General features: G+C 43.1%; 44 protein-coding genes and 3 pseudogenes (2 of these 47 cut by a window edge). 19 read left to right on the top strand and 28 right to left on the bottom strand.

The window, feature by feature from the left end; all coding sequences use genetic code 11:
• Together serC and gyrA are read right to left on the bottom strand one after the other, a co-directional pair.
• Positions 1-775: the 5' portion of a 3-phosphoserine/phosphohydroxythreonine transaminase gene (serC, locus tag B1L02_RS07975; RefSeq protein WP_088530605.1), read on the bottom strand. 308 nt of this gene lie to the left of the window's left edge; the window shows 775 of its 1,083 coding nt (coding positions 1-775); the start codon lies at positions 773-775; the stop codon falls past the left edge of the window.
• Positions 776-985: 210 nt separating this feature from the next.
• The gene (gene gyrA / locus B1L02_RS07970) at positions 986-3,658 is read right to left on the bottom strand and encodes a DNA gyrase subunit A (protein WP_088530604.1); all 2,673 of its coding nucleotides are present in this window, start codon (positions 3,656-3,658) and stop codon (positions 986-988) included.
• Positions 3,659-3,922: 264 nt separating this feature from the next.
• On the opposite strand from gyrA, the gene ubiG reads away from it, so the two are divergent.
• From ubiG to yfaE, 5 genes are all read left to right on the top strand, one after another.
• A complete protein-coding gene (gene ubiG / locus B1L02_RS07965) occupies positions 3,923-4,633 on the top strand; it encodes a bifunctional 2-polyprenyl-6-hydroxyphenol methylase/3-demethylubiquinol 3-O-methyltransferase UbiG (RefSeq protein ID WP_010604847.1) in 711 nt (236 codons plus the stop codon).
• A complete protein-coding gene (locus tag B1L02_RS07960; RefSeq protein WP_088530603.1) occupies positions 4,630-5,277 on the top strand; it encodes an HAD family hydrolase in 648 nt (215 codons plus the stop codon). Before ubiG ends, B1L02_RS07960 begins: the two co-directional genes overlap by 4 nt.
• 355 nt (positions 5,278-5,632) lie before the next feature.
• Positions 5,633-7,918, top strand: a complete 2,286-nt coding sequence (gene nrdA, locus B1L02_RS07955; RefSeq protein ID WP_045990768.1) for a class 1a ribonucleoside-diphosphate reductase subunit alpha — start codon at positions 5,633-5,635, stop codon at positions 7,916-7,918.
• Positions 7,919-7,971: 53 nt separating this feature from the next.
• Positions 7,972-9,102: a class Ia ribonucleoside-diphosphate reductase subunit beta gene (gene nrdB, locus B1L02_RS07950; RefSeq protein WP_088530602.1), complete on the top strand. Its 1,131-nt coding sequence runs from the start codon at positions 7,972-7,974 to the stop codon at positions 9,100-9,102.
• Entirely contained in the window at positions 9,102-9,374 is a 273-nt protein-coding gene (gene yfaE, locus B1L02_RS07945) for a class I ribonucleotide reductase maintenance protein YfaE (protein ID WP_088530601.1), read from the top strand. The genes nrdB and yfaE overlap by 1 nt, the downstream gene beginning before the upstream one ends.
• Before the next feature lie 43 nt (positions 9,375-9,417).
• Here yfaE and B1L02_RS07940 read toward each other — a convergent pair whose 3' ends face one another.
• Positions 9,418-9,942, bottom strand: a complete 525-nt coding sequence (locus tag B1L02_RS07940) for a YaeQ family protein (RefSeq protein WP_088530600.1) — start codon at positions 9,940-9,942, stop codon at positions 9,418-9,420.
• A 174-nt stretch (positions 9,943-10,116) separates the two neighbouring features.
• Between B1L02_RS07940 and B1L02_RS07935 the strand changes: the two genes are divergently transcribed.
• Positions 10,117-12,543, top strand: coding sequence for a TonB-dependent receptor (locus B1L02_RS07935; RefSeq protein WP_088530599.1), 2,427 nt, complete (start codon positions 10,117-10,119; stop codon positions 12,541-12,543).
• 68 nt (positions 12,544-12,611) lie between these two features.
• Here the strand turns inward: B1L02_RS07935 and B1L02_RS07930 are convergent, their stop codons facing one another.
• The 5 genes from B1L02_RS07930 to B1L02_RS07910 form a co-directional block, all read right to left on the bottom strand.
• On the bottom strand, positions 12,612-14,039 hold the full coding sequence (locus B1L02_RS07930; protein ID WP_088530598.1) for a M1 family aminopeptidase: 1,428 nt from the start codon (positions 14,037-14,039) through the stop codon (positions 12,612-12,614).
• A 124-nt stretch (positions 14,040-14,163) separates the two neighbouring features.
• On the bottom strand, positions 14,164-14,796 hold the full coding sequence (upp, locus tag B1L02_RS07925; protein ID WP_010604856.1) for a uracil phosphoribosyltransferase: 633 nt from the start codon (positions 14,794-14,796) through the stop codon (positions 14,164-14,166).
• Between the two features lie 12 nt (positions 14,797-14,808).
• A complete protein-coding gene (locus B1L02_RS07920; RefSeq protein WP_088532251.1) occupies positions 14,809-15,357 on the bottom strand; it encodes an NAD(P)H nitroreductase in 549 nt (182 codons plus the stop codon).
• A 184-nt stretch (positions 15,358-15,541) separates the two neighbouring features.
• The gene (locus tag B1L02_RS07915) at positions 15,542-16,249 is read right to left on the bottom strand and encodes a DoxX family protein (protein WP_088530597.1); all 708 of its coding nucleotides are present in this window, start codon (positions 16,247-16,249) and stop codon (positions 15,542-15,544) included.
• Positions 16,250-16,312: 63 nt separating this feature from the next.
• Positions 16,313-18,274 carry an FAD-dependent oxidoreductase gene (locus B1L02_RS07910; RefSeq protein WP_088530596.1) on the bottom strand — a complete coding sequence of 654 codons (1,962 nt, stop codon included), beginning with the start codon at positions 18,272-18,274 and terminating at the stop codon, positions 16,313-16,315.
• 212 nt (positions 18,275-18,486) lie between these two features.
• Between B1L02_RS07910 and sppA the strand changes: the two genes are divergently transcribed.
• Together sppA and ansA are read left to right on the top strand one after the other, a co-directional pair.
• Positions 18,487-20,367, top strand: coding sequence for a signal peptide peptidase SppA (gene sppA / locus B1L02_RS07905; RefSeq protein ID WP_088530595.1), 1,881 nt, complete (start codon positions 18,487-18,489; stop codon positions 20,365-20,367).
• A 71-nt stretch (positions 20,368-20,438) separates the two neighbouring features.
• Positions 20,439-21,448 (top strand): annotated as a pseudogene (gene ansA / locus B1L02_RS07900) (asparaginase).
• A gap of 83 nt (positions 21,449-21,531) precedes the next feature.
• Here the strand turns inward: ansA and gndA are convergent.
• Positions 21,532-22,905: an NADP-dependent phosphogluconate dehydrogenase gene (gene gndA / locus B1L02_RS07895; protein ID WP_069019114.1), complete on the bottom strand. Its 1,374-nt coding sequence runs from the start codon at positions 22,903-22,905 to the stop codon at positions 21,532-21,534.
• Between the two features lie 444 nt (positions 22,906-23,349).
• Between gndA and pyk the strand changes: the two genes are divergently transcribed.
• Entirely contained in the window at positions 23,350-24,783 is a 1,434-nt protein-coding gene (gene pyk, locus B1L02_RS07890) for a pyruvate kinase (protein WP_088530594.1), read from the top strand.
• A gap of 150 nt (positions 24,784-24,933) precedes the next feature.
• Here the strand turns inward: pyk and B1L02_RS07885 are convergent, their stop codons facing one another.
• The 6 genes from B1L02_RS07885 to B1L02_RS07860 all read right to left on the bottom strand — a co-directional run bounded on the left by B1L02_RS07885 (position 24,934) and on the right by B1L02_RS07860 (position 31,765).
• The gene (locus tag B1L02_RS07885) at positions 24,934-25,758 is read right to left on the bottom strand and encodes a LytR/AlgR family response regulator transcription factor (protein ID WP_088530593.1); all 825 of its coding nucleotides are present in this window, start codon (positions 25,756-25,758) and stop codon (positions 24,934-24,936) included.
• Positions 25,758-26,828, bottom strand: coding sequence for a sensor histidine kinase (locus B1L02_RS07880; protein WP_088530592.1), 1,071 nt, complete (start codon positions 26,826-26,828; stop codon positions 25,758-25,760). Before B1L02_RS07880 ends, B1L02_RS07885 begins: the two co-directional genes overlap by 1 nt.
• A gap of 173 nt (positions 26,829-27,001) precedes the next feature.
• Positions 27,002-28,558: a SulP family inorganic anion transporter gene (locus tag B1L02_RS07875; RefSeq protein ID WP_088530591.1), complete on the bottom strand. Its 1,557-nt coding sequence runs from the start codon at positions 28,556-28,558 to the stop codon at positions 27,002-27,004.
• A gap of 203 nt (positions 28,559-28,761) precedes the next feature.
• On the bottom strand, positions 28,762-29,220 hold the full coding sequence (locus B1L02_RS07870) for an Lrp/AsnC family transcriptional regulator (protein ID WP_088530590.1): 459 nt from the start codon (positions 29,218-29,220) through the stop codon (positions 28,762-28,764).
• Positions 29,221-29,330: 110 nt separating this feature from the next.
• Positions 29,331-29,972 (bottom strand): MBL fold metallo-hydrolase, encoded by a 642-nt coding sequence (locus B1L02_RS07865; protein WP_088530589.1) that lies wholly within the window; start codon positions 29,970-29,972, stop codon positions 29,331-29,333.
• 2 nt (positions 29,973-29,974) lie between these two features.
• Positions 29,975-31,765 (bottom strand): M14 family metallopeptidase, encoded by a 1,791-nt coding sequence (locus B1L02_RS07860; RefSeq protein ID WP_088530588.1) that lies wholly within the window; start codon positions 31,763-31,765, stop codon positions 29,975-29,977.
• Positions 31,766-31,888: 123 nt separating this feature from the next.
• On the opposite strand from B1L02_RS07860, the gene B1L02_RS07855 reads away from it, so the two are divergent.
• Positions 31,889-32,722 (top strand): SDR family oxidoreductase, encoded by an 834-nt coding sequence (locus tag B1L02_RS07855; RefSeq protein ID WP_088530587.1) that lies wholly within the window; start codon positions 31,889-31,891, stop codon positions 32,720-32,722.
• Between the two features lie 96 nt (positions 32,723-32,818).
• Here B1L02_RS07855 and rplT read toward each other — a convergent pair whose 3' ends face one another.
• The 4 genes from rplT to thrS all read right to left on the bottom strand — a co-directional run bounded on the left by rplT (position 32,819) and on the right by thrS (position 36,106).
• Positions 32,819-33,178 (bottom strand): 50S ribosomal protein L20, encoded by a 360-nt coding sequence (rplT, locus tag B1L02_RS07850; protein ID WP_010376973.1) that lies wholly within the window; start codon positions 33,176-33,178, stop codon positions 32,819-32,821.
• A 15-nt stretch (positions 33,179-33,193) separates the two neighbouring features.
• On the bottom strand, positions 33,194-33,394 hold the full coding sequence (gene rpmI, locus B1L02_RS07845; protein ID WP_010604868.1) for a 50S ribosomal protein L35: 201 nt from the start codon (positions 33,392-33,394) through the stop codon (positions 33,194-33,196).
• 181 nt (positions 33,395-33,575) lie between these two features.
• Entirely contained in the window at positions 33,576-34,139 is a 564-nt protein-coding gene (gene infC, locus B1L02_RS07840) for a translation initiation factor IF-3 (RefSeq protein ID WP_088530586.1), read from the bottom strand.
• Between the two features lie 56 nt (positions 34,140-34,195).
• Positions 34,196-36,106, bottom strand: a complete 1,911-nt coding sequence (thrS, locus tag B1L02_RS07835) for a threonine--tRNA ligase (protein WP_088530585.1) — start codon at positions 36,104-36,106, stop codon at positions 34,196-34,198.
• A 229-nt stretch (positions 36,107-36,335) separates the two neighbouring features.
• Between thrS and B1L02_RS07830 the strand changes: the two genes are divergently transcribed.
• From B1L02_RS07830 to B1L02_RS07815, 4 genes are all read left to right on the top strand, one after another.
• Positions 36,336-37,328 carry an endonuclease/exonuclease/phosphatase family protein gene (locus tag B1L02_RS07830; RefSeq protein WP_088530584.1) on the top strand — a complete coding sequence of 331 codons (993 nt, stop codon included), beginning with the start codon at positions 36,336-36,338 and terminating at the stop codon, positions 37,326-37,328.
• A 34-nt stretch (positions 37,329-37,362) separates the two neighbouring features.
• A complete protein-coding gene (locus B1L02_RS07825) occupies positions 37,363-37,809 on the top strand; it encodes a DUF3010 family protein (protein ID WP_088530583.1) in 447 nt (148 codons plus the stop codon).
• Positions 37,810-37,985: 176 nt separating this feature from the next.
• Entirely contained in the window at positions 37,986-39,173 is a 1,188-nt protein-coding gene (locus tag B1L02_RS07820) for a hypothetical protein (protein ID WP_088530582.1), read from the top strand.
• An 89-nt stretch (positions 39,174-39,262) separates the two neighbouring features.
• Complete coding sequence (locus B1L02_RS07815) at positions 39,263-41,107, top strand: ABC transporter ATP-binding protein (RefSeq protein ID WP_088530581.1); 1,845 nt, start codon at positions 39,263-39,265, stop codon at positions 41,105-41,107.
• On the opposite strand, the gene B1L02_RS07810 is transcribed toward B1L02_RS07815, so the two are convergent.
• Positions 41,091-41,693, bottom strand: a complete 603-nt coding sequence (locus B1L02_RS07810) for a TetR/AcrR family transcriptional regulator (RefSeq protein WP_088530580.1) — start codon at positions 41,691-41,693, stop codon at positions 41,091-41,093. The two genes, B1L02_RS07815 and B1L02_RS07810, sit on opposite strands and share 17 nt — an antisense overlap.
• A gap of 423 nt (positions 41,694-42,116) precedes the next feature.
• On the opposite strand from B1L02_RS07810, the gene B1L02_RS07805 reads away from it, so the two are divergent.
• Positions 42,117-43,289, top strand: coding sequence for an efflux RND transporter periplasmic adaptor subunit (locus tag B1L02_RS07805; RefSeq protein ID WP_088530579.1), 1,173 nt, complete (start codon positions 42,117-42,119; stop codon positions 43,287-43,289).
• 4 nt (positions 43,290-43,293) lie between these two features.
• Positions 43,294-46,467, top strand: coding sequence for an efflux RND transporter permease subunit (locus tag B1L02_RS07800; RefSeq protein WP_088530578.1), 3,174 nt, complete (start codon positions 43,294-43,296; stop codon positions 46,465-46,467).
• A gap of 9 nt (positions 46,468-46,476) precedes the next feature.
• Here the strand turns inward: B1L02_RS07800 and B1L02_RS24990 are convergent, their stop codons facing one another.
• Entirely contained in the window at positions 46,477-46,599 is a 123-nt protein-coding gene (locus tag B1L02_RS24990) for a hypothetical protein (RefSeq protein ID WP_257790109.1), read from the bottom strand.
• Between the two features lie 59 nt (positions 46,600-46,658).
• Between B1L02_RS24990 and B1L02_RS07795 the strand changes: the two are divergent.
• The 3 genes and pseudogenes from B1L02_RS07795 to B1L02_RS07790 all read left to right on the top strand — a co-directional run.
• A pseudogene (locus tag B1L02_RS07795) lies at positions 46,659-47,908 on the top strand (AMP-binding protein); the annotation flags it as partial.
• A gap of 221 nt (positions 47,909-48,129) precedes the next feature.
• A pseudogene (locus B1L02_RS25170) lies at positions 48,130-48,285 on the top strand (AMP-binding enzyme); the annotation flags it as partial.
• Between the two features lie 316 nt (positions 48,286-48,601).
• Entirely contained in the window at positions 48,602-50,044 is a 1,443-nt protein-coding gene (locus tag B1L02_RS07790; RefSeq protein WP_088530577.1) for a catalase, read from the top strand.
• Positions 50,045-50,107: 63 nt separating this feature from the next.
• On the opposite strand, the gene B1L02_RS07785 is transcribed toward B1L02_RS07790, so the two are convergent.
• The 7 genes from B1L02_RS07785 to B1L02_RS07755 all read right to left on the bottom strand — a co-directional run.
• Positions 50,108-50,554: a hypothetical protein gene (locus B1L02_RS07785; RefSeq protein ID WP_088530576.1), complete on the bottom strand. Its 447-nt coding sequence runs from the start codon at positions 50,552-50,554 to the stop codon at positions 50,108-50,110.
• Positions 50,555-50,897: 343 nt separating this feature from the next.
• Positions 50,898-52,235, bottom strand: coding sequence for a sensor histidine kinase (locus B1L02_RS07780; protein ID WP_088530575.1), 1,338 nt, complete (start codon positions 52,233-52,235; stop codon positions 50,898-50,900).
• Positions 52,232-53,551: a sigma-54-dependent transcriptional regulator gene (locus B1L02_RS07775; protein WP_088530574.1), complete on the bottom strand. Its 1,320-nt coding sequence runs from the start codon at positions 53,549-53,551 to the stop codon at positions 52,232-52,234. The genes B1L02_RS07780 and B1L02_RS07775 overlap by 4 nt, the downstream gene beginning before the upstream one ends.
• A gap of 60 nt (positions 53,552-53,611) precedes the next feature.
• The gene (locus tag B1L02_RS07770; RefSeq protein ID WP_088530573.1) at positions 53,612-54,832 is read right to left on the bottom strand and encodes an ABC transporter permease; all 1,221 of its coding nucleotides are present in this window, start codon (positions 54,830-54,832) and stop codon (positions 53,612-53,614) included.
• 2 nt (positions 54,833-54,834) lie between these two features.
• Entirely contained in the window at positions 54,835-56,196 is a 1,362-nt protein-coding gene (locus B1L02_RS07765; RefSeq protein WP_088530572.1) for an ABC transporter permease, read from the bottom strand.
• 9 nt (positions 56,197-56,205) lie between these two features.
• Positions 56,206-56,901, bottom strand: coding sequence for an ABC transporter ATP-binding protein (locus B1L02_RS07760; protein ID WP_010604884.1), 696 nt, complete (start codon positions 56,899-56,901; stop codon positions 56,206-56,208).
• A 41-nt stretch (positions 56,902-56,942) separates the two neighbouring features.
• Positions 56,943-57,671, bottom strand: the 3' portion of a protein-coding gene (locus B1L02_RS07755; protein WP_088530571.1) for an efflux RND transporter periplasmic adaptor subunit. Its footprint extends 540 nt past the window's final position; 729 of the gene's 1,269 nt are visible here — the last part of the coding sequence; the start codon falls outside the window, past its right edge; it ends in the stop codon at positions 56,943-56,945.

Raw genomic sequence — 57,671 nt, 5'->3', positions numbered from 1 at the left:
CACCAATGCTTTCAAGATATTTGAACACCTCAAACGCAAGGTACCAAGCAAATGTTGGTGGTGTGTTGTACATACTTTGCTGTTCAGCCTCAATGGCATAATCGAGGATAGCTGGTCTTGGCAAGCCTTCACGCTTCAATAATGTCTTCCGTACAATCGCGATACTGAGGCCCGAAGGACCGATATTTTTTTGTGCACCAGCATAGATCAAATCAAAGTCATCGACGTTAATTTCACGAGATAAAATATTGGAAGACATATCCGCTACAATTGGTGCGGTTGCATGCTTTGGAACGTCAAATATTTCAATACCGTCGATAGTTTCGTTTGGACAATAGTGAACAAATGAAGCGTTTTCTGGTAGCTTCCACTCGGAGACAGGTAAAATGTCGAATTGACCATTTTCGTCAGTACGAATATTAATCGCATGCGTTTGCGTGAATTTCTCACCTTCTTTCGTTGCACCAGTAGACCAGATCCCGTTTTCAATATATACGCCAGGTACACCCTCTACATGTAGGTTTAGAGGTACAGCAGCAAAGTGACCTCGACCACCGCCATGCATAAACAATACTTCAAATTCATCAGAGATGTTCATCAAACGACGTAAGCTTGCTTCACATTGCTTTGCCATTTCGAGATACGGTGCCGAACGATGGCTAACTTCCATCACTGAAACACCTAGATTTTGCCAATCTAGAAATTCTTTTTGCGCTTTTTTCATAACTTCAACAGGTAACATCGCAGGACCCGCGCAAAAATTATAAACCGTCATATTTTTCCTCATTCCAAATAATCTAGATCATCCAAAGAATAACATTATTCTCATGACTTTTTGGATGAACAGTAGGCTGCCCGACTAAAACGTCGGATTGTTGGTAGCCTTAATTTATCAGGCTTCTGGCTCTTGTCATAGAGGAACAGATTGAAAAAATTGACAGGAAGAAAAAAAGCGACCGAAGTCGCTTTTTTGGGTAGGATTTTTTTATTCCTCTGCGTCAGGTTCCGCAGCAGGTGTTGCTTCACCTTCTAGCTCTGCAACGTCACCCTCAGGCAACTCTTCCACTTCAATTTCTTCGATGCGTTGAAGACCAACTACTTTCTCGTCTTCCATCGTACGGATCAGAATCACACCTTGGGTGTTACGGCCTACCGTAGAAACTTCGTTTACGCGCGTTCTAACTAGCGTACCACGGTTTGAGATCAACATGATTTCATCGTTGTCATCAACTTGAACCGCGCCAACCACAGAACCATTTCTTTCTGTTACTTTGATTGACACAACACCTTGTGTTGCACGGCTCTTCGCAGGGTACTCTGCAAGCGGTGTGCGCTTACCATAACCATTTTCAGTTACGGTCAAGATTGCACCATCGCCTTGTGGTACGATTAGTGATACCACTTTAACGTCATCTGGCATCTTGATACCACGAACACCAGTAGCTGTACGGCCCATAGGACGTAAAGCCAACATTTCTTCGCCAGTTTCAGGATCACGCTTCACTTCACCCGTTTCTGAATCTCGCTGCTTCTCATTAAAGCGTACAACTTTACCATGCTCAGTAAATAGCATGATGTCATTTTCACCTGTGGTAATGTTAGCACCGATGAGGCTATCGCCTTCGTTCAAGTTGATAGCAATAATACCGCTTGCACGCTGACGGCTGTATGCAGTCAGAGGTGTTTTCTTAACGATACCACTCGCTGTTGCCATGACGATAAACTTATCTTCTTCGTATTCACGAACCGGTAAAATTGTCGTAATACGCTCATCAGCTTCGAGTGGTAACAAGTTAACAATTGGCTTACCGCGCGCAGCACGTGATGCGAGCGGCAACTGGTAAACTTTTAACCAATATAAGCGCCCCGAAGTGGAGAAACAAAGAATTGTATCGTGAGTATTTGCAACGAGTAGACGTTCGATAAAGTCTTCATCTTTCATCTTAGTTGCAGATCGCCCTTTACCACCACGACGCTGTGCTTCGTAATCGCTAAGAGGTTGATATTTCACGTAGCCTTCGTGAGAAAGCGTAACGACAACGTCTTCTTCGTTGATCAAATCCTCTAGACTGATATCGTGCGCTGCAGCAGTGATCTCTGTACGACGCTCATCACCATATGTTTCTTTGATTTCGACAAGCTCATCACGGATCACTTCCATCAAACGTTCTGGAGAGGAAAGGATATACAGTAGTTCAGCGATAAGATCGAGTAGCTCTTTGTATTCTGCCAGAATTTTCTCGTGCTCAAGACCCGTTAATTTGTGTAGTCTTAAGTCAAGAATTGCTTGGGCTTGTTGCTCAGACAAATAATACTGACCGTCACGGATCCCGAGTTCTTCAGCTAACCAGTCTGGACGTGCAACATTTTCTTCGCCAGTGCGCTCAAGCATTGATTTAACGTTACCAAGATCCCAAGCTCGCGCCGTAAGCGCCGCTTTCGCTTCCGCTGGTGTTGGTGACTTACGAATAAGCTCAATGATAGGGTCAATGTTTGCTAGCGCAATTGCTAGGCCTTCAAGCGTATGCGCTCTGTCTCTTGCCTTACGAAGATCAAATACAGTACGACGCGTTACGACTTCACGACGGTGAATGATAAACGCATCGAGCATTTCTTTTAGGTTGAAACACTTTGGCTGGTTGTTATCTAGCGCAACCATATTGATACCAAACACAGTTTGTAGTTGTGTTTGAGCGTATAGGTTGTTTAGTACAACTTCACCTACTTCACCACGTTTGATTTCAATAACAATACGCATACCGTCTTTATCCGACTCGTCGCGTAGTGCACTAATCCCTTCAACCTTTTTGTCTTTAACAAGTTCTGCGATCTTTTCGATTAATCTTGCCTTGTTAACCTGGTAAGGAATTTCATGAACGATGATGGTTTCTTTGCCTGTTTTCTCATCGACTTCGATGTCAGCTTTCGCGCGGATATAAATCTTACCACGACCTGTTTTATAGGCTTGTTCGATGCCATTTTTACCGCTAATGATAGCGGCAGTTGGGAAATCAGGACCCGGAATATAATCGATTAACTCTTCAATGGTGATGTCTGGATTCTGGATCACAGCCAAACACCCATTGATCACCTCTGTTAAATTGTGAGGTGGAATATTGGTAGCCATACCAACCGCGATACCAGATGAACCATTCACCAATAGGTTAGGCACTTTAGTTGGTAACACATCTGGAATTTGCTCTGTACCATCGTAGTTTGGTACATAATCAACGGTTTCTTTTTCAAGGTCAGCAAGTAACTCGTGAGCGACTTTAGCCATACGTACTTCGGTATAACGCATCGCAGCTGCAGAGTCACCATCGACAGAACCAAAGTTACCTTGTCCATCTACTAGCATATAGCGTAGAGAAAAAGGCTGAGCCATACGTACAATAGTATCGTAAACCGCGCTATCACCATGTGGGTGATATTTACCGATTACGTCACCAACTACACGAGCTGACTTTTTATAAGGTTTGTTCCAGTCATTTTTAAGTTCATTCATCGCGAACAATACACGACGGTGAACAGGCTTAAGGCCGTCACGTACGTCAGGTAATGCACGACCTACGATTACACTCATCGCATAATCTAGGTATGAATTTTTTAATTCATCTTCGATATTGACTGGCAGGATTTCATTGGCGAGATCAGACATTTGACTCCACTTTCCTTCAGTGTCTACCCCTTTTGTGTCACACTACAACTTGTGTTGAGATGCTATCTGAATATCAAATTGCTTTTTCTGCTGAAGCGCCAATTAAACGCGCTTCAAAAAATAGCCGAATTGCCTCAGAGTATCAGCGGGGCTTTGTTTATTATAAAATTCGTCAAGCATGCTAACACACTTTTTACCGTTTTACAGGTGCTATTTTTATCTAATCCCCTTTATAATGCGCTCAATTCGACGAGGAAGTTTTTTATGACCGAACATCAAAATGTAGACCCTAATGAAATCGCCAAATTTGAAGAAATAGCAGAGCGCTGGTGGGACCGCGAGGGAGAATTTAAGCCATTACACGACATTAACCCATTAAGATTGGACTTTATCAACGATAAATGTGAAGGCCTATTTGCAAAAACAGTATTGGATGTCGGTTGTGGTGGCGGGATTTTAACAGAAAGCATGGCTAAGCTGGGTGCAAATGCAACCGGTATCGATATGGGGCAAGAGCCGCTTAACGTCGCAAAGCTCCACGCGTTAGAGGTCGGCGTTAACGTAGACTATCAAAAAGTGCCAGCGGAAGAATTCGCAGCCATGCACCAAGGCGAGTTCGATGTAGTAACTTGTATGGAAATGTTAGAACACGTACCAGACCCAGAATCCATTATTCGTTCAGTCGCACAGCTAGTTAAGCCCGGCGGTCACGTATTTTTTTCTACCTTAAACAAAACCACGAAAGCGTATTTACTGGCTATCGTCGCTGCTGAAAAACTGCTTAAGATGGTTCCAGAAGGCACGCATGAGCATGATAAGTTTATCCGCCCCTCGACCTTAATTGATTGGGCTGAAAAGTACGACCTCAAAGTGAGAGCGGCGACAGGAATTAACTACAACCCTATCGGCAAAACATTTACTTTAACCAAGGACGTTTCAGTTAACTACATTCTACACTTTGAGAAGCTGGCATGATCCAAGCTGTATTATTTGATTTAGACGGTACATTGCTGGATACCAGTGACGACTTGGGAGCCGCACTAAACCACGTTTTAGCTGCTAATAAAATGCCTACAGTCGGCAAACAGGTATATAGCAGTGCGATATCAAACGGCGTAGCAGCGATGCTGCAGGTAGGATTTGGCGAGTCATTAAAGCACTACGATACTCAGGTATTACGTCAGGGAGTGCTCGACTACTACCTTGAGAATTTATCAGTACACTCCCAATGCTTTGCGCAAATTGGTGAGTTATTAGCGGCACTTGTAGAAAAAGAGGTTCAGGTTGGGATCATGACAAACAAGCCTGAATTTTTAACACTTCCGCTACTAAAACAGATCCCTGAACTTGCAAAGATCGAGACAGTTGTGTGTGGAGATACCTTGGCTGTGGCTAAACCTCATCCCGAGCCTTTACTGTTAGTGGCGTCAAAATTGGGGGTTTCACCTACGCGTTGTATTTATGTTGGCGATGCTGAGCGAGATATCGTTGCTGCAAAATCCGCAAAAATGATTAGTGCAGCAGCAATGTGGGGATTCATTCCATCAGAAGCTGAAGCAAAGTCATGGCATGCGGATCTCTATCTTACTAACCCATTAGACACACTATCGCATATTTAGTGTCGATTAAAAAATAAAACACCATATATTGTGTTTTTGCTATAATAGATACGAATTTGTGTAGAAAAAAATCAGTTAGAATTTTTTTTTATTTTTACTGAAATGCGTCATCTTTCTGTTGATTTTTCTTTGTGGGCAGATAAGTGGATTGTCATAGGTTAGTGGATACTTACATAAATAAATTATCCCAAACTTATCCACAATTCTGCCCGAGTTGTTCTCTTGCAAATTCACGTCAACCCCACTATCTTGTGATCCCTAGCCACTAGGGCACCATATATAGTGGTGGTTTGCTAAACAATTTTATATTCGTGCGATATCTAAAGCGCGTTCCTAAGGAATACAGGCACATAACATGAACCAACAGCTATCTGTATGCAAAAGAAACGGTCGCAAAGAACCGTTAGATCTAGATAAGATCCATCGTGTCATTACATGGGCGGCAGAAGGCCTAGATAACGTCTCAGTTTCTCAGGTTGAATTAAAGTCACACATCCAGTTTTATGACGGTATTCGTACTGGTGATATCCACGAAACGATTATTAAAGCTGCAGCCGATCTGATCTCAAAAGAGTCTCCAGATTATCAGTATCTAGCCGCTCGCTTGGCTATTTTCCATTTGCGTAAGAAAGCCTATGGCTGTTTTGAGCCGCCGCACTTACACGACCATGTGGTAAAGTTGGTTGAAGACAAGCGCTATGATCAGCACCTTCTCACTGACTACACAAAAGCAGAGTTTGATGAGCTAAACAGCTACATCGACCATAGCCGAGATATGAACTTCAGCTATGCAGCCGTTAAGCAGTTGGAAGGTAAGTACCTTGTACAAAACCGCGTAACAGGTGAGATCTATGAAAGTGCGCAGTTCTTATATGTTCTTGTTGCTGCAAGCTTGTTTGCAAACTACCCGAAAGAAACGCGTCTAGATTACATTAAGCGATTCTACGATGCGGTTTCAACCTTCAAAATTTCATTACCAACGCCAATTATGGCTGGTGTTCGCACGCCGACACGTCAGTTTAGCTCATGCGTACTTATTGAATGTGCTGATAGCCTAGATTCAATCAACGCAACTTCTTCTGCGATTGTAAAATACGTCAGTCAGCGCGCTGGTATTGGTATCAACGCTGGTCGTATTCGTGCACTTGGTAGCCCAATTAGAAATGGTGAAGCATACCACACAGGATGTATTCCTTTTTATAAGCACTTCCAAACGGCTGTTAAAAGCTGCTCCCAAGGCGGTGTGCGTGGTGGCGCAGCGACCCTATTCTACCCGCTTTGGCATCTTGAAGTTGAAAACCTATTAGTACTAAAAAATAACCGTGGTGTTGAAGAGAACCGCGTGCGTCATTTAGATTATGGCGTGCAGTTCAACAAAACCATGTATAGCCGCCTAATTAAAGACGACTATATCACGCTATTTAGTCCATCAGATGTGCCTGGTCTTTATGACGCATTCTTTGAAGATCAAGATAAATTCGAAGAACTGTATGTTAAGTACGAGCAAGATGAGTCTATTCGTAAGAAACGCATTAAAGCGATTGAATTATTCTCAATGTTTGCACAAGAACGTGCGAGCACTGGTCGCATTTATCTACAAAACGTTGACCACTGTAATACACACAGCCCGTTTGACTCTAAGGTTGCACCGATCCGCCAGTCAAACTTATGTCTTGAAATTGCACTACCAACGAAGCCGCTAAGCCATGTAAATGACCCTGAAGGCGAAATTGCGCTTTGTACGCTTTCAGCATTTAACTTAGGTGCAATCAAGTCTCTAGATGAGTTAGAAGAGTTAGCCGAGCTTGCGGTTCGTGCACTTGATAACCTGTTAGACTATCAAGACTATCCAGTACCTGCCGCGTACAATGCGACAATGGGACGCCGTACACTGGGTATCGGTGTGATTAACTTTGCTTATTATCTTGCAAAGAATGGTGTTAAGTACTCAGACGGTAGCGCTAACGGCCTAACACACAGAACATTTGAAGCGATCCAATACTATCTGATGAAAGCATCGAATGAACTGGCAAAAGAGCGCGGTGCTTGTCCTAAGTTTAACGAGACGACCTACTCACAAGGTATTATGCCAATAGATACCTATAAGCGTGACCTTGATAAAGTCTGTGAGGAGCCATTACGCCTTGACTGGGATGCCCTAAGAGCAAGCATCCAAGAACACGGTATGCGTAACTCAACGTTGTCAGCATTGATGCCGTCGGAAACATCATCGCAAATTTCAAACGCGACAAACGGTATAGAACCGCCTCGTGGTCATATCAGTGTTAAAGCGAGTAAAGATGGTATCTTGAAGCAAGTTGTACCAGAGTACGACCGCCTCAAAGACAACTATGAGCTACTTTGGGATATTCCATCTAACGATGGTTACTTGGCGCTAGTTGGTATTATGCAGAAGTTCATCGATCAAACTATCTCTGCAAATACCAATTATGATCCAAGTAAGTTTGAAGCAGGTAAAGTTCCTATGAAGCTATTGCTAAAAGACTTACTCACCGCGTACAAACTTGGTGTTAAGACACTTTACTACCATAATACCCGCGACGGTGCTTCGGATGCTCAAGATGAGTTGAAACCAGAAGCAGAAGACGATGGCTGTGAAGGCGGCGCTTGTAAGATATAACTTTTTATGCGGGTGGTCTTCACCCGCTTTTTTAGGTATTGAGTAACACATTTATGGCATATTCTACGTTTAGCAGAAATCATAACGACCAGTTAAAAGAACCGATGTTTTTCGGACAAACTGTTAATGTATCTCGCTACGACCAGCAGAAGTTCCCTATTTTCGAAAAGCTAATTGAAAAGCAATTATCGTTTTTCTGGCGTCCAGAAGAAGTTGACGTAAGTAAGGATAGATTGGACTTTCAGGCACTTCCTGAGCACGAAAGACATATCTTTTTGAGCAACCTAAAATATCAAACATTGCTAGACAGTGTACAAGGTCGCTCTCCGAACGTTGCACTTTTGCCGATCGTCTCCATTCCTGAACTTGAAACTTGGATCGAAACTTGGGCGTTTAGTGAAACGATCCACAGTCGCTCTTACACTCACATTATTCGTAATGTGACGCAAAATCCTGAGTTAATCTTTGACGACATCGTGGGCAATGACAAAATTGTTGAACGTGCGGATGCGGTTACTAAGTATTACGATGAACTGATTGAAAAGGTAAGCCTTTATAATCAGTATGGTGAAGGCAAACATGAAATTAACGGCACAACGGTCGTCATAAACTTGTTTGAACTGAAAAAGCTCCTGTACCTTTGTATCATGTCGGTAAACATCTTAGAAGCGATCCGCTTCTACGTGAGTTTTGCCTGCTCGTTTGCTTTTGCTGAGCGTGAGCTTATGGAAGGTAATGCAAAGATCATCAAACTGATTGCTCGTGATGAGGCGCTTCATTTGTCTGGCACACAGCACATGCTAAATATCATGCAAGAAGGCAAAGACGACCCTGAAATGTCTATCGTGGCAGCACAATGCCGTGAAGAAGCAATTAAGATGTTTGTTGAAGCAGCTGAGCAAGAAAAAGAATGGGCTGAGTACCTGTTTAAAGACGGTTCAATGATTGGACTAAACAAAGATATTTTGTGTCAATACGTCGAGTACATCACAAATATTCGTATGGCAGCAGTTGGTTTACCAACGCAATTTGAGACCAAATCGAATCCTATTCCGTGGATCAATGCTTGGCTTGTTTCTGACAATGTTCAGGTTGCACCACAGGAAGCTGAGATCAGCTCATACCTTGTTGGACAAATTGATTCTGAAGTTGATGCCTCTGACTTTGGCGATTTCGACCTGTAATGGTTGAAAAGCCATCCTTCCTAATTCAGGTTGAGAATATTGAGGAGCCACTGGAATATTTGGCTTCTTCGTCTTCGATACTTGAAACCCTTGAAGCCGCAAATATTGAAGTCCCCTATCAATGCCGCGAAGGTTTTTGTGGCGCTTGCCGTGCGAAGCTCATCGAAGGACAAATACAGTACGCGAACGAGCCACTTGCTTTTGTGAGAGATGGGGAAATTTTATTGTGCTGTAGCAAGCCCAAAAGTCATATCAAAATAGAGCTACCTTAGTTAACAACTTGCTCTCTGGCAGCCGTTATCCTTTTCTACTGCGTTAAATCAGCTTGGTAATTTGAGTACGAATGTAGTGTTCACTATCAGTAACACTCATCGCCCCATTTTCAAAAATCACATCCCAATGTAGACTTCGCGTCAGCATTTCACACAATTCAACCACAAAGTCCGTGGGAATACTAAACACAGAGAAAGACCCAATAAACTGTAATTGCGCTCGACGCTCTTCAAACCATTGCTCACCGTCAGCACACAACACCACAACCTTAGCATAAAGCTTTTCGTACTTGAGTATCTCATCGACTTCTAAGGTACCTATAAACAAGGCGACTTCAACCTCTTTGTTGTCATCTTCAAGCCATACATCCGGCCAATACTTTTTCTCCGCCTTGCTCCACTTTGCGGGCTTTTCAAAAGACAGTGCGCAGATCCCAAGCAATTTCATCGCAAAATGCTCACTACTTTCTTTTGACAATATGGCAGTGGTAAATGCTTCTTCATGGTGGCTATGGTGAAATAAGTCAGCAACCTTAATCCTTGCCTTGAAAACAAATGGCTTGTTCATTACGTTGTGCTCACTTTGACTTGTTCCTTAACTATAGTTGTAATTCTAATTTCAACAATAACTAAGTTATAGTATAACGTTATTGATCCACTAAATTTGTAGTGTTATATTATCACTCTACTAGCCGAATAGGCTTACTCGTTCAATACATAATCTAACTCGTGGTAATAAAATATGTTTAAGCAGTCTCTTATCGCCAGCGCATTAATTTCAATAATCGGTGCAGCGCCAGCCTATGCTGCACAACTAACAGGTAAAGTTGTTGATGCAACCAATCAACCTCTCAGTAACGCCACTATCCATCTTCATGGCAAAAGTAAATCGGTAAAGTCAGATAAATTTGGCCAATTTACAATTGAACTTGATGCTGACTCGCAGCTTCATATCTCAAAACCAAACTACTTAGATCATCGTATTAATGTTACCGAAGAGCAAGGTTTCGTACGTGTTGAGCTAACACCAACGTCCGTTGAGAGCATAGTTGTTTATTCTTCTGCCCTGCACAAAAATAGTATGGAAATGACCTCTCCAGTGAGTGTATTAAGCGGTGATGAACTAAAAAACCGTGCAAAGCCCACACTGGGTGAAACACTAAAAGGCCAACCAGGGATCAATGCCAGTTATTTTGGTCCGGTAAGTTCAAGCCCTATTATCCGTGGTTTAGATGGTCCTCGAGTTAAAATCACACAAAATGGTTTAGATAGTAGCGATGCCTCGCGCGTTGGTCCGGATCACGCAAACACCAACGATTCTCTAGCCGCACAGCAAATTGAAGTGCTAAGAGGCCCAGCGACCCTACTATACGGCTCAGGTGCAATCGGTGGTGTGGTTAATGTCGTTGATAATCGTATTCCGACTGATGTGATCGAAAGCCTTCAAGGCGCTGCCGACTATAGCCATGATACCAACTCAAATACCAATACCTTTGCGGTGTTATTAGAATCTGGCTTTGACGGCTTCAACTTCCATTTCGATGGCGTTAAGCGTAAAGGTGATGACTATGAAACCCCTAACTTCGCGCTTCCACACGACGAACATGAAGGCGAAGATCATGCCCACGAAGCAGAAGAGCATGACGCAGAGTATGCCAACCGCGTCGATAACACCTTTATCGATTCTGAGCAATTTAATTTAGGTTCGAGTTATGTCGGTGATCATCTGACCGTTGGTTTCTCTTATGGGCGTGTTGATACCGACTATGGTATTCCAGCTCACTCACATATTGGCCATGATCATGAGCATGAGCATGGAGAGGAAGGTCATGACCACGAGGAAGAATCAGTATTTGCCCGAGTAAAGCAGGACCGTTGGCAAGGCCTTGTAAATTATGCAGTGCACAGTGATTGGCTTGAGTCTATTGGTCTACGCGTCGGTTACACCGATTATGAGCATGCTGAAATTGAAGACGGAAACATAGGCACAGTATTTGAAAATGACACAACCGAGTTACGCTTAACCGCAGAGCACCGCTTAGGTGAGTGGCACGGCACTGTTGGATATCATTTCTCCGACAGCGATTACGCTGCAAACGGTGCTGAAGCTTTCACGCCATCGACCAACACCAAAACGCACGCATTTTATATCCTAGAAGAACGCCGTTTTGGAGATTTTACGCTTGAGTTAGGGGCTCGTATCGAAGACTACCAGCTATCAAGCGAAGGTAATCAGCTAGAAGCATATGAAGAAGATCACTCGCATGACAGTGATCATGACCATGACCACGATCATGGTGGCAACTTAGATAATGGGTTTATTTCTTATGACCTTGAAATGACAAATCTAAGTCTGTCTATTGGTGGCGTGTACGATTTTGCTGAAGGCCAAAACGTTGCCGTTTCGCTGTCTCGCTCTGAGCGCGCACCATTAACCGCTGAATTGCTTTCAAATGGCATTCATATCGCAACCAGCACCTATGAACTAGGGCTTGGTTATGAGCTTGAAGGTGATCAATTACACTTCGAGCCGCAAGATATCAAACAAGAAACATCAAACAACTTAGACATCAGCTTTAGAAAGTTCTCAGGCGACTTTGGCTATACCGTTAATTTCTTCTACAACGACATCGAAAACTTCTACTATCAGGCATTAACAGACTATATCTTTAGTCCAGAGCACGGTTTAGAAGTGGCGGATCATGAACATGAAGGCGCCGTTCCAGTGTTTAAGTTTGAAAGTAGTGATGCCAAGCTATATGGTCTTGAGTTTGATGCCCATTACAAACTAAGTAACTTTGCGCGCGTCAAATTGTTTGGTGACTCGCTAACAGCGAAGTTAGATAACGACGAATATTTACCACGTATCCCGAGCAACAAGCTCGGTCTGGATTACGAGCACAGCTACAAGAATTTAACTGCTAACTTCACGGTGACGCATTACTTTGATCAAAATAATATTGCTAGCTACGAAAGTGAAACTAAGGGTTATACGTTAGTGGATATGTCATTCAATTATGACTTTGAGTTTATGGGCAGTGACATGGTTGGTTATGTTAACCTTGATAACCTAACAGATGAGCTAGGCTTTGTGCATAGCTCGTTTATTAAAGAGCAAGCCCCACTTCCAGGTCGTAACATTAAGCTTGGCATCAGAGGCTACTTTTAATACCGATTCCTTTCTTTTATAGAAGCCAAAAAGCTACCTATTATGGGTAGCTTTTTTATTTGGCTTGTTTATATTTTACTGCTTCTTATACTCAACATGATGAAGTGCTCAAAGTTGGTGGCGTGTAAAATATCAAGCGTGAACCTATGGCTATTCACCCAACGAGATAATATCCAATCAATGTTAGGGTCTTTTAAGTCACGCAGTGCAAGGATAAAGTCGCCTGTTGATGCTTCGCTTTTAACATGTGCTGCATAAAAAGTACGTAGTAAATGATTAAACCTTTCCTCTCCTAGCTCATGATGCAAGAGCGCAAAAAATAGCGCCCCTACCGAATAGGCATTAAGCCCCGCTTTTCCATATTCTTCAAACGTAGTCGTTAAATATTTTGGCTGTTTACCAAATTGTTTCTTTGCCCGTTTTAACACGTTTGTCATATGCGAGCTTAAAGACACCGTTTTATTAAACCGCGAATCAGTTAAATACTCTAAAAAGGTCGCCTTGCCTTCATTCCAGCGCGGTGAGTAACTTTCATTCGAACGTGGATCCCATAAATGACTAAGTTCATGATACAGGCGGGTTACCTCCACAAACCCTTCGCTGTCTTGGATAATTGCGGTAACGTCAGCTTGAGCACCAAACCCCTTCGGGATCTCTATAAAACTAAACTCACCAGTACTTTGACGTTGACCAAACCAGCTTTCATACAATGTTATGGTTTGCTTTGCTTTTTCTATATAGTCAGTTGCATATTTATTTCCCGGTAACGTAAATAGCTTAAAGCCATGCCCTTTTGTCACGGTATATGGTGCAACCATGAAGTCCATTCTCCATGAGGGTTTCTGATTTTTGTAAGAATACACCTTTCGGCCATGACTGGTTTCTATTACGCCCAATAAAATGCCACCATTTGCTACTACTAAGCCACTATCCACTTCGATGTCAGCAGTGTAGTTATACAACTTCTGCCAAAAGCGTGACGCGCGATTTACCCTATCATCAGGCACTGTGATGAGCGGATAAGCATATGCGTCCATACGAATAATAGAAAATAAAGGGGTGATGTCATCTTTAATGTAACCCATCCCAGTTTCCACATATCCCTTTATATGGCCAGAATAATTAACAGTAAAAGTTGTCTGTTGATCTGGTTGGAGCGCCTCAGATAACGATAATTTAATATAATTAGACTGAAATAGTGAGTCATCAATGTTACTTACTACTCGTTGTGTATAGTTGAGGGACTTACCCGCTTCCGAAGTGATACCGACTACACTAAGCAAGCGATAAAGTCTTAAAGGGATTACTCTAGTTGGTGTTGTTCCTTGATTTTTAACCGTTATCGTTGCGCTGCCAGATAGACTGCTTGTTTGTGTATGTATGTTGAGATTGAGATGATAGTTGGTAGCAAATGTTTCTATTTTTTCAATACTGGGGAGCTCGTTTGCTGAAGCAGAAATGCAGCTTAGCCACAAAAAAATACGTAGCAAATACATCGTCTATCCTTAATATTATTTTGTTGTTTTAACAAAAATAGAGCGGAAGGCGTGTTTTTACTACCATATTTTTTTGTATCATTGTTTTAGATCAAAAAACAAAATTTGTTAGTCACTAAATCTACTAAGTTCTCGTACCAAAGATTTTGTCACCGGCATCACCAAGTCCAGGGACTATATATCCTTTCTCATTTAAGTGGCTATCTAATGCTGCCGTGTAAATTTCGACATCAGGATGCGCTTCTTCCACCAGCTTTACTCCCTCAGGCGCTGCCACAAGTACAATCGCTCTGATCTCTTTTGAACCTGCTTTTTTGAGCATGTCGATAGTAGCAATCAGTGAGCCACCTGTCGCCAGCATTGGGTCAATAACTAATGCAAGTCTAGCATCGATATTGCCCACCAACTTCTCGAAATAAGGCACAGGTTCAAGTGTTTCTTCGTTGCGCTGTAAACCCACAACACTCACTTTAGCCGCAGGGATCAACTGCAGTATGCCATCTAGCATTCCCAAACCAGCTCTTAAGATTGGCACTAAGGTGATCTTTTTACCTGTCAGCCTTTTAACTGTTAACTCGTTACCGTCCCAAGCAGAAATAACCTGATCGCTCAACGTCAGATCTTTTGTTGCTTCGTAAGTGAGTAAGTTGCCAACTTCTGAAACAATTTCGCGAAAATTTTTGGTTGATATACCCTGCTCTCGCAAGAGTCCAAGTTTATGCTGAACTAATGGGTGATCAATTACATGTAATGCCATGGCTGCGTATCCTTATAAACTACTAAAGAAATCTTCTGGTATGTGTCTTATAGGCTTAGTGCACTGCACCGTAGGCGTGCCTAAATAAAGATAGCCAACGATTTCATCTTTTTCATCGAGACCAAGTTGCTTTTTCACTTCTGGACTCTGAGCAAAGTAGCCAGTTCGCCATACACCAGACAACCCCTGTGCAAAAGCCGCCTGCTGCATAGCAAATACACTACAGCCTGCACTTTGAATTTGCTCAATACGAGGCACTTTTGGATGCTCTTGATAAGGAGATACTGCGATGATTAACATTGGCGCGCGCTCTGGTAGCTGTCTCGCTCTATCTATTACTCGTTGCTCTTGCTGCTCTTTTACCGCCGCTTGATAGTAGATTTCACCTAGCTTTTCACGGCCTTTTTCTTCTACTGTAATAAATCTAAACGGTGTTAAACCACCATGATCTGGCACTTTTAGTGCTGCTTTTTTTATGATTTCTAACTGAGCAGGGTTAGGTCCAGGAAAAGACAAATTGCTATCTGACTGGCGTGTTAAAAGTAGTTCTATGGCGTCCATTAACTCATCCCGTGTTGTGCCTTCAAAATGACCGTGAATTATACCAATTTGACTTAATACTTGCCTCAATATAGACCACTTAATTAAGCAATTTGGTATTACGTGGCGGTAGTCTACCATCTCCCCTTAAATTCGACCACGCAACAACACGGGTTTCTGGATTGCCTCCTTGCAAAACCTCCTTTTATTCTGGAAGTAAATCGCGTTGTTTGCTATCAATAAGTAGCCTCAACCAATAGTCAACACTGACATAACGTCCACCACCGGTAAAAAATAGTGATAGTAGTAATACAAAGTAAGTTGCCGCAAATTCAATTCCATTGTTTAAAATAACAATATTCCCTTTTTCATAGAGATAATTTGGTCTGCCATTTTCTGCGACTATCTCTTTAATCGAATCTAAACGTTGCTTTGCTTCGAGGCTATTTTCTAAACTTACTTTAGCTTCTTCAAAGCCGAGCCAGTCTAATACTTTTGCGGCGCTAGTATCTGGATTTGTTGGCGTTATCGAAAACCAACCGTTATCCAAATGAACCGTCGTTGCAGCAACAAACATAGTAACCATAAGTGGAATAGACACCAAACGCGTAAGCAAGCCAAGCAAAATTAACCAGCCACCTAAAAACTCCGCCCAAGCGGCTAGAAAGGCAAGTAAGTCAGGAAAAGGTAAACCTAAGCCCCATTCACTATTGCCAAACCATGCGACAATATTGGGATCGGCGAGGAGGCGTTGTAAAAATGTTGCGTCCGGATTGGCCAAATTTAATTTATTGTAACCTGCAATGATCATAACTGGCGCAAGAATAAGGCGCATAAGTAATGGCGCGAGACCAGAAAAATGTTGAGATAAATTTTGTTGTTGCCGATACGGCTTTAGTAGGTTGGCAAGCATATGCGGTCCATAGTTGATGTTTGAATTATCAGTATAGACCGCAGATTGGGTTGGGTTATTTCATTAGATCTTTCTTGCTACCTGAAGGGCCTCTGCAATCGCTCTCTTAGCATCAATCGCAGCAGCCAGTTTGGCACCACCAATAACATGCTGATTGTCAGGTAATGCCTCTTTATCAAACAAGCTATCGTTAGAAACTTGCCCAATACAGGCAATGACCGTATCTACATCTAGCAGTTGTTCTTCACCTGCAACTCTTACAGTCAAACCTTGATTATCAAAGCTGATATATTCGCATTCTGCAATTTGCTGAACATTGTGATGTTTTGCAACGGCTCTGTGGATCCAGCCGGTGGTCTTACCTAAGTCTTTACCAAAACGTCCCTCAGAGCGTTTTAACATATAAATAGGCCTTTGCTCTTGTGATGGCTGCGCTTCACACTCTATTCCCCACTGTGATTTAAAATCAGGAATAGATTGTTCTCGCTGTTCAGTTAAAAACGCGACCATATCAAAACCAATACCACCAGCGCCTAAAATGGCAATTTTGTTGCCTAATTTCACTTCACCTTTAATAACTTCGTCATAGGCAAACACGCGTTTACCATCTGCGCATTCTATTTTCAACATACGTGGGCTTACACCCGTTGCGAATACCACATCATCAAACGCGCTTGCCATTGTTTCTTCATAAGGTGTGTCTAGACAAAGCTCTACACCCAAGCGATTTATTTCGCTGACATAGTATTTAAGTGTGTGCTGGAAGTCCTCTTTTCCTGGGATCCGCATCGCTAAATTAAACTGACCACCAAGCTCGCTTCCTTTATCGATAAGCTTAACTTGGTGGCCTTTTTTAGCGAGATAATAACTGACCGACAACCCAGCCGGTCCAGCCCCAACCACAAGTACTTGTTTTTTGGTTTTGGCTTTTTCAAGCGGATAATCTAGCTCAAATCCTGCTTGTGGGTTCACCAAACACGTAGCACGTTTGCCTTTAAAAACATGGTCTAAGCAGCCTTGGTTGCACCCAATACAAATATTAATTTGCTCTGTGCGTTGCGTTTGGTACTTATTAAAGAATTCAGGGTCCGCAAGTAATGGTCGTGCCATCGAAATAAGATCCGCATCTCCTTTTGCAAGTATGTCATTGGCAAGCTCAGGGGTATTGATACGGTTTACCGCCACCACGGGAATATCAACGGCTTGTTTCAAGCGGTTAGACGCTTCGCGGTAAGCGCCCGGTGGAACCATAGAAGCGATGGTCGGTACTCGCGCTTCGTGCCAACCAATACCGGTGTTAAGAATATCAACGCCTGCTGCGACCAAAGCTTTGGCTTGAAGCACCACTTCGTCGGGTGTTGATCCATTTGGGATTAAGTCCATGACCGAGAGACGAAAAACGATAATGAACTTATCACTCACCTTTGCTCTAACCGCTTTTACAACATCCGTTGCCAATCGCATTCTGTTTTCTAAGCTACCACCATACTCATCAGTGCGCTTATTGGTATGATTAGCCATAAACTCATTGATTAAATACCCTTCTGAGCCCATGATCTCCACGCCATCATACCCTGCTTTTTCGGCCAACTTAGCTGAATGAGCAAAGTCTTTAATCGTACCTTTTATGGCGCTTAAGCTCATTGCTTTTGGTTTATATGGATTAATCGGTGCTTTAATCGCACTGGGTGCGGTGTTGAATGGATGATAAGCATAGCGCCCAGCATGTAGTAACTGTAGACAAATTTTGCCGCCATGTTTATGTACCACGTCAGTGTATGCTTTGTGTTTAACCACGTCGTATAACGAGTTAAAAGATGAAGAAATGGGTGTCAGCTTACCGCGTAGGTTTGGACTGTAACCACCGGTTACGATCAGACCCACTCCGCCTTTTGCTCGTTCTTCATAAAATGCAGCGAGTCGCTTTCGGTTGTGCCATCCTTCTTCAAGCCCGGTATGCATTGATCCCATTACCAAGCGATTTCGCAAACTGGTATGTTTAAGTTGTAGTTCTTGTTCTAACATTTGCCGCCCCACAAAACTGGTCTTACCTGTGAACATTAACGTTTTTTTATTATTTGGCAAGTCTTAAGAAGAAAGAAATTAACGAATTTGGCAGCATTGGCGATATTTCAATCATGAAAATACTTCGTTACGTTTTTCTATTATTCATGAAACTCGCTCTGATATATGATAAACGTATAGAGTTGTATTGAAGTTAAGCATAAGGGATCATTTTGAAACTGATAGCGAATATTTTTAAAGGCATTTGGGCCACACTGAACTTTTCCAGGCGATTAATTCTAAATCTGCTGTTTTTATTCATTCTTATCGCCATAGTGATAAGCATTGTATCTGGTGAAGATCAGGTTAACATCGAAAACAAAAGCGTATTACGTTTAAACTTGAACGGCATCATAGTCGAGCAATTGACCTATGTTGACGCTGTTGAGGCGGCCATGAGTGATGCTTTCGCCGATTCAGAAGAGCCAAGTGAAATTTTATTAGATGATGTCATTGATGTTATTAATAAAGCGGCTCAAGACGACCGCGTTACCATGATGTATCTTGATTTACAACGTCTTCACAGCGCCCATCTCGACAAGTTACGAGATATCAAAGACGCGCTCGTGCAATTTAAAGCGACAGGCAAAAAAATCTATGCTCACGGCGCTTATTACACTCAAGCTCAATATTATCTCGCTTCAGTAGCCGATGAAATTTCTCTACATCCTTACGGTGGGGTTAACATCACCGGTTTTGGCATGTACCCGCTGTATTTCAAGGAAGCTCTTGATAAGCTTAAAGTTACCCAACACATATTCCGCGTTGGTACATACAAGTCAGCTGTTGAGCCTTATATTCGCAGCGATATGTCACCGGAAGCAAAAGAGTCAAATCTTGGGTGGATCACCCCTCTTTGGACACAATATAAAACAGAAGTAGCCGAAAACCGTGGTTTTGATGTGGCTAACTTTGATGAAACCTTCGCAGCGTTAACGGACAAAATGGAAGCCGCACAAGGCGATTCCGCCAAGTATGCTATCGATAACCAATGGGTCGATACGTTAACGACCAACCAAGCGTTTGCACAGAAGCTGATCGATGAAGTTGGTCTAGATGCAAAAGGAAAATCTTTTAAACAGGTCTCGTTCAATCAATATCTATCGACGTTGCCGCCTAAAGAGTTTGCAGAAAATCCATTTACCGAAAAAGTCGCAGTGGTTGTTGCTAAAGGTCAAATCTCTGATGGCAAGCGTAAAGCGGGAGCTATTGGTGGCGATTCAACAGCTGCACTACTTAAAAAGGCTCGCCTTAACGACAAAGTGAAAGCCGTTGTACTAAGAATTGACTCTGGCGGTGGTAGCATGTTTGCTTCTGAAACCATTCGCAACGAAGTCATCGCACTAAAAGCAGCTGGAAAGCCTGTAATAGCATCCATGGGTTCAGTTGCAGCTTCTGGTGGTTATTGGATTGCGGCATCAGCTAATGAAATTTGGGCATCGCCAAGCACGATCACGGGTTCTATTGGTGTATTTGGCATGATCATGACCTTTGAAAATGCAGCAAACTCATTGGGAATTTACTCTGATGGTATTGCGACCACCGAGTTAAAAGGTCAATCTCCGTTCAGAGGGATAGATGGTGGCTATAAAAACCTTATCCAAATGGGGGTTGAAGATGCCTACGATAAGTTTATCTCTATGGTTGCAGCCGAGAGAAACCTTGATAAGTCAGCGGTTAATGATGTTGCTCAAGGACGTGTGTGGCTGGCAACTCAAGCGCTTGACTTTGGCTTAGTTGATAAGTTAGGTAACAAGAACGACGCGATTGAAGCGGCTGCGGCGCTTGCTAATTTAGAGATGTATGACGTTATCACTATTGAGCAGACACTCACCGAACAAGAAAAACTAATGCAGCAATTATTTGGTGCATCTATGGTGCAAAGTGTCATTAGCGCTCTTGTACCTGAGCAATCGATATTCGCGAAAACCGCATTAAATGCCATGAACAGCGTTAACAATACAATAGCACTACAAACTCAAATGTTAGGTCAGCTTAACGATCCTAATCATGTCTATACGCTTTGTTTAGTATGTAACGTGTCACCTGAGTAAAATAGATTAAGCACTGCAATTGTGGTGCTGTAATTGTTATACTGAGCCCAGATTTTATTCTGGGCTTTTTTATGAAAAGAAAAAAAATATATATCGCCTATACCGGTGGTACCATTGGTATGAAGCAATCCAGTCGCGGTTACGTTCCAGTTGCAGGATACCTAACAGATACGGTGAAAAATAACGCTGAGTTTACTCGTGATGAAATGCCGCTTTTTGATATTCATGAATATTGCCCATTAATTGATTCGTCTGATATGTCGCCGCATCATTGGCAGCTTATCGCAGATGACATTCAATCCAAATATCACGACTACGATGGCTTTGTGGTGCTCCATGGCACAGATACTATGGCCTACACTGCCTCTGCGCTATCCTTCATGTTTGAGAACTTAACTAAACCTGTGATAGTGACCGGCTCTCAAATTCCATTGTCACAGCTACGCTCTGATGGTCAAGTGAATCTGCTAAACGCGATGTATTTGGCTGCTAACTACCCTATCGCCGAAGTGAGTTTGTTTTTCAACAATAAACTTTATCGCGGTAATAGAGCGATAAAAGCGCATGCTGACGGCTTTGATGCTTTCGCTTCTCCAAACCTTTCTCCGCTGGCACAAGCTGGGATCAATATTCAGTTGATCGAAGGAAAATTAAGCCCTACGTAGAGCAAAGTTTGCAGGTCACTAAGATTTCACCTCAACCTATCGCGGTAATGCATTTGTATCCAGGGATCTCAACTGAAATTCTTAAGAACCTAATGCGTGGGGAGATGAAAGCGCTGATCTTATTAAGCTTTGGTGTTGGCAACGCGCCACAAGACGAGCATTTTTTAACTGAGCTTAAAGCAATCAGTGATCGCGGAGTGGTGATTATCAACCTAACTCAATGTATTCAAGGAAAAGTGAATATGGGTGGCTACGCGACAGGAAATGCGTTATTAAACTGTGGTGTGATCAGTGGCTACGATATGACACTAGAAGCATGCTTAACAAAGCTACACTATTTATTTAGCCAGCAGCTTGAACTTGAAACGATCCGCCATTTGATGCAAGACAATCTGCGCGGTGAGCTAACTCGATAGCGGTAAGCTAAGTAGAGCGACAAAAAGCCGTGGTATCGTTACCACGGCTTTTAATCAGTTCAAAATGATCCGAACGTCGGTTATTATCTAACTTTTGCTTCGATATCGACAAGATCAGTAAGATGACAAGTTTCACCACTGTGTGTCTTTATACCGTGCTCACCAAAGTAATCACGCTGTGCTTGCACCAAGTGTCCATTGCTTGGCGTGCTCAGTGTTGCAATATAAGTTTGCGTCGCTGCAAGCACAGGGAAAGACAAACCGGTCGCCACAGCTTTACCTGTAATGCTACGTAGCGCAAGTGCTGGCTTCTCAAGTGAATCGATAAATTCAACACCTTCAGCGATATCGTCTAGGTAGTCAGCTCGGATGATACAACCCGCACGCCATGTTTGTAGTGTTTTGTTGAGATCAACTTTCCACTGGTGTGCACGCGAGGCGCCCTTAATCAATGCAAGACCTTGGCGGTAACATAGCAAGCTGGCAAAATAGAATGCGTCTTTTAATTCGTCTAAATCAACGTCAATTGTTTGCGTTGATTTATTCGCATACGTCATTTCTTTTGCAGCTGGCGTATCAATGGTATTGGTAAGATGGCGAGCTTGTACCGCAGCGACAAGTGAAGGTACGGCAATACCAAGCTCCAATGCGTTTTGCGCCGTCCAAAGACCTGTGCCTTTAGCCCCTACTTTATTGTCGATAAGGTCGACTAAAGACTCGCCTTGCTCTGTTTCTAGACTTAAAATGTGGCTAGAAATTGCAAGCAGATAACTATTTAATTTACCTTCAGACCAAGATTCAAAAATCTCTGCTACTTCTTTAGGAGAGCGACCGGTACCCAAACGAAGCAATTGATAAAGCTCCGCAATGAGCTGCATCAACGCATACTCAATACCGTTGTGCACCATTTTAACAAAGTGACCGCTGGCCGATTGCCCAACACGCGCGAAACATGATTCGTTGTTGTAGCTCGCAGCAACCTTTTCAAACCACGGTTCTATACGCTCCCAGCCACCTTCTGAACCACTTGCCATCATTGCAGGACCATGACGTGCACCTTCGGCACCGCCAGAGATCCCCATAGTGGCAAACTCAAATTTATTCTGATACTTCAATTTACGTGCAATACCATCTTTGTAATTACTGTTACCACAGTCAACGATGATATCGTCTTTCTCAACTCCAGCTTCAACCAAATCGCTACAAACTTTATCTACTAGTTCACCTGCTGGAACGAGTAATAAAATCGAGCGAGGAGTCTCTAATCTTCTGATCATATCACCGAGATCAGACACTATGTGTAAGCGCTCCGCCATACCTAACGACTGTGCGCAACTTAATAATTCCGCACCTACTTCGGGGTTCTTGTCATAAGCGACTAAGGTCATCCCCTTCTCAATTAGATTTAGCGCGAGGTTTTTACCCATCACACCCAAACCAACTAATGCAACCTGCATTTAGTTTCCTCCTCGGTAACATCAAAACTTTATGCGTTCGTGTATGTGCATTATACCTGAGCGACCATGATTGACCAGCGAGACACACAATTCACTGATATCATTATCAGTCTCCCAAATATGACAGCTAACACAATTCACTGTATAGCAATATAGTGACAGCAGCGCGAATTCACCAATTTTGTGATAAATCTCAAATAGCCCCCCTAAGCTGTAAGGTAAAATATTCGAGATTGACGGCCACTGACACCGGTGTCATAATGATGACATATAGATCATATAACTTAATTCGAGTGTTAAAAAGGGTTTTGCATAATTCTTTATGCTCTAATTAGTTAAATCGTGATTTTACAATGTGGCATGTGTAAAAAAACAGCAATTTTGATTTACTTTTAACACATTCATAAGTTTTTGCTTACCTTGATAAGCTAACAGGAGAATCTGATGCTTAGACGCACAAAAATCGTCGCAACACTGGGGCCAGCGACGGATAGAGATAACAACTTAGAAAAAATCATTCGTGCCGGAACCAACGTAGTCAGACTAAACTTTTCACACGGTGTAGCTCAAGATCACAAAAATAGAGCCGAAGCCGTTCGCGAAATTGCTAAACGTTTAGGCGTAAATGTAGCGATCCTTGCAGATTTACAGGGTCCTAAAATCCGCGTTTCAACCTTTAAAGAAGGCAAAGTGTTTTTAGAAGTGGGTGCAAAATTCACTCTAGACGCAAAAATGGAACCTGGCCAAGGTCATGTAGAAGCCGTGGGTATCGACTATAAAGAATTACCGAATGACGTAAAACAAGGTGATTTACTGTTATTGAATGATGGGCTTATTCAACTTGTTGTTGAAAAAGTTCAGGGTCACTTAGTTCAAACCAGTGTTAAAGTAGGCGGCGTATTGTCAAATAATAAAGGGATCAACCGTTTAGGCGGCGGATTAACTGCACCTGCATTTACTGACAAAGACAAAGAAGACTTGATCACTGCAACTGAAATTGGCGTGGACTATATTGCGGTTTCATTCCCTCGTAGTGGTGACGACATGCGTTACGTTAGAGGACTGGCAGAAAAAGCAGGCTCAAATGCTCAGTTACTTGCAAAAATCGAACGTGCAGAGGCGGTTGAAACCGTAGAGGCGATTGATGACATCGTACTGGCTTCTGATGCGGTGATGGTTGCCCGTGGTGATTTAGGTGTAGAAATTGGCGATGCAGCCCTTGTTGGCAAACAGAAACAAATTATCAGCCGTGCTCGCTCACTAAATCGTACTGTGATCACTGCCACCCAAATGATGGAGTCAATGATTGACAACCCAATGCCAACTCGAGCTGAAGTAATGGATGTTGCAAACGCAGTGCTTGATGGCACAGACGCGGTAATGCTTTCAGCAGAAACCGCTGCTGGTGATTATCCTGAGCAAACTGTGGCGGCAATGGCTCGTGTATGTTTAGGAGCAGAATCTCAACCACAGATACACATCTCTAAACACCGCTTAGACAGCCGTTTTGCTGATACCTGTGAAACTATCGCGCTGTCGGCAATGTACGCAGCAAACCATTTAGATTCAGTAAAAGCGATTGTTGCGCTAACTGAATCAGGTAATACCGCAAAATTGATGTCCCGTATCAGTTCTGGTTTGCCTATTTACGCACTGTCTCGCCATCAATCAACACTTGGACAGGCATCACTCTATCGTGGCGTTTATCCTGTGAGATTTGACTCGACACAATGCTCTGATGATTCAACTGTTCGCGAAGCGCTTGATACGCTAGTGACAGCAGGTTCATTAGAAAAAGGCGACACTGTGATCATCACACATGGTGATAAGATGGAAACCATCGGCGCCAGTAACACGCTGAAAATCGTCACAGTGTAAAAGCGTTGAACTAGGTAGCGTAGCTGCCTAGTTCATCTTTCCTTAGCATACTCTAAAGTGTACAAGCACATAAAATCCACTACGTCGCCGTAGGCCAAAAACGGTGCAATTCACTTTAGCTCGCGGTTGTACTCGCTTTATCTGCGTGTTTTAGCTTGCAAGCGCAGCTTTTACTTTGTCACGGTAACTACGGCTGACCTTAAGCTCTTGACCATTCGCAAGCACCAATAAATACTCACCACTGCTTTGAGTTACTAGTTTACTGATCTGCTTAGTATTAACGATTGCAGAACGATGTACGCGCACAAATAACGTCGGATCCAACTCTTGTTCTAGGTCTTTCATCGTTTTACGTAAAATATGAGTCTGACCATCGCTACAGTGTAAGCACATGTAGTCACCCGCTGCGTCAATCCACTGAATTGACGATGTAGAAACTCGGATGATTTCACCCTGCTCTTTTACCGCGAGAGACTCTGGAAACTTTTTATCCTCAATCGTGTCTCCTGTTGCAAGCTTTTTAAGGATTTCTTCACAGTTATTACCAGTGATCCCTGCAACAAAGCTGGCTAGCTTTTTCTTATGCGCATTATCTTGTTGTGTTTTTAAATAGCTTTGCACTTTCTCCACCGCCTGTTTTAATCTGTTGTCATCAACGGGTTTTAAGATGTAATCCAACGCATGTATCTCAAATGCTTTTACAGCATATTGATCGAACGCTGTTACAAATACGATAGCAGGCAATGGTTTAACACTTTCACTCAACGCTCTCGCCACTTCAAAACCATTCATGTTCGGCATTTGAATATCGAGAAAGACCAAATCTATGTCCTTAGATTTACATAGATCGATAGCTTGTTGACCACTGCCACACAATTCTACAACTTCGATTTCAGAAAAATCTCTTAACCTTACCGCTAGTCCCTTTCTCGCTAACGGCTCATCATCTACGATTAGTGTTCTAATTTTGCTCATTACTTCTTCGCCCTTTCATATGGAACGCGAATGTTTACCTTCAAACCAGATGGCTCATTGTCCGAGAGCACAAACGAATAGTTGTTTTCATACAAGGTTTTTAAACGGTCTTTGGTATTCGCTAAACCTACTCCCTGTGCACTTTTCAGTTGTCCATGTTCCAGCTCAGTGCCAGGACCATTGTCTCCTACTTCCAAGAGTAGTTCATTGGCAAACACCTGCGCTTTTATTTCAATTTTGCCGCCATGCTCCATATGGGCAATTGCGTATTTAATGCTATTTTCAATGAGTGGTTGTAAGATCAAGCTCGGTACTAACGCCTGTTCGGCTTCTTCTGTTACATCAAGCTCAATAGATAAGCGTTCATCAAAACGGACCTTTTCAATTTCTAAGTACAGCTTTAACGCATGTAATTCTTGCTCAAGCGGTACCTTTTTTATCGGATCTGTGTTTAATGTATGACGCAAGAAATCACTGAGCCTTGAGACCATTTGATTCGCATCTTTGTTTTCTTCAACCAATATAAGCGTCGAAATCGCATTAAGGGTATTGAACAGAAAATGCGGATTCAGTTGATAACGAAGCATTTTCAATTGCGCTTCATGAGCCATAGTATTGGCTTTTAATGCCTTTTGACGCTCGCTTTGCAACAACTGGTAATACTTAATACCAAAGTACAGGCCACTCCAACAGAGTATGATATAGACAGAGTCTAACCCCTGTTGTAGGTAATAAAACCACTCATCCGGTCGATAGCCGTGACGATATATTTCCCAATGATTAAACTTCTGAACGACCGCCCATAATGTTCCAGTAACATATGACGCCGTAAACACAACGAATATCAACACCAAAGGGGCTGCATTCCAAATTTTACGATAGAGGTATCGTAGCGGTACAGTCATCAAACAACCTGCATAGGCATTTAATGCGATGACAAACACATAAATGTCACGCATTTCAAAGACTTTTGAGCCAATATAGTTAACTAGCGCATAGCCCAGCCAACCGGCTATTTGTAATACCCAGAAAAATCTCTGCCTGTTATCAACCAGTGATTGCCACTTCAAAATGATTATACCTCTTCTATCTTAACTGGATTATATCTCAGCATGTCGTCTCTATTCACTGCTGGTGGTCTCAGTTTTTACACACCTTGCCGCAAATAAAAAAGGCACCTCAGTGCCTTTTTTCGAAATAAATTAACCAGTTAATTTATATTCATTTATTCAAACTATCGCTATTAAGCAAGTTTGTCAGACGCCACTTTATAAGTAGGATCTGCCTGGCCATCTAGCTCAACTAGATCTTTAGCCTTGCTCAGCAATACTTTACAGTCATGGCTTAAGTGACGAAGATGTAACGTTTTGCCTGCCTTTTTATAACGTTCAGCTAAAGCATCGATCGCTTCAATTGCACTGTGATCGGCAACACGGCTATGTTTAAACTCGACAATGATGTCATCTGGGTCGTTATTAACATCAAATAGCTCAGCAAAGTTTTTCACTGAACCAAAAAACAGTGGCCCGTGTAATTCGTACACTTTTGAGCCTTGCTCATCAATATAGTTATTAGTGTAAATATGTTTCGCGTGCTCCCACGCAAATACGAGTGCAGAAACAATAACACCAACACAAACCGCAATTGCCAAATCTGTAATTACGGTAACACCCGACACCAAGACAATTACAAAGGCATCTGATTTAGGGATCTTTCTAATTAATCTAAAACTTGACCATTCAAAAGTCCCTAATACAACCATAAACATTACACCAACTAAAGCCGCAAGCGGGATCATCTCAATAAGGCTTGCTGCAAATAGAATAAATACTAGTAGTAACAATGCCGCTGTGATACCTGACAAACGGCTACGCCCACCTGAATTAATATTAATCATTGATTGCCCAATCATTGCACAACCACCCATCGCACCAAACACACCACACGTGACATTAGCTGCGCCTTGTCCAATACATTCACGGTTGCTGTGACCACGTGTTTCGGTGATTTCGTCGATTAGCGTGAGCGTTAATAAGGATTCAATCAAGCCAATCGCTGCTAATATAAGCGCGTATGGGAAGATGATTTTAAATGTTTCAAATGTCCAAGGCACTTCTGGGATATGAAAAGCAGGAAAACCACCGGCAATTGTTGCATCTGCATTACCCGACATATCTTTAAGATAATCAAGTACATTACGAGCATCTAAATCTAAACCAATAACAATACCGGTTACCACTAAAATTGCCACAAGGCTAGAAGGTACAGCGGTTGTTAGCTTTGGTAAAAAGTGAATGATGGCCATAGTCAATGCCACCAAGCCAGCCATAATGTATAGTGCCTCGCCTTGCATCCACGTAAGATTACCCTGGTCATCAAGTACTTTGAATTGTCCAAGCTGGGCCAAGAAGATAACGATAGCCAAGCCATTAACAAAGCCTAACATCACTGGATGCGGTACCATACGTATAAACTTGCCGAGTTTAAATATACCCGCGAGTATTTGTAAGAAGCCCATGAGTAATACTGTTGCAAAGAGATACTCTACACCATGCTCAACAACAAGGCTCACCATTACAACGGCTAGCGCCCCCGTTGCACCGGAGATCATACCTGGCCTACCACCAAAGATTGAAGTCACAAGACCTACAATAAATGCTGCGTATAAACCGACTAACGGGTCCACTTGTGCAACAAAAGCGAAAGCCACAGCCTCAGGCACAAGTGCCAAAGCGACCGTAAGCCCAGACAGTACATCGTTTTTAGCAGAGCTAGGTGCTTTGCTGATAAGATTAAACATCAATATCCTCTGGTGTGAATTGACTATGAACACAAAGGCGGCGGATTTTAGCAAAAATCAACGCCTTTAACAAATAAGATACAAGCTTGTTCTGCGAACTCGTTTGCGATACATAGCTTAATAAAGTGGCTTGTATTGTAGTATAAAACAATGGTGAAAAGATGACGGGAAGCCCTACTCAACAAAGCAGGGCAACGATTGTATTAAAGAGGTAAGGAAGTGCTGCGCTTGACGCAAGTCATCGTAACATTCGAGTGAACTTCCTGTACGAACTCTAAATTTAGTAAGTTGTCACGAACAAATTGCTCATAGCCTTCAATCCCTTTCGAAATGATACGCAGCATAAAGTCCATGGTACCTGCCATAGAGTAGCACTCTGTCACTTCGTCATAGCTCAAAATCAGTTTTTCAAATTCAGCAAGATTATTACGGCCATGATTTGAGAGTCTAACATGCGCATAAACCAACATATCAAATCCGAGTTTTTTCTCATCCAGCAATGCAACTTTGCCTTTGATATAGCCGTCTTGCTCTAATTTAGCGATGCGACGCCAACAAGGTGACTGAGATAGTCCCACTTGATCAGCGATTTCAGCGGTAGAAAGACTTGCGTCTTGCTGTAACAATGCCAGTATTTGGCGATCTACTTGGTTTAATGACATATTTATTCTAGTTTAATTAGCACATCAGTCTTTTAACCGATGCTGATTGTTATTCCCTGAAGCATAGCAAATTAAAAAATCCACATCACCACTATGCCACTTCCACTATTTTAACCAAATCGGCCACTCATAAAAGGGTTTGTCGCCTTTTCGAAGCCAATTGAGGTATTTTCACCATGTCCCGAATGCACCACTACTTCATCAGGTAAAGTAAACAGCTTATCTTCAATAGACTGTTTAAGTTGAACAGCATCGCCTTTTGGAAAGTCGGTCCTACCAACAGAGCCTTTGAACAACACATCTCCCACTAAGACCTGCTTTGAGCTCGGTTCATAAAACACCACGTGCCCCGGAGTATGCCCTGGACAATGTCTGACTTCGAGTTCTAGGTTTCCCACTTTAACGTTATCACCATCATTTAGCCACTTAGTTGGTAAAAAAGCAGCATGATTAGGAAAACCAAACATTTGCGATTGCATTGGCAAGGCTTCCAACCAAAACTGGTCGCCCTGATGAGGCCCAATAATCTCGATGTTAAAATGTTTACTTAATGCTGTACTCGCCCCCACATGATCGAGGTGTGCATGGGTGAGCAAAATCATGCTTGGCACTATTCCCTGCGCATTCAACCGCGCAATAATTTTTTCCGGTTCACCACCTGGGTCTACAATTGCTGCAGCCTGTGTTTCTGGGCATACAATAACACGACAATTTTGCATAAACGGGGTAACTGGAATAGTGAACACTTGCATTGTTAATTCGCTCCAAACGACATCAAAATGGGATATTTAAGATACGCATTATCATAAAATGGAGTTCTTGCATAAAGCCACTCCATCCTCGCTTTTGGATCGTTTGCAAACTGCTTGTCTTCGCGTATTTTTTTATCAAAAGCCAATGCCATAGCTGGATTTTGTTTTAGCATTTTTCGCGCAAAAGGTTCAAGTGCATAATTTTCAACATATTCTGTACGTTGGAAAATAGTGTTGAAATCTCCCCAAGCAAAAAATGAGTCAGGTGCTTCTGGGTGCAATAAGTGAGTCACCAGCTCTCCAGATTTTTGCGCTGTTGCGACTTTATACCAGCCACTTAGGTCGACCTTGTCTGTTAACTCATTAATATCAAAAGTCGCATTCACTCTAAAGCGCCCTTCAAAAGGAGCAATATCGAACTTGTAGTCTTTTACTGATGCTTGGCTTACATTTTCTAGTACCGATCCGTCCGGTAGTTTAGAAACGACTATTCCGTGCAGCTTTAACTTCTCGACAACTTCTGGGTATGCCGGTGGAATGTAAAATTGCTCAGGTACATTAACCGTTGTTTTTGCTTCCTTCTGCCAATAAATTGGCAACTTATCATAGTCTTGTGGCTCGCCTAAATACTTGGCTTCCACATGTCCAGACAATGCGCTTTCAAACTGCTTGTATTTAATGCCTTTAAATTGAACGTAGTCAGGCTCTTTTGCATAGCTGCGTTCAACAACCAATTGTTTAGGTGTAAATTCAGCCTCTTTTTGAACGGCTTCTCGTAGTGCCTGAATATTGCTTGAAAGGCCACTGATAACACCATCCATAAAAACATAGGTGCCTAGCACACGCTGCTTATACGGTTTCAAAGAGTGATTTTCTACCAATATGGTCGGCAGCCCTTTTAAATCTCCCCAACCATTTGAAAATCGCGGCGTTGCCACCCAACCAGCTAGCCCTTTTTTAAAGTCTCGCTTATCCATCACAAACACGAGTGGACCTGGAATATGTCCTTGAGCGGCAAGCGCTGCGTTAATTTGTGGCGAAATCTGATTCTCTAATACCTCGGCTATCGCCGGAGACTCACTTGCAAAAGTGGGGTTAAAACCATAAGTGACATCGTATTGATAGTCAGCGCCATCCGTTACATGGACATCAATGTAGAGATCCGGATTGTATTCGTTAATCACCTGCATGACCGCCTTAACTCCCGGCGTGTCTAATTTAGTGTAATCACGATTGAGATTTAAGTTATTGGCATTGGTTCTAAAGCCCATAACGGTCGGTCCGCGTTGATTTATACGGTTAAACTCACTGCGCCTTTCATGCCCATCTACGTTTAGAATAGGAATAAAGAGTAAATTCACTTTCGTCAAAATATCACGACGCTTACCGGTTGCAATATCGCGCAGCATCATAAACATGGCATCTTTACCGTCAATTTCCCCGGCATGAATACCAGCTTGCACTAAAATGGTTGGCTTGCCATTGTTAATAACGTTTGACTTATCGCCGCCCTGCTCCGTCGCAACAATCATCTTAATTGCGCGATTACTATTGCTAAACCCAATAGTCTCCAGCTTAAATTGAGTCGGATTAGCGGCCACTAGACGATCAACAAATGCCATCGTGTCTGCATAATTAGGAGAATCTATCGCGCCGCTTAGTTCAAAGTCAGTCGTTAATGGGCCCTGTTGTTGTAATAGTTGTTCGCTTTTGCCCTGCCACTCCATCAAGGGTGGTAAATGACCATTCATACCAAGCATTGCAGTAAGCATAATAATGCTGGAACTCATCATATTTCTCTATTCCTCTGCTTTTATCTGCCAATTATATCAATATTTTAGATATCGGCTTACAATGTGCGGTGATTCAACAAAAATTTGCAGTTAATCGCAGATAACCATAACTTTAGGGATCAAATGAGCGTACAAAAATCAATTTTAATCACGGGTTGTTCTAGCGGGATTGGTTATTACTGCGCTGTGCAATTGTCAAAAGCAGGATATCAAGTTATTGCTTCAGTTAGAAATGCAGAAGACTTGAATAAATTTGAAGGCACAGACATCCAATGTATTTTGCTAGACTTGGCGTGCGAGCAAAGTATACATGAGGGATTTTCCCAAGCTTTGGCAATCGCAAATGGTCGGCTCGACGCGCTATTTAATAACGGTGCCTACGGTCAACCCGGTGCGGTAGAAGACTTATCTACAGACGTGTTACGGCAACAATTCGAAGTTAACTTTTTTGGCTGGCATACGCTCACCTGTCTTGCGGTTGAGCAAATGCGTAAGCAAGGCGCAGGCCGTATTATTCATAACTCATCCGTGCTTGGATTAGTCGCACTGCCATATCGTGGCGCCTATAATGCGAGCAAATTTGCACTTGAAGGACTTACCGACACCCTACGCATGGAGCTTTCGGGTAGCAATATTCAAGTTAGCCTAATAGAGCCAGGTCCAATCGTGTCTAAATTTAGAGAAAACGCGAAACGCGCCTTTTTGGCTAATATCGACCACCAAAATAGCGCACATCACAAAGCGTATCAGGCGCAGCTTAACCGCTTAGGTTCAGAAGAAGCTCCGCAAAAATTTACCTTAGGACCAGAAGCTGTTTATAAAGCGCTGCAACACGCACTGAATGCTACAACTGCAAAGCCGAGATATTACGTTACGTTTCCTACCTATTTGATGGGATATTTGAAACGAATATTGAGTAGCAAGATGCTGGATAAAGTCTTAATGAAAAACCGCTAACGGTTAGAATAAATATTGAATGTAAAACTAAAAAAGGAGCCATAGGCTCCTTTTCAATACCAGATTTAGTCTTAAGACTAAATCTAGTTCTGCTTATTAAGCAGCTAGACCATCTTTTGCTTTTGCAACTAGTGCTGCGAAAGCTACTTGGTCGTATACTGCGATATCAGCTAGGATCTTACGATCGATTTCAATCGATGACTTTTTAAGGCCATTGATGAAACGGCTGTAAGAAAGACCATTTTGACGTGCAGCTGCGTTGATACGAGCAATCCATAGTTGACGGAAAGTACGTTTCTTAGCACGACGGTCACGGTAAGCATATTGACCAGCTTTAGTTACCGCTTGGAAAGCTACGCGGTAAACGCGTGAACGCGCTCCATAGTAACCTTTAGCTTGCTTTAATACTTTTTTGTGACGTGCACGTGCAACTACGCCGCGTTTAACTCTTGCCATTTCTGATATCCTCTATTAAGCGAATGGTAACATACGATCGATTAGGCCTAGGTCATTCTTATGAACCATAGACTTAGCACGAAGGTGTAATTTACGCTTTGAAGATTTCTTAGTCAGAATGTGACGAAGATGCGACTGTTTACGCTTGTAACCGCCAGAAGCAGTCTTTTTGAAGCGCTTAGCAGCACCTCTGTGTGATTTTAGCTTATAAGCCATTTGCAATAACTCCGAATGATATTGCTTTAACACAATGTAAGTAGGCGGAGATAAACTCACTTGTAGGCCTAGCTTACTTCCTAAAACCGGTGAAGGTTCAATACCTTACTTTAAAACCGGATAACGCAGGTGGCGTTAGCACTTGAGACCTGCGTTAAATTCGATGCGTATTATGCCGAGATTAAGACTTTTTAGCAATAGGTGCCATCATCATTATCATCTGACGACCTTCTACTCTTTTCGGGAAAGACTCAACAGATGCGATATCTTCCAACTCAGTCTTGATACGGTTTAACAGGTCGATACCAATTTCTTGGTGCGCCATTTCACGACCACGGAAGCGAATTGTGACTTTAGCTTTGTCGCCACCCTCAAGAAACTTGCGAAGGCTACGTAGCTTAACTTGGTAATCACCAACATCAGTACCAGGACGGAATTTGACTTCCTTAACCTGAATTTGCTTTTGCTTTTTCTTTTGTTCTTTTTGGATTTTTGCTTTTTCAAAAAGGAACTTACCGTAGTCCATCACTTTACAAACCGGAGGTTCCGCGTTTGGACTGATCTCAACCAGATCTAGACCTGCTTCTTCCGCCATGTTTTGTGCGTCTCTTGTTGAGACAATGCCAGCTTGCTCGCCTTCAGCGTCAATTAAGCGAACCTCTTTCGCTGTAATCTCTTCGTTAATACGATTTTTCTGAGCGTTATTTTGCCCTTTTTTGCCGCCTCTAATGGTACGTTCCTCCAAAAAATTCAAAAGTAAATGCGTGCACCAGAAAAAGTAATGTACACGCAAGTTTATATTTATAGTCGATTTTTAATCTCTTCGCTAACTTTAACGATGAAATCGTCAATCGAGAATTTACCTAAATCTTCACCAGTACGGGTTCTTACCGCAACTTCTTGTTGCTCGACTTCTTTGTCACCCACCACTAGTAAATAAGGTATACGTTTTAAAGTATGCTCGCGGATTTTAAAACCAATCTTCTCATTTCTCAAGTCGGCACAAGCTCTTATTCCAAGTTTATTCAACTTTTGTACAACTTCGTGGACATAATCCGCTTGTTTATCCGTGATATTCATGATCACAACTTGCTTAGGCGCAAGCCAAGTTGGGAATTGACCAGCGTACTCTTCCGTTAGAATACCAATAAACCGCTCCAGTGAACCTAGAATTGCGCGGTGGATCATCACGGGCGTTTTACGCTCATTGTTTTCAGCAACATAAGTTGCACCTAAGCGACCAGGTAGTGCAAAGTCTAATTGTACTGTACCACATTGCCACGCACGTTCTAAACAGTCATACAGCGTGAATTCAATCTTAGGACCGTAAAACGCCCCTTCACCAGGTAGATATTCAAACTCAATGTCGTTAGCTTTCAACGCTTCAGCCAATGCAGCTTCGGCTTTATCCCACATTTCGTCTTCACCAATGCGCTTTTCTGGACGAGTAGATAGTTTTACAACGATCTTGTCAAAACCAAATGTTGAGTACGTGTCATATACCATTTTGATACAGGCAGATACTTCATCCATGATTTGCTCTTCTGTACAGAAGATATGCGCATCATCTTGAGTAAAGCCACGAACGCGCATCAATCCATGTAGTGCGCCTGATGGCTCATTACGGTGACAACAACCAAACTCAGCCATACGCAGTGGTAAATCACGGTACGATTTTAGACCTTGGTTAAAGATCTGTACGTGACCTGGACAGTTCATCGGCTTAATAGCATACTCACGCTTCTCTGACTCCGTCGTGAACATGGCATCTGAATACTTGTCCCAGTGACCTGATTTTTCCCACAAGCCTCGGTCCATCATCAAAGGACCTTTTACTTCTTCGTACTGATATTCGCGTAGTTTTTCACGAACAAAATCTTCAAGCTCGCGATAAATACTCCAACCATCGTTGTGCCAGAATACCATACCGGGCGCTTCTTCTTGCCAGTGCCACAGATCGAGTGCTTTACCAATTTTACGGTGATCACGCTTTTCGGCTTCTTCCAAACGTTTAAGATACGCTTTTAGCTGCTTCTTGTCAGCCCACGCTGTACCATAGATACGCTGTAGCATCTTGTTTTCTGAATTGCCACGCCAGTATGCGCCTGCCACTTTCATAATTTTGAAGTGGTGACAGAACTTCATATTTGGTACGTGTGGACCACGACACATATCGACATATTCTTCGTGGTGATACAAACCTGGGCGGTCATCTTTAGCGATATTCTCGTCTAGGATTTCCATCTTATAGGTTTCACCGCGTGCTGCAAATGCATCGCGCGCTTCTTGCCAGCTCACTTTTTTCTTCACTACGTCATAGTCGGTCTTTGCCAACTCCAACATACGCTTTTCAATTGCTTCAAGATCTTCTTGAGTAAGCGAGTGCTCTAGGTCAACATCGTAATAGAAACCGTTATCGATGGTAGGACCAATCGCCATTTTTGCTTCTGGAAACAATTGTTTTACAGCGTGACCAATCAAGTGCGCACACGAGTGGCGAATAATCTCAAGGCCGTCATCGTCTTTAGCGGTAATGATTTCAAGTGCTGAGTCATTTTCAATGAGGTCACAAGCATCAACACGAACGCCATTAACACGGCCAGCAATCGTTGCTTTGGCAAGGCCAGGACCAATGTCTTGAGCGACTTCTAGAGTAGTTACAGGGTTTTCAAAAATACGCTGACTGCCGTCAGGGAGAGTAATAACTGGCATGATAAATCCTATTTACAGTGGTGACACCTACAATGCATCACATGTATTTAATTAATTTTAAAGTGTGCCTATCAACGCTTTTACGAATAAGCATTGTCTTGCGCGAATTATCACGGCTCATCCGAGGACTTTCGAATAAGAAGCACTATTCTCGCGTGTTACTTGGCTAAGTGCAAGCCTAGAGCTAAAATTAATCTATTAATTTACAAAAACTATTTTGGAATTATCCGTGACCAAAAAGCGTTATCGGTTTGCAACCTTTAATCTACTAAATTTTGCAGCACCGCCTTATTCTTTTTATCAACTTCATGAGCACTATAATGAAACACAGTGGCAAACCAAAACTCAGTTCATCACGGGGCTCATTCAGCATATAAATCCTGATGTCATTGTGTTTCAAGAGGTCTTCTCACCTGATAGCTTACAAATGCTGTGCGAAGACTTAGGTCTCGTCCACTTTGCCACGGTAGACGCGCCAAGTCCTGATCTCGTTTATCCATCGGTACTATTTAAACCGGTGGTCGCTATCGCATCAAAACTACCGTTTAAATCTTTTGCGCCTTTAGAGCCCTGCCCTGAATTACTCGAATACCTTAATAATCAACATCAATTCAAATTCAATCGTACACCGATAAAATGTAAGTTCGATATACCTGGGTTTGGTTTACTCGCTTGCTATGCAGTTCATTTTAAATCTCAACGAGTCCATTCTATGGCCCACATGCTTGGTGAATCCAATCAAGATGACCCGCTACTGACATTACTTCACGAAACCGTAGGTACGATGCAGTCCCAGATATCACGTTCGCTCGAAGCTTCAATCATTTATTACGATGCATTAAAGACACAACGAGAGAAGCAAGCTGCAACATTGGTGATGGGCGACTTCAATGATGCATTAGACAGCCCCGCGTTATCGTTTATGACGCAAGCTTTTCCTCCCGTCCTTTCTAGTAATGGATTCGACAGTGTCGGTTTGTTCGACAGTTTTCTTTATGCCGATAACAATCACAAAGCAAAGCCTGCCAGCCATTACTATCAAGGTGAAGGCAACGTACTTGATTACATTCTCTGTTCAAAAGAATTTAATCCCAACCGAGAAGCGCCCAGAGTGAAGTCTTTACACTATTACAGCTACGATGCCCACCTTGATCCAAAGCGCACCGACGAAGATATTTGCTATTCTGACCATGCAGCGATAGCAATAGAAATAACACTGTGAGATAATTCAATTTTTGCATAATCTGGACACGAAAATGAGAACACTTGGGGTTGAAATTTCAGGCAGCGAAGCCCTGCTTTGTATGCTAACGAAAGAAGATGATGTTTTTGATATCAGAGACATCCGCCAGCGCCGCTTTACTTTAAGCAACCAAGGGACCGAACTTGATGAAATGCGCAAGTTCCAATTCGACTTTGCAAAACTAGTAGAAGATTACGGCGTCGATTCCATCGCCATCCGTCAGCGCCCACACAAAGGTAAATTCGCAGGTAGTGCAGCTGGTTTTAAAATGGAAGCTGCAATCCAATTAATTCCAGGTGTTGATGTACAATTACTATCAGGCACCGAGGTTAAAGAGCAATTAAAAAGAAACCCGATCCCTGTTGACTATGAGGACACCGGGTTGAAAAAATTTCAAGAGCAAGCTTTCATCAATGCCTATGTTTACATCCTTCGTAAAACATACGGCAAAGAAGAATAATCATATCAGTGGCCAGAAGTGATATACCTTCTGGCCTTTTTATTTTCTTCCACTCCCCGCCTCTCTAAATAATCAAAATATAAAATCCTTGTAAAAATTTCGCTTTGATTTTATTCAGCACTACTCGCTTTTATGTTATTAATATTATCGTAATAAACCGCAAGGAGTGGATTTAGGTGTTACTTCAACAATATGGAAAAGCCGTTATTTTTTGCGCATGTTTGCTGATATCAATGCATGCTTTAGCAAACTCCAGTACTAGCCCAGCTTCGTTAATCTTTAGTGTCAACTCGGATAAACGTGTGTTTGAAAACACGCAGTCACTTGAAAACCAAATACCAATCAAAGGACATCTAGACAGCAGCTCAGCAAACATTCAATATGCAGCAACCTACCATTCTATCGTCGGTAATTATTTTGAAGCAGAAAAACTTACCTCAGGGGTCATCAACCCGGACATGTTGCTGAACGATTATCAGCTGGTTCCTGCGCTAGAAGTGATAGAGCAAAAGGCAACTGAAACGCGTATTACTATGGTCAACGAAGCGTATCACAATGCTAAACACAGAGCGCTAACGATTGCCCTATTGAAGCCTTTATATGTACAAGGCTACCGCTACCTCGCATTAGAGGCGCTTACCCCTCAGACAGCCGTTGAGCAGCAAATAAATAAACATGGCTTTACAACATACGAACATGGGATTTACACCATGGAAGCCACATACGCTAGCTTAATATTTGAAGCCAAATCACTTGGCTATGAGATTATTAGTTACGATCACGACTCACAAAATGATAGAGCCAAAGCAGCGGCTGAACAATTAAAAGAAAAAGTCTTTAATAACAACCACGATGCTAAATTACTCGTCCATTTAGGGTTTTCTCAACTAGATGAACAAAACCAGCTGGCGAGTGAACTCAAGCAGATATTAAAAATTAACCCACTTACCGTGGATCAGGTGCGCTTATCTGAGGTTAAATCAGTGAGTAGCAATACTCCTCTGCTGCTTGCACGCGTAGCAAGTCAATCTCAGCACTATTCTTCAGATCCGGAAAAGTTTGATCTTTCTGTAACCTGGCCCAAAACCACAAAAATCAATAACAGGCCCAGTTGGCTTTCTTCAACATTTGACCTGCAAAAGCAGTCGCTCGGTGTATGTAAAAAGGTTTTTCCATGCTACTTAGAGCTATCATTTTTTGTCGAGGAAGGTAAAAAACTCGTCCCAATCGACAAAATAACGGTAGAAAAACCATATGATCAGGTTTATTTGAAACACTATTCTACGCCACTGACTTTAAGTAGTTATAATGCTGTCACAGGTGAGCTAATTACACAAAAACTGCTAAACCAAAAGCCGCTATAATAATTAGTGCGAATTGAGCACCAATCTGTGACTCGCGCATTTCATACTATCAAGGTAGACTAGCAGCTGAACAAATTTAGGGATTATCCATGTATCGAGTTTTTGAACGCTTTACCAAACCCTTTCCCGAGCAAGAAGTAGGTCAGCCACCACAAGGTCTGTTGGCTTTTTGTCGCTTCTATACTAAAGGAATGGAATTACCCTTAGTATTTATGTCGCTAAGTGCTGCGGTCCTCGCAATTTTAGAAGTAACATTGTTTGGCTTTATGGGTGATTTAGTTGACTGGCTCTCCACTTATACACCACAAACTCTATTTGAAGCCAAACAAACTGAGTTAATCAGAATGTCTGTGATCACGTTAGTGGCCTTGCCGCTATTGGTATTTTTCCACAGCGCCATTTTACATCAGAGTTTATTGGGCAACTACCCAATGGCTATTCGCTGGCAAGCCCACCGTTACTTGCTAAAACAATCTATGACATTTTATCAAGACGAGTTTGCTGGCCGCATTGCAACTAAAGTGATGCAAACCGCCCTAGCTGTGCGCGAGTCAGTCATGAAGCTACTCGATGTGCTGGTTTATATTTTAGTGTATTTCACCGCTATGCTCGCACTTGTTGCAAGCAGTGATTTACGTTTGATGATCCCACTGATTATTTGGCTTGGATGCTATATCTGTTTCCAATTCTATTTTGTTCCTAAATTAAAACGTGTTTCTAGCGAACAGGCTGATGCTCGCTCAGAAATGACGGGGAGGATCGTTGATAGCTATACCAATATTTCAACCGTAAAGCTTTTCTCTTATACCAAGCGAGAAGAGGAATATGCCAAAGACAGCATGGATGTATTTATTCAACCTGTATATAAGCAAATGCGCTTAGCTACAAGCTTAAACGTGAGTATTCAAGCCTTAAATTATCTGCTGGTCTTTTCCGTCGCGGCACTTTCCATCTATTTATGGTCTTTTAATGCCATAACCGCTGGCGCAATAGCAATTACGGTAGGCTTAGCTTTACGACTAAATGGTATGGCACAGTGGATAATGTGGGAAATTAGCGGTCTATTCGAAAATATTGGTACGGTTGCAGACGGCATGAACACGCTCTCTAGACCGCTTGATATTGTTGATCAACAAACAGCGCCACAGTTAGATTTTAAAGCCGGAAAAATCGAATTTTGTAACACTACCTTCGCTTATAAGCGTAAAGATGCAGCGAGACAACATAACGTCATCGACAATCTAAATCTACTTATCAAACCTGGTGAAAAAATTGGTGTGGTTGGCCGCTCTGGTGCGGGTAAATCGACCTTAGTGAACTTACTATTGAGATTCTATGATACTGATGGTGGCAGCATCGAAATTGATGGCCAAAATATCGCTAAGGTCCAACAAGAAAGTTTACGACGTCATATCGCCATGGTGACCCAAGATACTTCTTTGCTCCATCGCAGCGTTCGCGACAATATCCTTTATGGCCGCCCTGATGCATCTGAGGACGAGCTAATTGCAGCAACAAAGGAAGCACAGGCTTACGACTTTATCCAAGACTTAGAAGATAGTCATGGTAATACCGCCTTTGACGCACAAGTTGGTGAACGCGGTGTGAAACTATCAGGTGGTCAACGCCAACGTATCGCCATTGCTCGTGTCTTGTTAAAAAATGCGCCAATTTTAATTTTAGACGAAGCCACATCTGCTTTGGATTCAGAGGTTGAACAAGCGATCCAAGAGAGCTTAGATGCACTGATGGAAGGTAAAACCGTTATTGCGATTGCCCATAGATTATCTACGATCGCACAAATGGACAGACTAATCGTGATGGATGAAGGTCGGATAGTTGAAGAAGGAAGCCATCAATCCTTGCTAGCCTTAGGTGGTATTTACGCCAAGCTTTGGTCGCATCAAACCGGTGGATTTATTGGTGTTGAGTAACGCCATTACAAAATAGCGCTACCGCCTTTTCAACCAAGATATCAAGCTCTGCTTCTGGAAGTGGAGCTTGCCATTTTATCGCGCGCTCCCAATAGCCTAGCTTTTTCAGCGCTCCCCAGAAGTACGCCGCGGAAAAATCCGCATCAAAACTACCAAGGCACCCCGAATTCGCCGCATCTTCGAACCATTGGATCATCGCGGCCTCACAGTGACTAAACTTCTCATTTAGGTTCTGTGCTTGCTCAAAACTGCGCATTGATTCAATCATCACAATGCGCGACAAACGCATGTAATCCTCGTCATTCAACAAAGTCATTGCACTTTTCGCAAGGTGCTGCAGTTGCACTGAAAAGTCATAGTTTGGGATAAATTGTATAGCAGTTATCGGCTTAATCCGCTCAATTAACAGCTCAACAACGGCATCAAAGAGCTCGTCTTTGGTCGAGTAATGTTTGTATAACGTGCGCTTAGATACCTCCGCAGATTGACTGATCGACTCCATCGTCGTCGCCTGCAAGCCTTTTTGAGCGAACTCTTCTATCGCTGCACATAAAATTGACTGCTGTTTTGGTGAAAGTTGCGTCATCTACTTATTCTGTCTTTAATTAATGGTGGGAATAGCGAGCCATCGATAGCTGCTACTCACATGGTCAGTTGCATACCAAGAACGATTTCTCTATGTTATTTAGAGATAAGTCCTCTTCGTAATAAATCAACATTCCCTTTATTTTAATCAATAAAGTCGTTAATAAAAAGTACACATGATCGTATACCTAAATTTAAGAAAAGTACACGCAACCGTTTACCTTTTATTTCTTTAAGTATACACTACCGTTTACTTGTTTAATTGTCGAACAAATTGCCTTTACTTTGGTGTGGTTAAGGTATGAAATGAAGTCGCTTGTCTGATTGCATCCAGTCGAGTGTGCGTTATTAAAGGCAAATTGCAAGGTAGTTCCCCGCTAAAGCCGGGGCAGCATAAAATGATAATATAGGAATTGGAGTGTTCATGTATCCAGCATCAATACGCAGTCGTGTTAAACACCTATCTTTTTTAATGCTCACGCTAGGCACTTTGTCAGCGTGTTCAGAAGCACCACAGCAAGGCGGCCATGCAATGCCACCTGCACAAGTGAGTGTGCAACAAGTAACTACTCAATCAGTGCCATTCGATATCGAACTTCCGGCAACGCTCGCGGGTGATAAAGAAGTAGAAATTCGCTCTCGAGTTTCTGGGATTATCGAATCTCGCAACTTTGAGGAAGGTCAGTTTGTGAAAGCTGGTCATTCACTATTTACTATCGAGCTTAAGCCTTTTGAATTAGCGGTAGATAAAGCACAAGCAGCACTTCAAGCAGCAAAAGCAAACGTTGATCAAACTAAGCGCGAAAGTGAGCGGCTTGAGCGCTTGAAAAACGAGCGTTCAGTATCAAAACGCGACTTTGATAATTCAGTATCTGCCTACGACATTGCGGTTGCGAATTTAGAATCTGCGAAAGTAGCATTGAGTGAAGCCAAGCTGGACCTGGAATATGCCAAAGTTGAAGCGCCGGTTTCAGGCATTGTGGGGCGTGAGTTGATGTCTGAAGGCAGTTATGTTTCAGGTCCCAGTGTGCTTTTAACTGAGCTTACCGACATCAGCACTATTCGTGCTCGATTTGGCTTTTCAGAGCGTGAGCAACTAACAATGCGCCAAGATGTAGAAAACGGCTCATTGTCATTACCAGCTCATAATGAATTTGATACCACGATTATTCTGCAAGACGGTTCACTATATGGACAAGTCGGTAAAGTAAACTTTAGCGACGTTCGTGTAAACCGCTTCACAGGTACTAGTGAATTACAAGCACGTATTCCTAACGAAAACGGCGAGCTAAGACCTGGTCAGTTTGTCCGAGTTAAGCTCTCTGGTGCAGTACGTAATAACGCCATTGTAGTTCCGCAAAGAGCGGTACTAGACAACGGTACAGGTAAATTTGTGTACATTGCCACCGAAAATGAACAAGGTGCAACCGTTGCCCTACCCGCACCGGTCAAAGTTGGTGAATGGGTCAAGCTTAATAATGAGAATATGTGGGTTATTCGCGAAGGCTTAAAAGAAGGACAACCTGTCATTGTTGAAGGAATGGCGAGGATCTTCTTCCCAGGAATGCCGGTGTCTGTGAGCGAGCAAGGAGAATAATCTGATGTTCTCCAAATATTTTATAAACAGGCCTATTTTCGCCTTTGTTATCTCTATCGTGATTGTGCTCGCGGGCCTTGCGGCAATGCGCAGTTTACCTGTCGCACAGTATCCCGAAATTGCGCCACCTCAAGTTGAGGTACGTGCGGTATATCCTGGTGCATCTGCGGATGTATTGGAACAAACCGTTGCAACCCCTATCGAGAACGCGATTACCGGTGTTGAAGGCATGATGTATATGACATCAACCAGTACTAACTCGGGCGTAACAACTATCGCGGTTACTTTTGAGATTGGAACGGATGTTGATCAGGCTGCTGTAGATGTAAACAACCGGGTGAAGCAAGTAGAAGCGCGTCTCCCTGAAGAAACTAGACGCCAAGGCGTGGTGGTTCAAAAAACATCTTCTAACTTCTTGCAAGTCCACGCGTTCTATTCGCCAGATGGGACACGAGATAGCCTCTGGACATCTAACTATGTCACCATGAATATTCTCGATCGCGTCAAGCGTATTCCTGGCACGACTAACGTGCAAATCTTCGGTGCTAAAGACTACGCCATGCGTATTTGGTTGCGTCCTGATATTATGAGTCAACTACAAGTCACAGCAGACGATATAGCAGGTGCGATCAGAGAGCAAAACTCTCAGTATGCAGCGGGTAGTATTGGTGCGACACCGACTTCTCAAGACGCGCAATCGCTAGTTTATAGTGTCACCGCAAAAGGACGTTTATCGACGGCTGAAGAGTTCGAAAATATTATTGTTCGTGCAAACCCAGATGGCTCAACACTGCGCCTTAAGGATGTTGCTCGCGTAGAACTTGGCTCTAAAGACTATAACTTCCAAGGTACCATTAACGGTAAGGAAGCCGTATTACTCGGTGTCTTCCTGCAACCGGGCGCGAATGCGCTAGATGTAGCCAAAGCTGTAGAAGCTGAAATTGAACAGATCAAACCTCAGTTCCCTACTGGTCTTGCTCACGTTAATTCCTACGACACCACGCGCTTTGTAGAAGTATCAATTCGAGAGGTGTTAAAAACGCTTGGTGAAGCAATGATCTTGGTATTCTTAGTAGTTTACCTATTCTTGCAAAACTGGCGTGCAACGCTCATTCCAACGCTTGCTGTACCCGTCTCTTTACTCGGTACATTTGCAGGTCTGTATATGCTCGGTTATTCAATTAACACGCTGACACTGTTTGGCATGGTATTATCGATTGGTATCGTGGTAGATGACGCCATCGTGGTACTTGAGAACGTCGAACGTATTATGCATGAGCAAGGCTTGCAGGCTAGAGAAGCGGCGGTTAAAGCGATGCAAGAAGTCAGCGGCCCCGTTGTCGCGATTGTATTGGTATTGTGTTCGGTGTTTGTACCTATCGCTTTCCTAGGTGGGTTAACAGGCGAGCTATTCCGCCAATTTGCGATCACTATCTCCATCTCTGTAAGTTTATCCGGTGTGGTTGCACTGACGATGACGCCTGCACTGTGTGTATTGCTGCTTAAGCACGAGCACAAACAAGATGCCAAGTTTTTCTTGTGGTTCAATGACTGGTTCCATCGTGTAACTGGACGCTATGTTGGTGCGGTTAGCTTTATGGTTCGCCGTGGTCTTGTAGGCCTAACACTGATGGTAGCGATGATTGGTGCGACGGTATTCCTGTGGCAAAAAACGCCAAGCTCTTTAGTACCAGACGAAGACCAAGGTTACTACATGATTGCAGTGTTCTTACCAGATGGGTCGTCATTAGAGCGCACCGCTAAAGTGGCAGATGAAGTGATTGCCGCTGCGAAATCAAATCCAGCAAACGAAAACGTCGTGTCGTTTACGGGGATGGACTTCATCGGTGGTGGCTTCAAAAATAGCGCGGCCACTATGTTCGTGACGCAAACACATTGGGATCAACGTGATGTGTCAGCGAAAGAACTGGTTGGTGAGCTGTTTATGAAAACCGCGCATATCAACGAAGCGCTTGTGCTGGCGTTTAACCCACCGCCAATTTTCGGCTTGGGCACGACAGGCGGGTTTGAAGTCTTCTTGCAAAATAAAGGCGGCTCCGATCCTGCTAAATTAAAGCAAGGCATGCAGATGATCATGGCCGAAGCGCAGAAGAGCCCTATTCTTACCGGTATTCAAACGCTGTGGCGTCCTGATGCTCCACAGCTAAAGGTGCATATGGATCGAGAGCAAGCGCGTGCCATGGGGGTCAATATCAACTCTGCGTTTAATGCACTTGCGGCTAATTTAGGTAATTACTACGTCAATGACTTCAATAAGTTTGGTCGGGCATGGCAAGTGATTATGTCTGCAGAAGCCGAGTTTAGAATGACGCCGGAAGATGTGGGACGCATTTATGTGAAAAACAATCGTGGCGAAATGGTACCAATTTCTGCATTTACGGATGTTGAGTATAGTCGGGGCCCAGAAACCATGAATCGTTACAATAACTTATCTGCAGTTAAGCTAATGGGCGAAGCAGCACCTGGCTACAGCTCCGGCCAAGCTATCGCGGAGTTTGAGCGTATCGCCAACAAAGTGCTACCACCAGATATGACTTACGAGTGGACAGGTTCCGCGTTTCAAGAAAAGCAAAACTCTGGCACAACTGGTATTGCACTTGGTATGGCCGTGATCATGGTATTTTTGATCCTCGCAGCACTGTACGAGCGCTGGTCATTGCCATTCTCGGTTATGTTGGCACTGCCGTTTGGTACTTTCGGTGCACTGGTCTCAATCTGGATTGCGGGACTAACCAACGATGTGTACTTCCAAATCGGTTTGGTTACTCTACTCGGCCTTGCCAGTAAGAACGCCATTCTTATTGTCGAATATGCGCTAATGAAGTATCAAGAAGGTTGGAGTCCAGCAACCGCAGCCCTTGAAGCGGCAAGACTGCGTTTTAGACCTATTATCATGACTTCACTTGCTTTCATACTTGGCGTAGTTCCACTGGTTATGAGTTCTGGAGCTGGTGCAGGAGCAAGGCACAGTGTAGGTACTGGTGTTATGGGTGGTATGCTCTCGGCTACCTTCCTCGCAGTATTCTTCTTGCCGCTGTTCTTCTATTGGTTAATGGCAAGACGTATGTCAGAGAAGCGTTCTAAGCAAGAACTTTCAGATGAAATCGCTAGGCATCATAAAGATGAGCATGTCGATACAGATGAAGGGTTAGCTTAATAACGTCCCTTAAGTTAAACTGTAAAACGCCTGAACTTTCAGGCGTTTTTTTATATCAATTAAAGCTGCTCTCCGCCTTTCCACTACTTCGCCATCACACACTTTATCACTATCCATTAGTCTTAATTTCATGCTTTTCGTCCAATTACACTTGATTTTGTCGACAATTAGGTTATCACTGGTAAAGCATAATGATAACAACTAGAGATCAACAGCAAGGACAAGATATGACAACAGAGAGCCAAGTATTAAATGCAAATGCACTGACAAAAAGTTACTTCAAGGGCCCACAAGGAGAACCCCTAACTCAACTCACCATAGGGCAATATCTAGAAGATATTGTCGACAATTATCCGGAAAGAGAAGCCATTGTTGTCTCTCATCAGTCAGTTCGCTTAAATTATCGTGAGTATCTCGCAAAAATAAATCAACTTGCCGCAAGCCTTTTAGCTGTGGGCATACAACCAGGGGATAGAGTTGGGATTTGGTCTCCAAACAATCTTGAATGGAGTCTAGTGCAATTTGCAACCGCTAAAATTGGCGCAATCATGGTGTGCATTAACCCCGCCTATCGCCCAAGCGAGCTTGAATACGTGCTAAACAACGTTGAATGTAAAATGTTAGTCATGGCGAAATCTTTTAAACATAGCCATTACGTTGACATGATAAGAGAGCTGGCACCAGAATCTTATGGCTGCATGTTTGGCGAATTGTCCTCACAGCGCCTTCCCTCGCTCAAGCAGATTGTGCTGATTGACGACGATGTTGAGCCAGGCCTGATGAATTTTAGCGCCTTGTTGTCTAAAGCAAATGAGGCACACTATCTTGAGGCAAATGCGATTGCGGCCAATCTCAGTGCCAGTGATGCTATCAATATTCAATTTACTTCTGGGACCACAGGCAACCCTAAAGGCGCCACCCTCACCCACAGCAATATCCTAAATAACGGATTACTGGTCGCCAACGCAATGAAGCTCACAGAGCGAGACAAGCTTTGTATTCCCGTGCCGCTTTATCATTGTTTTGGCATGGTGCTCGGTAATCTCGTTTGTATCAGTAAAGGGCGTGCGCTGTGTTCCCTAACGATAGCTTTGATCCGCTTGTTACTTTACAAGTTGTCGAACAAGAAAAATGTACAGGGCTTCATGGCGTGCCAACTATGTTTATTGCGCAATTAGAACACTCAGACTTTACGCAGTTTGATTTATCTTCATTGCGCACAGGCGTGATGGCAGGTTCCACCTGCCCCGAAAAAGTCATGCGCCAAGTACAAACACAAATGCATATGACCGATGTACTCATTGGTTACGGGCAAACCGAGTGCAGCCCAATCAACAATATTACCGAAATCAATTCGCCTGTAGAGAAACGCGTGCAGACTGTTGGTCGCGCTATGCCACATACCGAGGTCAAAATTATTGACGAGCTTGGACATATCGCACCTATCGGTACACCAGGTGAAGTATGTGCTCGTGGGTATTGCGTCATGAAAGGCTATTGGCAAGACCCAGAAAAAACAGCAGCAACCATTGATGACGATGGCTGGCTACATTCTGGCGATTTAGGCGTGATGGACGACGAAGGGTTCGTCAGCATTGTCGGCCGTATAAAAGATATGATCATTCGCGGTGGTGAGAATATTTACCCCGAGAAATTGAGGAAGTGCTTTATCATCATAACGATATTCAAGATGCCGCCGTCTTTGGGATCAAGGACGAAAAATATGGTGAGGAAGTATGTGTTTGGGTTCAACTTAAACCCGGACACTATATTTCGGAAGATGATATTCGTGTATTTTTAAAAGATAAGCTCGCCTACTTCAAAGTGCCAAAACACATCAAGCTCGTTGAAAATTATCCGATGACGGTCACAGGCAAACTGCAAAAGTTCAAAATGCGAGAGCAAATGGAAAGTGAGCTTGATGCATTTGTCGAGTCTCAGTAACTAAGGTGAGTAAATGGTGAGCAAAATCCTAGCTCACCACTTACGTAGCTCTTACAACGCTTTTGAAAACTTTGCTCTGTAAAAATCACACCCACCGCTAAGCCACTACTCAACCAATTGTTTTAATTGAAATTTTATTGTGGTTTATTTATTGCTGTTAGTTCCTAAATTTTAATGAAGGAAATGAGCAATGACGAAGTGTCCATTAACCACCACTGCAGGTAATCCAATCGCCGATAATCAAAATAGTCTAACAGCAGGTCCTAGAAGCCCACTATTGGTTGAGGATTACCAGTTAATCGAAAAACTGGCGCATCAAAATAGAGAACGTATACCAGAGCGTACCGTGCATGCCAAAGGATGGGGTGCGTTTGGGTCATTTACGGTAACAAACGATATAAGCCGATATACCAAGGCAAAGCTATTTGCTGAGGTCGGCAAGCAAACCGACATTTTGATGCGCTTCTCAACGGTAGCGGGTGAAAAAGGGGCTGCGGATGCAGAGCGTGATGTAAGAGGTTTTTCGATAAAGTTCTACACTGAAGAAGGAAACTGGGATTTGGTTGGCAATAATACCCCCGTATTTTTTGTTCGTGATCCGTATAAATTCCCAGATTTTATTCACACCCAAAAGCGCCACCCTAAAACCAATCTGCGCTCCAACACCGCGCAATGGGATTTTTGGTCATTGTCGCCAGAAAGCCTGCATCAAGTATTAATTTTAATGTCTGACCGTGGCTTGCCAACGGATGTGAGACACATGAACGGTTATGGCTCTCATACCTTTAGTTTGATCAACGAAGAGGACCAAAGAGTTTGGGTGAAGTTTCATATGAAAACCCAACAAGGCCACCAGCATCATACCGATGAAGAGTCTAAAACAGTGATTGGCGAAAGCAGAGAAAGTTTTCAAGAAGACTTACTTGAGGCCATAGAACGCGGAAATTATCCGAAATGGGATATGAAAATTCAGGTGATGACTGAAGCACAAGCAAAACAGTTCCAACACAATCCGTTTGATTTAACCAAGGTCTGGCCGCATGATGACTTTCCCCTTATCGATGTCGGCACACTAGAATTAAATCGCGTACCAGACAATTATTTTGCTGAAATAGAACAAGCCGCATTCAGTCCGTCTAACGTGGTATCGGGAATTGGGTTTTCTCCGGATAAAATGTTGCAAGCACGCATTTTCTCCTATGCCGATGCTCACCGCTACCGACTCGGCACGCACTATGAGGCATTACCCGTTAATCGCCCAAAATGCCCTGTCCATCATTACCACAAAGACGGTGCGATGCGGTTCTTTAACAATGAACCCGGTGGCAACGAAGATGCTTACTACGAGCCAAATTCAATGGGTGGCCCAAAAGAGAATCCCGAGTACAAGCGCCCCGCTCTTGAGCTTGAAGGAATGGCAGATAGGTACGACCATCGCAAAGACAATGATGACTTTTCACAGCCTCGTGCTTTATATTGCCTTTTTGATGATGCTCAAAAGCAGCGTTTGTACGGCAACATCGCGCGCGCCATGGCGGGTGTCCCTGAGCATATTATTGAACGTCAACTCGGGTTATTTAAATCTGTTCACGAAGAACTCGAAGCTGGTGTTAGAACTGCACTGAGTAAATAGTTCAGGTAGTTAACCTTGAACCGAATAAAGAGCTAGCGCCTGAAGTGCTAGCTTTTAACACTGCTAAATTTGTGACCATGCTTTTTTGGTTCCAAGCGCATAAGCCCCGCCTATTACCAAGCAAATTGAGGAACTCACCAGCCAAAACGTCATGCTGTTATCTGGGATGGTTGGCATGATAAAAACAAACCCAATTCCTCTTATTAAAAAGATTGCACTTATTACACACAGGGCAATTTTCATCAAAGGTAATTGTCGAGTCCATTTCGCCCCTGAAAACGCATAGCATGACCAGAGCAGTAAAATCGTAGCGATAACGGCAGTGATAAGATGAGGATAAATAAGCCCTTGCTCGGCCATAGTAGCCATTTCCTCGCCAGCACCAAAAAAGCGATACCAAGGCGCGCCAAAGATAATGCAGCCAATGTGCGCCACTGCCGCAATGGCTGTACACACACCCGCGAAGAGTAAAAAGTGGTTGGTCGTTTGAGTTTGCGCGTTCAAGTTCATTTCCCTCAATTGTCAACTTGCTTGAGTATCGCTGCTCTTCCGTTACCTGTCGATAGATATGCGCTCAACAGGCATTATTTGTGGGTCGTGACTTATCACAACAAAATGATCTTCGTCGCCTAAGATATGGTATTAAAACCCAAAGATCGCGGGTGAACCCGCTCCCACCCTACATGCGTTTAGCAAAAAGTGAAGTTAACAGAATAAACCTGTGAAGCTCCTTGTTTGTAGGTCGTGCTTTATCTGGGCACAAAAATTCCCGCGGCCTGAGATACGGTATTAAAACCCAAAGATCGCTGGGTGAACCCGTTCCCACCCGATATGGGTTAGTGTAATAACAACGCTATGCTTTAGGTGCGACGAGTGGTAAATCAAACTGCACCATTAACCCGCCTTTTTCGCGATTAAATAGCTTAAGTTGTCCACCATGAGCAATGGCGACTTCATTACAAATACTCAATCCTACCCCTGTGCCACTAGGTTTAGTAGAAAAGAATGGCAGTACTGCGTTTGCTAGCTTTTCTTCTTCCATTCCTACACCTCTATCAACAACCACGACTATCAGACGTTGATAATCAACCAGCAGCTTCACACCTATTTCGCCCACCTCTGAGCCTGATTCGTGTGCATTCTTTATTAAGTTTATCATCACCTGCTCTACCTGTACCGAATCAAAAAACGCACGCTCAACAGGAAGTGGGGCCAGCAAGGTAAATGCGTATAGCTTACTAACGGTATCCAGTAAGGGCTGCAAGGGTTGCTCTGTAATATTAGGCGCTGGCAACCTCGCAAACTCACTATATTTGGCGACAAACTCACTTAAGTTCTCGGTGCGACGATTAATGGTCGAAAGCATTTCGGGCAGCAGTTGAATGAGGGCATGATTTTGTTCTTTGGCACTACGCTCAACAATTGTATTTGCGGAGTTAGTCAGCGAAGAGATGGGCGCTAATGAATTATTGAGTTCATGACTGATAAGACGGATGGCATTTTTCCAAAGCCCCACCTCTTGGCGGCTCATTTCGCTAGATAGGTTTTGACACATAAGCAACACATGCGGCTGGTGGTTGAGCGTTATGCTCTGCCTCGAAAAGTAATAGCTCTGCTTTTCATCGTTAGCTTGAAAGGTCACAAACCCAGATTCTTTTTGTAGCAAAATAGTTTGCAGTTTAGGATCTGCATTCGTAATGGCATGATGAAGCACAAGGCCACTTAAAGATTTTTTGTTATCAAGTAATTTTCCGGCTTTATCATTGGCATATACAACCTGATCAAACTGATTGAGTAATATAATCGACACTGGCGACACCTGCAAAATGGTATCGAGTAATAACTCCCTTTGGCTGGTGGCGTGGCGCTGCTTTTTTAGTGTTGTCGATAAACGATTATATTCCAGAATTAAATCCGACATTTCTATACTTTCAAAATGCGTGATTTGAACTGAGAAGTCTTGATCTTTAAAACTGCGGATCCCGTCCGTTAAGCAATCGATGATCCGCTGTTGGCGAGAGAAAAAGTAACTGATACCGACAATGCCTACTAACGTCGCAACAAGCAGTCCCACCGGAATTGCCAGAGTAAGTGGTATTGCAAACGAAGCAGCCAGCCATAAAATAGCCGCGAACACCGTTAGTGATACAAATAAGCATGCAGACACCGCTGCTTGAAGAGATACCGTCATTTTAAACCAAACTTCTCCATTCTCCGGTATAGTGCTTGCCGACTTAATCCAAGCTTTCTTGCAGCTTTACTGACTACGCCATCAGCGCTGTCTAATGCTGCTTCGATATCTGCCTGTGTATATTCAAGCGGCTCTTCATGTTGTGGTGTTTGAATCGCCAAATGCGCACACTCGATTTCTTGACCTGGACTCAACAACACAGCACGACCTATGGTGTTTTCAAGCTCCCTAACGTTTCCAGGCCAAGTATGATGCTTTAACTGCTTCATTGCTGCGTTACTCAAACTCTTGTTGCTAGGCAAAAAGTGATCTACTAACACGGTAATATCTTCTTTTCTCTCAGATAGTGGCGGCAATTTAAGCTCAATCATATTGATCCGATAATACAAATCTTCTCTAAAAGTGCCTGCGCGAATGGCCTCTGGTAAATTACTGTTGGTGGCACTGATCACCCTAACATTTACCCTTCTTGTTACCGTGCTGCCAACGCGTTCAAACTCGCCGCTTTGTAAAACCCGAAGTAATTTTTGCTGACCTGCCAAAGACAAGTTGCCGATTTCGTCTAAAAACAAGGTGCCACCATCGGCGGCTTCAAAGCGCCCAGCCCTCGATTTTTGTGCGCCTGTATAAGCACCACTTTCAACCCCAAATAACTCGGCCTCAATGAGGTCCGCCGGAATGGCCCCGGCATTCACTTTAATAAAGGGTTGATTTTTATAGCTGCTATTGGCTTGCACGATTTCTGCAATTTTCTCTTTCCCAGCGCCGTTTGGTCCTGTAATCAGAATTGGCGCATCGGAGTGCGCAACCTGAGTCGCCATTTCAAGCAAGCTCAACATGGCCGGATCGGCAACCACCACACCACACAGGTCGTATTGCGCCTTTAGCTTTTGTAATCTGGCATTGCGCTGATTTGCGGCGCTACTTACTTGCTCTTGTAGTTCTCGCATTTCGAGCAAGTTTTTCACTGAAGTGACGAGTTTATGATCTTTCCAAGGTTTAGCTAAGTAGTCTGCCGCACCATCTTTAATTAGCTCTACCGCCATTTCAAGATTCGTCCAAGCGGTCAGTAAGATGATAGGCAAGTCTGGCTCTAAATCTCGAATCGCTTTATACAGGGCTTTACCTTCCGCGCCGCTGGTGGTGTCTCGGGTAAAGTTCATATCTTGAATAACTAAGTCGAACTGTTTGCTACGCACCTTCTCTAGACCCAGTTGCGGAGAGGTAACACCTTCACACGGAATATCATTGAGCAACAAAAGGACTTTAATGGCTTGAATTACATCCGGATTATCGTCAATTACCAATACACTCATGAACGCTTTTGATCCTAATTTGTAAATTTTGCCCCTTTCGGGGCTATGTTGTTTTTATTATTAACTCGATTTAGTTACTTGTGCCGGCGACACTTTCGCGGCTTCTTTGGCTGGCAGGTATACCGCCAATGTACTCACAAGCCAAGTAAAAATAGCTACCCCAACCAATAACGGGATCTCTACCACACTTTGCACGCGAACATTATTCATCAAAAAATAGTAAAGCAAAATCGAGAGACCAAAGCCTAGCACTAAACCGATAAAGACTAAAATTGTATTTTCTTTAATTAAAGACCACATCACTTTACCTTTAGATGCACCTAGCGCACGAAGCACACCATGATCTTTCTTTCTTAGGCTAACTGAAAAGCTGACAAGTGCGACAATACCAAGCGCGGTGACCACGCAAGCGATGATGCTTATGCCTGCCATGGTAAGTGCAAAGGTGCTACGGCCATCCCACAAACGTTTTTTTGCCCTAGCAACGAACTCAACTCGCTCAACCATTCGTCCGTTGGTGTGATAAAGTGCCGTTTCAACTTCTTCTAAAATTCGCTCAGACACACCTTCTTCGACTCTGACTAAATAATTGGCTCGTTGACGGTTACCCCAAATGACTTCAGGTACAACCCCTGAATTGTAGGGTTGTTGATTGTATGTTGCTCCTTCTCCAAGCATTTTACCTCCATATACCCCAACCACTTGATGTGGAATGCGCTGTCTTGAAATATACACCGTCTGTCCAAGGGCAGAATCATCACCAAATAACGACGAAGCAAGGTCGTCACTTATCATAATAACGCCTGCATTTTTGGTTGTTTCATCTCCTTTGATATATTCACTGGCATAAAATCTACGCCCCTCAACCAGTTCAAGTCCAAGTACATCTACGCCTTTTTCATCTAAGCCAAAGTAGCCGAACACGCTGTAGTCTGTTTCTGGTTGAGTATTTTTAAAAATCGTCCACCCAGGGCCTAAACTGTTTAATACCAGCTCTCTACCAGCATAAGATGCGGCAACCACCCCAGGCACTTTTTCAATCGCTTGAATATCCTTTTCAATAAGTGACTGCACGTCTACCGAGGTATCAAACACACGCGTCGTTACATTGAGAATTTGTTGCTCTTCCAACTTGGAAGGAATTAGCCAGTTTTGCAGCGTCGCATAGCTGATAAAGGCCGTATTGCTGACAATCATCACGGTAATCGCGATTTGTAGAATGATTAACAGTGCAATACTTTTTTGCTTTAAGATCAATTTTAAAATATGTTTAATCGCCATACTTACCCCCTTAATTCCGCAGCTGGTGACACACGGCTACTACGGTATATCGGATATAATCCAGATATCCCAACCGCCAAGAAAATGCCTGTCGTCGTCCAAAGTGCCAGCTCACCATCGAACTGATAGATTTGACGGACTTGCTCAGCAAGGGCCATATAATCCGCCTGATACATACGCAAGTGGAACATTAATTCAAGCCCTGCGAACGCCAATACAAAGCCAAGTGCTACAGACGCAACCGTGAGCATCAAAATCTCTAAAAAGTGAATTTTCATTATTACCCCACGGTTTGCGCCGAGCGCTCGATAAAGGGAAATAAGCTTGCGATTAGCTTGGAATTTAGCCAGCAAAATGCCAACGGTATTCACTAAACAAATGCCAAATAGTAAATACGAAAACGTTAGATAAATGGCTTCCCATGCCATAAAACGCTGGATCAAAATATAGAGCTCGCCCATGCTATAAAAGTCGGTAAGATTTTTATGTTGAAAGCGACCAACCGCTTGTTGCTTTTCAATATAGCTATTCAACCACGTTTTTAGTACTGCAAGATGTGCCGTCTTTTTGTCTTCTCGGTACTGGAACCACACCGTCAAATAACCACATTCAGCACTTTTCAGCATGTCGACACTGCCGCTACGTGGGTTGGTTGCAGTGTATAAATCGTCGGTTCTGCACGTTACTTGCCCCGTTCTTGGAAAGTTTTGCGCATAAGCATAATTTAACGGAATAAAAACATCGTGATTGTAATTATTACTAAAGCTCAAATCTTGGAAGCGGCGCTTATAATTGCTTAAGTCAACCACGCCAACGACTTGTATTTGTTCGCCTTGAACTTGAATAAACTGCCCGACAGAATTCGCTCCACCAAATAGATGGTCATTAGCATTTTTACTGATCACAGCCACCGCTTCGCCACTTTTTTGGTTTTGTTCACTCCAAGAAGCTCCGTGAATAAACGGCGCATCTAGTACACTAAACATCTCTCTATCTGTAGCAGAAGCTTCTACACTAATAGGCCTAACTGAGTTATCAGCAAGGCCCGCAATAAACTCTGTGGTGTAGTTAAACGATAGATACTCGTATGGTAAATCAGCTTGCTTAAGCGCTTGGGTATCTTGATAAGTCCAGCGAGGAAATTGTCTAAAATCAGCAACATCCTCATCGGCTTCAAAATAGTTAAGACCTGCCGTATATAAGCTGTCTCCCTTATAACCAATCACTTCGCTACTACTTTGTTTTACAATGGCTGACATCGTCAACATTAAGGTGATCCCAACCGCAAGGTTAATTACCATCAGTGCGCTTAGCTTGAGTTTTTGTTTTAATCCCTGCCAAGCTAACAATATTAGCTCTTTCATTGCCTGCTCCTACACTGCCAGTTCGGTTAACTGAGATTTAGTGATGTCGGTTAGCTCACCATCAAGAATTTGGATATTACGACCCGCTCGTCGTGCCAGCTCATTGTCATGGGTGACCATAATCAATGTAGTGCCCGCCTGATTCACTTCTTGTAATAAATCCATCACTTGCCTTGCCATTAAGCTGTCTAAATTACCCGTTGGTTCATCCGCTAAAAGGAAGCGCGGTTTCCCCGCCAGCGCTCTGGCAATGGCCACGCGCTGCTGTTGCCCGCCACTTAACTGTGCTGGGTGGTGCTTCATTCTGCTTGCAAGTCCAACAAGTTCTAAGGCTTCTTCAATGCGCTTTTTACGCTCACTGGCTTTTATTCCCCTAAAAATAAGGGGGACTTCAACGTTGTCATATAAAGATAAGTCGCTGATAAGATTAAAGCCTTGGAAGATAAAGCCAATTTTTTCGTTTCTTAGCTGTGACAGCTTTTTATCGTTAAGATTGGCAACGTTTTCACCATCTAGAAAATAGTCACCGCGCTCAAAACGCTCTAACAAACCGGCAATGTTCAAAAAGGTCGTTTTGCCTGATCCTGACGGGCCTGTGACCGCAATAAACTCCCCTTCTTCAATGGTTAAATTGACATTACTGAGTGCATGGGTCTCAATCAGATCTGTGCGATAAATTTTGCTTACTTCATTCATTTTTAACATTGTCTATTCCTTCTCATTCTTATTCGGTACGCAAGATGAGGCTACTTCCCGAGTAGCACTCGCGCTTTGTTATTGAACGGTTCTAAACTTGAGATCACGATTTCTTGTCCTTCACTCAGGCCCTCGATAATCTCTACTTCAGAGATACTTTTTACACCGAGCTGAATGGGGGTTTGATCAGCCTGCTCACCGACAACCGCATAGGTAAAACGCCCAGCGCCAGTTTCAACAAATGCACCACGCCTTACTTTGAGCACGTCTTGCTTTTGCGACAGAATAATTCTTGTAGATACCTTTTGGTTTTGGCGAAGACCACTTGGTTGTTCATCAAAGCGTACTCGCGCACTGACACGGCCAGCTTCGATTTCAGGGGAAATAGCGACCAGCTTCGCATGATATTGGTATTGATTGATAAATACTTCAGCGGCCATGCCGACTCCTAGATTGTCGGCGTAAATTTCTGGTATTTGCGCTTCAACCTCAAGCTCTGAAAGGTCAACCAAGGAGATTAACGCCGCATCTCGCTGTACAAACTGCTTTTGCTGGACATGCACCGTACCAACAATACCTGACAACGGCGATACAATGTTAAGTGCGGCTACCTGACGCTGCACTTCTTCTAAAATATGCTGTTGTCTGGTTAGGCTCAGCTCACTACTTTTTAGCTCAAACGCGAGTCGCTCTTGCTCAAGCTTTAGCGAATCGATGGCGTGCCGCTCTTGTAGTTGCGCGCGCTTAAGTTCAACCATTGACTGTTCAAGCTCTAGTTT

Source organism: Pseudoalteromonas piscicida, from assembly GCF_002208135.1.
Taxonomy (GTDB): domain Bacteria; phylum Pseudomonadota; class Gammaproteobacteria; order Enterobacterales; family Alteromonadaceae; genus Pseudoalteromonas; species Pseudoalteromonas piscicida_A.
The sequence above is the reverse complement of the archived record's forward strand: the minus strand, read 5'-3'. Positions and strand labels throughout refer to the sequence as shown.

Coding starts and splice junctions, on each gene's coding strand:
- gyrA (WP_088530604.1), bottom strand. CDS start 3,658: ATGTCTGATCTCGCCAATGAAATCCTGCCAGTCAATATCGAAGATGAA.
- ubiG (WP_010604847.1), top strand. CDS start 3,923: ATGACCGAACATCAAAATGTAGACCCTAATGAAATCGCCAAATTTGAA.
- B1L02_RS07960 (WP_088530603.1), top strand. CDS start 4,630: ATGATCCAAGCTGTATTATTTGATTTAGACGGTACATTGCTGGATACC.
- nrdA (WP_045990768.1), top strand. CDS start 5,633: ATGAACCAACAGCTATCTGTATGCAAAAGAAACGGTCGCAAAGAACCG.
- nrdB (WP_088530602.1), top strand. CDS start 7,972: ATGGCATATTCTACGTTTAGCAGAAATCATAACGACCAGTTAAAAGAA.
- yfaE (WP_088530601.1), top strand. CDS start 9,102: ATGGTTGAAAAGCCATCCTTCCTAATTCAGGTTGAGAATATTGAGGAG.
- B1L02_RS07940 (WP_088530600.1), bottom strand. CDS start 9,942: ATGAACAAGCCATTTGTTTTCAAGGCAAGGATTAAGGTTGCTGACTTA.
- B1L02_RS07935 (WP_088530599.1), top strand. CDS start 10,117: ATGTTTAAGCAGTCTCTTATCGCCAGCGCATTAATTTCAATAATCGGT.
- B1L02_RS07930 (WP_088530598.1), bottom strand. CDS start 14,039: ATGTATTTGCTACGTATTTTTTTGTGGCTAAGCTGCATTTCTGCTTCA.
- upp (WP_010604856.1), bottom strand. CDS start 14,796: ATGGCATTACATGTAATTGATCACCCATTAGTTCAGCATAAACTTGGA.
- B1L02_RS07920 (WP_088532251.1), bottom strand. CDS start 15,357: ATGGACGCCATAGAACTACTTTTAACACGCCAGTCAGATAGCAATTTG.
- B1L02_RS07915 (WP_088530597.1), bottom strand. CDS start 16,249: ATGCTTGCCAACCTACTAAAGCCGTATCGGCAACAACAAAATTTATCT.
- B1L02_RS07910 (WP_088530596.1), bottom strand. CDS start 18,274: ATGTTAGAACAAGAACTACAACTTAAACATACCAGTTTGCGAAATCGC.
- gndA (WP_069019114.1), bottom strand. CDS start 22,905: ATGCAGGTTGCATTAGTTGGTTTGGGTGTGATGGGTAAAAACCTCGCG.
- pyk (WP_088530594.1), top strand. CDS start 23,350: ATGCTTAGACGCACAAAAATCGTCGCAACACTGGGGCCAGCGACGGAT.
- B1L02_RS07885 (WP_088530593.1), bottom strand. CDS start 25,758: ATGAGCAAAATTAGAACACTAATCGTAGATGATGAGCCGTTAGCGAGA.
- B1L02_RS07875 (WP_088530591.1), bottom strand. CDS start 28,558: ATGTTTAATCTTATCAGCAAAGCACCTAGCTCTGCTAAAAACGATGTA.
- B1L02_RS07870 (WP_088530590.1), bottom strand. CDS start 29,220: ATGTCATTAAACCAAGTAGATCGCCAAATACTGGCATTGTTACAGCAA.
- B1L02_RS07865 (WP_088530589.1), bottom strand. CDS start 29,972: ATGCAAGTGTTCACTATTCCAGTTACCCCGTTTATGCAAAATTGTCGT.
- B1L02_RS07860 (WP_088530588.1), bottom strand. CDS start 31,765: ATGATGAGTTCCAGCATTATTATGCTTACTGCAATGCTTGGTATGAAT.
- B1L02_RS07855 (WP_088530587.1), top strand. CDS start 31,889: ATGAGCGTACAAAAATCAATTTTAATCACGGGTTGTTCTAGCGGGATT.
- rplT (WP_010376973.1), bottom strand. CDS start 33,178: ATGGCAAGAGTTAAACGCGGCGTAGTTGCACGTGCACGTCACAAAAAA.
- rpmI (WP_010604868.1), bottom strand. CDS start 33,394: ATGGCTTATAAGCTAAAATCACACAGAGGTGCTGCTAAGCGCTTCAAA.
- thrS (WP_088530585.1), bottom strand. CDS start 36,106: ATGCCAGTTATTACTCTCCCTGACGGCAGTCAGCGTATTTTTGAAAAC.
- B1L02_RS07825 (WP_088530583.1), top strand. CDS start 37,363: ATGAGAACACTTGGGGTTGAAATTTCAGGCAGCGAAGCCCTGCTTTGT.
- B1L02_RS07815 (WP_088530581.1), top strand. CDS start 39,263: ATGTATCGAGTTTTTGAACGCTTTACCAAACCCTTTCCCGAGCAAGAA.
- B1L02_RS07810 (WP_088530580.1), bottom strand. CDS start 41,693: ATGACGCAACTTTCACCAAAACAGCAGTCAATTTTATGTGCAGCGATA.
- B1L02_RS07805 (WP_088530579.1), top strand. CDS start 42,117: ATGTATCCAGCATCAATACGCAGTCGTGTTAAACACCTATCTTTTTTA.
- B1L02_RS07800 (WP_088530578.1), top strand. CDS start 43,294: ATGTTCTCCAAATATTTTATAAACAGGCCTATTTTCGCCTTTGTTATC.
- B1L02_RS24990 (WP_257790109.1), bottom strand. CDS start 46,599: ATGAAATTAAGACTAATGGATAGTGATAAAGTGTGTGATGGCGAAGTA.
- B1L02_RS07790 (WP_088530577.1), top strand. CDS start 48,602: ATGACGAAGTGTCCATTAACCACCACTGCAGGTAATCCAATCGCCGAT.
- B1L02_RS07785 (WP_088530576.1), bottom strand. CDS start 50,554: ATGAACTTGAACGCGCAAACTCAAACGACCAACCACTTTTTACTCTTC.
- B1L02_RS07780 (WP_088530575.1), bottom strand. CDS start 52,235: ATGACGGTATCTCTTCAAGCAGCGGTGTCTGCATGCTTATTTGTATCA.
- B1L02_RS07775 (WP_088530574.1), bottom strand. CDS start 53,551: ATGAGTGTATTGGTAATTGACGATAATCCGGATGTAATTCAAGCCATT.
- B1L02_RS07770 (WP_088530573.1), bottom strand. CDS start 54,832: ATGGCGATTAAACATATTTTAAAATTGATCTTAAAGCAAAAAAGTATT.
- B1L02_RS07765 (WP_088530572.1), bottom strand. CDS start 56,196: ATGAAAGAGCTAATATTGTTAGCTTGGCAGGGATTAAAACAAAAACTC.
- B1L02_RS07760 (WP_010604884.1), bottom strand. CDS start 56,901: ATGTTAAAAATGAATGAAGTAAGCAAAATTTATCGCACAGATCTGATT.